We start from the raw sequence: 50,101 nt of genomic DNA on the forward strand, positions 1-50,101 counted from the left end.
CGGAACTGCCCGCGCGTCACGAGCGCGAAGGCGATGGCGTCGAGGCCCGCGAGCGTCAGCCACCAGAGCTGCTCGGCGGCGGGGCCGAGCAGGCAGATCGCGAAGCCCGCGCCAAGCCCGCCGAGAAGGAATGGCGCGAGCGCCGGCCGCGATTTGCCGACGAAGAAGCAGGTTCGCGCCGCGACAAGGGCGAGCGCCGCCGCGCCGACAAGGCCAAGATCGAACCAAATCTGGAAAATGAGGCTGCGCGGCGTTGCGGGCGTCAGATAGCCGCCGAGCACGCCCCAGGTCGCGGCGCCGAAGCCGTGGCCGATGAGCGTGCGCCAGCCGTCGCTTGCGATCATCTGTCCCCAAAAGGCGAGATGTTTGAAGAAACTCGGCGCCTGCTCCGGCCAGACGAGAGAGGTCGCGAAGGCCGCCAGCGGCGCGATGAGCACGATCGTCGCCATCAGCGCCGCGAGCAGCGCGGCCGTTGCGCGCCCGCGCCCGAAGGAGGCCGCGAAGACCGCCGCGCCCACGACGAGCGCGGGCATGGCGTTAGGCGCGCCCGAGAGACGGCAGGCGAGCGCCGTCGCGACGGCGAGCGTCGCCGCCCAATACCAATGTCCGCGGACGGCGAGCGCGCCCATCGCCGGCCAGACGAGGAGCGCGAGGCCAAGGCCCGCGCGCCCGAGCGGGCCCACGTCGAGAATGTCGTCGAGCGTATATCGCGGCGCCATGAGCAGCGTGATCGCGGCGAGCGCGACGGCCGCCAGGGCGACGCCGATCGGCAGCAGATTGAGGTTGGAGGTTTTGGTGCGCAGCGGCAGAAAACCCATGGCGGCGGCGACGAGCGCGAGCGTCGCCGCGCTTTTGGCGAAACGTTCGGCCGGCCCCTCGAAGGGCGTCCAGAACAAAGACAGGCCGGCCCAGATCGCCAGCAGCAGGGCGGCGAGCAGCGGCGGCGACAGGAGAATCTCCCGTATGGAGCGTAACGCGCGCGCGTCCGGCGCAAGCGTCGCCGAGGCGAGGAGCAGCGCCGCGCCGATCGGCAGCAGCACATAGACGGTCTGGCGCACGAGGATCTGCGCGATCAGCAAAATCACGAACAGCAAAAACACGCTGAGCCGCAGCAGGAGGCGGGCGGCCTCCACGGCGGGTTCGTCGGCGGGTCTTCGCGAAAGGGCGATCATGCGGGGGGCGGTTAAGCTAGGGCTGAATCAGAAGCGAAAGTCACTCTAATCGAAATAGCGTAGCCCGCGCATGTTGCGATGCACAGAATGCCCCCAAAAACTAATTTTTTGTCCAGGAGAGAGGGCTGCTAGGAAAAAAGCCCGTTTCCTATTTTCCCGTCAAATTTATGGAATTGCCGCCCCTTGCCCGCTCAGTCCATGTCCATTCATCGCGGACCGTCTCGTCGCGCTCAGAGGCGAGATAGCGCGCGCACAAGGCGCTGGCCCGGCCCGGCGCGAGCCGCCCCAGCGCCCATATGGCGGCGCCCCGAACGAGCGGCGCGGGATCGCCCAGCAGACGCTCGGCCTCGGCGGCGAGTTCTTCCGCGCCGGAATTGCCGATGGCGATCAGCACATTGCGCAGGAAACGGTCGCGCCCGACGCGCTTGATTGGCGAGCCTGTAAAAAGGGCGCGAAAGCCGGCGTCGTCGAGCCGGGCAAGCTCCCCGAGCGGCGGGCTATCGAGATCGGCGCGCGCCTTGAGCTTCGTCTCACGCGTCGCCTGGGCGTATTTGTTCCAGGGGCAGACGGCGAGGCAGTCGTCGCAGCCATAGACGCGATTGCCAATCTTCTCGCGGAAGTCGTGCGGAATAGGCCCCTTATGCTCGATCGTCAGATAAGAGATGCAGCGCCGCGCGTCGAGCCGATAGGGCGCGGGAAAGGCGTTCGTCGGACAGGCGTCGAGGCAGCGACGGCAGGAGCCGCAATGGTCCGTCTCGGGCGTATCGGGCGCCAGGTCGAGGGTCGTGAAGATCGCGCCCAGAAACAACCAGGAGCCGAAATCGCGCGAAACGAGATTGGTATGCTTGCCCTGCCAACCCAGCCCCGCCGCCTCCGCCAGCGGCTTCTCCATGACCGGAGCGGTGTCGACGAAGACCTTGGCGTCGCCGCCGCCCGCTCGGGCCAGCATGAAGGCCGCAAGCTGCTTCAGCTTTCCCTTGACGATGTCGTGGTAATCGCGATGGCGCGCGTAGACCGAGATCGCCGCGCTGTCGCGCCTTTCGAGCGCCGCCAGAGGGTCGACGTCCGGTCCATAATTGAGGCCGAGCATGACGAGGCTTTGCGCCTGCGGCCAGAGCGCGCGCGGCGCGGCGCGCCGATCGGCGTTTTCGCGCATCCAGCCCATATCGGCCTGCGCGCCCTCGGCGAGCCATTGGCGCAGCCTCTCGCTCATAAGCGGCGGGGCTTCCGCGCGGGCGAAGCGGCAGGCGTCGAAACCGAGCTCCAGCGCCTTGCGGCGGACCTCTTCTTCGAGGGTCAGAAATCCATTTCGGCGTAGAAGCGGCCCGGCGTCATGCCCGGCGCGCGGTCGGCGAGCAGCGGGCGGAAGGCCGGGCGCGACTTGATCCGCTGGTACCAATGCTTCGCCGCCTCGTCCTCGTCCCATGGCGCGTCGCCCAGATAGTCGGCGCAGGAAATATGCGCCGCCGCCGCGAAATCGGCGTAGGTCAGGCGCTCGCCCGCCAGCCAGTTCCGCGTCTGCGTCAGATAGCCGATATAGCGCATATGCGGGCGGATGTTGGCGCGGGCGATGCGCAAAAGGTCCATGTCCGGGGCGCCGCCCTGCGGGGCGAAGCGTTTATAGACCTTTTCCGTCACCAGCCAATTCGTCACCTCGTCGAAGAATTTGACGTTGAACCAGTCGACGAGCCGGCGCGTCTCGACGCGCGCCTTGACGTCGGGGGGCAGCAACCGCTGCGCATTCCGCGCCGCGCCGTAAGCCTCATCGATATATTCGGCGATGACGCTCGCGCCGGGAACGACCGTCCGATCGTCGTCCACGAAGACCGGCGTGCGGCCGGCGGGGTCGAGCGCGAGGAATTCGGGACGCCGCTCGGTCGCGCGCTCCTCGATCAGCGTCGCGTCGATTCCATATTCGGCAAGGATGAGTCGGATGAATCGCGAATGGGGACAGAGCGGGTGATGATAGAGCGTGGGCATGAGGCCTTTTCGCGAAGCCGCGGGACGACGGGCGACCTAGAGCAGGATCGTTTGAAATGGAATCGTTCGCGATCCCATTTCAAACGTGAATCCTGCTCTATCTCCTTAGATTAGAGTGAGATTCACGTTCATCATGGAAGCGCGTCGCGCTTCCATGATGAACGATCTCGCTCTAGCGCGCGTTCCGATCAGACGGAATCGGCTGATCGACAGGAAATCGCGCTGAATCAACTGACTGGAGCATGTTCCGATCATAAAAGTCCATCAACTTTTTCGGAGCTTGCTCCAGTTTCCTCTATGCTCAAAAGGTTAAGGCCACAAGCGGGCGCTTTTGCGGCTCGCGGCGAGATCGTCGTCGAAGGAAGGAAGAGCCATGATTCGTTCGGTCGTCTCGTTTTCGCTCGGGCTGATCGCCATCGCCGCGCCGGCGCAGGCCGATCCATTGAAGGACAGCGTGCCCAATGTGATGGTGACGGGCGAAGCCTATGAGGATGTCGCCCCCGATCGCGCCAGTCTGCGCTTCGGCGTCGTTACCGAGCGCCCCGCCGCCGCCGAGGCCGCGGCCGAAAACAATCGCGCGGCCCAAGCGATCCTTGCGGAGCTGAAGGAGCTTGGCGTCGCCGACGCCGATGTCGAGACGCAGGGCGTTACGCTCGCGCCCTTCACGGTCGAGGAGCGCGACGCCAAGGGCAAGCCGAAGGCGCCGCAGACATTCTATCGCGCCCGCAACGATCTCCTCGCCCGCATTCGGCCGGTCGAGAAGGCGGGAGAGATCGCCGGACGGCTGATCGACAAGGGCGTCAATAGTTTCGAGGGAATAGAGTTCGACTTCGCGGAGCCGAAGGAGAAGCTCGACGCGCTGCGCGCCGAGGCGGTCAAGGACGCCGAGCGTCGCGCGAAAATTTACGTCGAAGCCGCTGGCGTGCGGCTTGGGCGGGTGCTGGAAATCCGGCCGCTGGACGAGATGGAGAGGTCGCCGCGCCCCTATGCGGCCAAAATGGCGACGACGCTGGAGGCGGCGCCGGCGACGCCGCTTCGTCCCGGGCTGCAGCGCCTTTCGGCGCGCGTCAGCATCATATGGGCGCTGTCGCGATAGGCCGGCGGCTGCCTGCGCGCGCGGCGAGTCGCCTAGCGCCGCTGCATGCAATTTGGTCGGTCCGCCTATTTCGCATTGCACAATTCCGCGTTAAGGTCTGGCAGCGACTGCTGGGGGCGGCAGACGGGAGGAGTCGCCATGACGCATGTCATCTTTTACGAAAAGCCCGGCTGCGCCAGCAATGCGCGACAGAAGGCGCTGCTCATCGCTTCCGGCCATGATCTCGACGTGCGCGACCTTCTCGCCGAGCCTTGGTCCCCATCCAGCCTGCGGCCCTATTTCGGCGAGAAGCCGGTGCGCGAATGGTTCAACGCGGCCTCCCCCCGCGTCAAATCCGGCGAGGTCAACCCGGACGCGGTCACGCCCCAGGAAGCGCTGGTGATGATGATCGTCGACCCGTTGTTGATCCGGCGGCCGCTGATGCGGGTCGGCGCCCATTGCGAGGCGGGTTTCGATCAGGAAGCCGTCCACGCCTGGATCGGCCTCAAGCCTGTCGAAAAAAGAGTGACCGACAGCTGCTCGCGCGCCGCGAGCGACATTTCCGAAGTCGCCTGACGGATCGCCGCAGCGCCGCTCGCAACGGCGCGTCATCGACCCATAATATTCTGACACCGCTGACGCCAGACGATCGCCTGCTCGCGCCGCGCGCGAACGGGGAAACGTTCGGCGCGAGGCCGCGCGGCGGGCAGAAGGGAAGAGGCGCGCGTGAAGAAAGAGTTCGGGGAAGACAATTGGGCGGCCGTCGCTTTCGAGACGGCGCTGCAGCGATTTGAGACCGGGACTGAGGGATTGAGCGAGGAGGAGGCCGCGCGCCGTCTCGCCGTCCACGGCCCCAACCGTCTTTCCGCGGGCAAGCGGCGCAGCGCGCTGCTGCGCTTCGCGCTGCAATTCCACAATGTCCTCATCTATGTGCTGCTCGCCGCGGGCGTCGTCACCGCGCTGATGAGGCATTGGGTCGATACGGCGGTGATCGTCGCGGTCGTCGTCATCAACGCCATCATCGGATTCATCCAGGAGGGGAAGGCGGAAGAGGCCATGGAGGCCGTCCGCAACATGCTGTCGCTGCATGCGACCGTCATTCGCGGCGGCAAAAGGATCGTCATCGACGCCGACGAGGTCGTTCCCGGCGACATCGTCTATGTCCAGTCGGGCGACAAGGCCCCCGCCGACATTCGCCTCATCCGCGCGAAGTCGTTGCAGGCGCAGGAGTCGGCGCTCACCGGCGAGTCGCTGCCCGTCGACAAGAGCATCGCGCCCGTCGCGCCCGACGCCTTGCTCGGGGACAGAACCTCGATGGTCTATTCCGGCACGGTCGTGACCTATGGCCAGGGAACCGGCGTCGTCGTCGCCACGGGCGCGGCGACGGAGATCGGCCGCATCAGCGAGCTGCTCGCCGCCGTCGAGACGCTGACGACGCCGCTGCTGCAAAAAATGGACGAGTTCGCCCGTTGGCTCACCGTCGTCATTCTGGCGATCAGCGCCGCCGTCGTCGCCTTCGGCGCGCTGGTCTGGGGCTTCGACCTCGGCGAGATGTTCATGGCGGCGGTTGGCCTGGCCGTCTCTGCGATACCGGAAGGGCTGCCGGCGATCATCACCATCACGCTCGCCATCGGCGTGGAGCGCATGGCGCGTCGTAACGCCATCATTCGGCAGCTTCCCGCCGTCGAGACGCTCGGCTCGGTGATGACCATTTGCTCGGACAAGACGGGCACGCTGACGCGCAATGAATTGACTGTGCGGTCCGTGACGACGGCCAAGGGCGTCTATGAGGCGACCGGCATGGGCTACGATCCGCATGGCGGCTTCACGCGCAATGGCGAGGATGCGGCGCTGCGCGACGACGCCGATCTGATGGCGGCGCTGCGGCCGCTCGCGCTCTGCAACGATGCGATTCTACATGAGACGGACGGCGTTTGGAGCGTCGACGGCGACCCGACGGAAAGCGCTCTTCTGATCGCCGCCGTCAAGGGCGGGGTCACGCTGCGCGATCTCGTCTTGACGCTGCCGCGCACCGATGAAATCCCCTTCGAGTCGCAGCATCGCTTCATGGCGACGCTGCATCACGATCACGAAGGCGCAGGCTTCATCTTCGTGAAGGGCGCGCCCGAGCGGCTGCTCGAAATGTGTTTCTGGGAGCGCGGCGAGGGGGAGGAGCAGCGCCCGCTCCAACTCGACCGCTGGCTCGCGCGCGTCGACGAGATGGCCGCCAAGGGCCAGCGCGTCCTCGCCGTCGCCTCGAAGCCGGCCGAGAAAGGGCAGGAGCAACTCGCTTTCGCCGATGTCGAAAGCGGCCTGACCTTCATCGGATTGATCGGCCTCATCGATCCGCCGCGCGCCGAGGCGGTGGAAGCTGTCCGCGAATGCGCGGCGGCGGGCGTGAGCGTCAAGATGATTACGGGCGACCATGTCGCGACCGCGCAGGCGATCGCGCGGGAACTCGGCCTCCCGCGGCCGGAGGCGGCGCTCACCGGGGCCGATCTCGAAAAGATGTCGGACGAGTCGCTCGACGAGGCCGTCAGGGCGACGACGGTCTTCGCGCGCACGAGTCCCGAACATAAGCTGCGTCTCGTTCAATCGCTGCAGAGACGCGGCGACATCGTCGCGATGACCGGCGACGGCGTCAACGACGCGCCGGCCTTAAAGCGCGCCGACATCGGCATCGCCATGGGCGTCAAGGGGACCGAGGCGGCGAAGGAAGCCGCCGAAATGGTGCTCGCCGACGACAATTTCGCCTCGATCGTCCATGCGGTGAAGGAAGGCCGCGTCGTCTATGAAAATTTGAAGAAGACGATCCTCTATATTCTGCCGACGAATGGCGGCGAGGGACTGACCGTGATCGCCGCCATCGCCATGGGCGAGGCCTTGCCCGTGACCCCGGTGCAGATTCTCTGGATCAATCTCATTACCGCTGTCACGCTTGGCCTCGCGCTCGCCTTCGAGCCGCCCTCTCCAGGCATCATGTCGCGTCCGCCGCGTCCGTCGGGCGAGCCGATCCTGTCGCGCTATTTCGTCTGGCGGATCGTCTTCGTCTCCTTCTTGATGCTCGCGGCGACATTCGGTCTTTATGAATTGGAGAAAGCGCGCGGCATGGGGCTTGAGAGCGCGCGCACCGTCGCGGTCAATACGCTCGTCGCCTGTGAAGCCGCCTATCTCTTCAACGCGCGTTTCCTGTCCGAGCCGTCGCTCTCCGTGAAGGGCTTTTTCGGCTCTCGCGCCGTGCTCATCTCCATCGCCATCGTCGTCGTTCTGCAGGCGATATTCACTTATCTGCCCTTCATGCAGACCTTGTTTCAAACGCGGCCGCTCGACGCCGAAATCTGGGGGCATATTTTGATCGCGAGCGCGCTGCTGTTCTTCCTCGTCGAGATCGAGAAGGCGATTTTTCGCTCGCCGGCGGCGCAAGCGTGGTTTGCGGAGCGCTTCGCGCCGGCGTCGCGCGCCGACGCCAAAGGCGCGATCGTCGCGCCCGGGGAATGGCGCGAGCCTATTCTCGCGGGGTTGCTCGGACTCGTGCTGATCGGCGCGAGCGGCGGAATCTATCTGCATATGCGCGCCAATCTAGCGCGTTATGAAACCCGCGTATTGGAGCGCGGTCCCGTCGCGCGCCTCGTCCCGGCGACAGGCGTCATCGATCCTGTTGCGCGAAGGCTTGTCGCGGCGCCTGTCGCGAGCGTCATCGAAACGCTGCGTTGCGCGCCAGGCTATCGGGTAGCGAAAGGCGAGACTTGCGCGACGCTCGATCCGCGCCGCTTGGACGAAGCGGTCGCGCGCAAAAGGAAGGCGCTCGCGACGGCCGAGGCGCAATGGATGCGGCGCGTGGCCGCGCGCGCCAGGGCGCGGGCGGCGCTCGAAAAGCGCGAGAAGGCTGCGGAGTCCGCCGCGGGCAAGGGGGGTCAGACGGCGCGGCGCGCGCTCGAACGCGCGGAAGCCGAAGCGCAGCGCGGCGAAGCCGCCGTCGCGGAGCGACGCACGGCGCTGGAGAATGCCGAGACCGCGCGCGAAGGCGCGACGATCGTCGCGCCGGCCGATGGCCTGGTCGTCGAGCGCAAGGCGGAGCGGGGAAAGCGCGTCGCCGCCGGCGCGCCGCTCTTCGTCTTCGCCGATCTTTCGACCCTGCGCCTGCGCGCGCAAGCGAGCGGCGAAGACGCGCTCGCCGTCGCATCTGGCGCCCAGGCGTCGGTGACGCGCGCTGAGGCTTCCCAAGAAGCGCTCAAGGGCAAAGTGGTCGAGACGCGACGGCCGGCGTCGCCAGAGGGCGGCGCAGTCACGGAATTCGTGATCGAGGTCGACAATTCCGACCATCTCCTTGAGCCGGGGATGACGGCGACGGCGCGCATCGAAATCGATCGGCGCGACGACGCGCTGCGCGCACCCAGCGCCGCGCTCCGCTATGCGCCGGCAGGCGCCGCGGCGGAGCAAGGCGCGCGCGTTTTCGTGCTGCGTGGGGGACGGCCGCGCGCCGTCGCCGTGGAGCTTGGCGCGGACGCGGGCGATTTCACCGAAATCGTCGCCGGCGATTTGCAGCCGGGCGACGCGTTGATTATCGGCGAAAAGGCGTCCTCAAATTTGGACGGCGCCAGCACCGATACCTCGGCGCCATGATTTAAATACGGATGACGATCATTTGCTGGCGCGACCGCCGTTCTGCCCTAACCGTCCGAAAAATTTGCGGACCGAATTCGTGGTTCGCGTCAGAAAAGAGGAAAACGGGTCGGTTCCCGCCGAAGGACGGCGGCCAGCGGGCGATTTGGCTTTGATGGCTTTAGCCTTTTTTCCAGCGGTCGGCCGCTTCGCTTCAGCGGCGTTCTCATCTTTCTGGGGTTCGGTCGTCTCGTGCGACTTTATCGGGCCGATCGCCCGGGGCGCGGCATCCAACTTTCCCTCGGTTTCGGCGGGCGGAGCTTCCGGCTTGCTTCCGCCTTCTATCCCGGAAGGCGCTGATGGCGGTTGTTGCTGGCCTTCCGGCGCGGCGAGGCCTTGCTCTTGGGGAGTCACCGGCGCGGCGGCCGATGGCGCCGGGTTGGTTTCGCTGGGCGCTTCTTTAATTTCGGTCGGGACGCCCTCGCGCGGCGAAGGCTCCGGTCCCGCCGCGCCGCTTGCGGGGCCAGTCTCGATGAACTTTGTCGCGGCTGGGTTCGTCGTTTGAGCTGGAACAGATGCGCCTTCGGGCGGATTCATCCCGCTCGCGGCCGGGGGCGCTTTGGGAGGCGCAGGAGATTGCGGCGGCGCAAAGAGCGCCGTTCTCAGAGCAAGAATTGAAAATAGCCCGCCGATGACGATCAAACCGCCTATTAAAATTCGGCGGCCAGCAACCCGCGACCGCTCCTTTTTGAGCGCTATGGCCGTATCGGCAACTGGGACAAGACTGGGGGCGGAGGAGGTCGGCAAGCCGGTTTCAGCGGAAGGGGGCGCGGCGTCCAACGCGCCCGTGATCTCCGCCACATGCCTTTGTTCTTCTTCATGACGCCTGAACCCTGCGACAAGCCAGTCATCGACAGGACTCGCCTTGCTTTCGGCCGCTTGCGTCCAATCGCGGCTGCGCGCGTTCAAAATCTCTTTCGCGCGTTGTTCCTCTTGTCGGCGCCTGAACGCCTGGGCGAGCCAATTGTCTCCCGAGGCCTCGTCCCCCGACGACGGATGCAAGTCCGAGGCGTCGCTTGCCCTTTCCGCGACGTCGCTCGCCGTTGAGAAGCGCTCATTCTTCAGCCGCTCTTCTTCGCGACGCTTATAAGCGCCGAGCGTCCATTCGCTTTCGAGACTCTCAGCCAAAACTCAACCCCCGCTCATCGGTTCTTCCGCTCGCGCCTTGGCGGCTCGCGCGACGATTGTCCGGGCACTCATGAGGCCTTCTCAAAATGGCGAACGCTCCAATATCGATCTGCGTCAATGAACAAAACTTTTTTTACTATATCAAGGAAATGTGGCGCGAAAAGAGGCAGGGGCGGACGAGACGAGTGGGCAGGGCGGTCCCGCCCAACCGGTCTTCGCCCTGAAGCATTGCGCGCCGCGGCAGGAACAAAGGCCAAAGCTGCCGTCCTTGCTCGCACGCCGGCGGGGCGGGGGCAGCGGCGCCGGCATATTTTACGACTTTTTAGGCCGGCGGCGGGCCGTTGGCGAACTCCTCGCGGAGCGCCGCGCCATGTTCGTCGAGATCGGGCGCAGGGGCGCGAATTGGCTCGTCCGGATAGCCTTTCATCTTGATCGGGATGCCGGTCATCTTCAGACCGCCGGCCTCGATCATCATGTTGCGCGCCTGCGCTTGCGGGTGCGAAAGCGCCTGCGTCGCGTCGAGCAGAGGCCCGATGGGTACGCCCGCCGCATGGATATTGGTCAGCCAATATGCGGCGGGCGCTTTCTTGAGTTCGACTTCGAGGGCGGCCCTGAGCGCGACGACATTTTGAACGCGGCTGACGTCGTCGAGGAAGCGCGGATCATTCGCCAGTTCGGCTCGCCCGATCGCGCCGCATAATTTGGCGAACAGATGGTCGTTGCCGCAGCAGATCGCGACATGACCGTCCGCGCATTCGAAGAGATCGAAGGGCGCGAGAAAGGGATGTCGATTGCCGATGCGGTCAAGCGCGCGGCCGGTCGCGGCGAATTCCATGGCGCCATGCTCCAGAAAGGCGAGCGTCGCGTCGAACATTGCGATATCGACATGAGTGCCCCGGCCTGTCTTCTCGCGCGCATAAAGGGCGCTGGCGATGCCGCTGAACATATAGAGGCCGCCGAGAAGATCGGAGAGCGACGTGCCCACCCGCGTCGGCGGACCGTCGGGGAAGCCGGTCATGTCCATGATGCCGCTCATCGCCTGAACGATCGTGTCATAGGCGGGATAATCGGCGAGAGGGCCCGTATGGCCGAAACCTGACGACGACGCATAGATCAGGCGCGGATTCACCTTGGCGAGGTCCTCATAAGAGAAGCCGAGGCGCGCCATGACGCCGGGACGGAAATTCTCCGCCAGCACATCGGCGCGACGGATCATATTGATGAAAATCTTACGGTCTTCATCCTCTTTGAGGTTGAGGACAATGCTCTCCTTGCCGCGATTGACAAAGGCGAAATAGAGCGAAGTCTGACCGGCGAAAGGGCCGTATGTCCGGGTGTCGTCGCCATGGCCAGGAGGCTCGATCTTGATGACCCGCGCGCCGAGGTCGCTTAACATCGCGGTTCCGAACGGGCCGTTCAGAACGTGAGTCAAATCGATTACCAGGACTCCTGAGAACGCGCCGCCGCCTCGAACTTTCATCGACATCATCTGACTCCAAAAAATTTGCCTGAGTTTGATATGCCATCGTCGGCGACTCCGGCTAGTTTTTCAGCCTCGCCGAAGGAGCGGACGTCGTCGATGGCCGCTCCCTCTATTCTCTCAAGAAGAACGCGCTATCTGGCGAAGGCGGCGCTGGCCGAAAACTTCTCGAGGGGTCATTATTGGATGAAGCCGGCAGGTCTATTAATCCATGCGAAGGTTAGCGCCAAAAAAACTTAGACATATCATCGTCTCGGCGGCGCGCTTTCGTAAGTTTATAAAAACAAGGGGGAGTCTTGATCATGGTCCTACCGCTCGAAGGCGTCAAAGTCATTGACTTCACCGGCGTTCAGGCCGGCCCGGCTTGCACGCAGTTGCTTGCCTGGTTCGGAGCCGACGTGTTGAAGGTCGAACGTCCCGGCGTCGGCGACGTGACTCGCAGTCAGCTGCGCGACGTGCCGGATCTCGACGCTCTCTATTTCACGATGCTCAACAGCAACAAGAGATCCTTGACGCTGAACGTCAAGACGCCGGAGGGAAAGAAGATTCTGGAACAGCTCATTCGGGACGCGGATGTTCTGGTGGAGAATTTCGCCCCGGGCGCGCTCGACCGCATGGGCTTCACCTGGGAGCATATTCAGGAGCTCAACCCGCGTCTCGTCTTCGGCTCGGTGAAGGGCTTCAGCGAGGGGTCGCCCTACGCCGACCTCAAGGTCTATGAGAACGTCGCGCAATGCGCGGGCGGCGCCGCCTCGACGACAGGATTCTGGGACGGACCGCCAACGGTCAGCGCCGCCGCGCTCGGCGACAGCAACACCGGCATGCATCTCGCTATCGGCATTCTCGCGGCGCTCCTCCATCGCGAGAAAACCGGCAAGGGCCAGAAAGTCGCGGTGTCGATGCAAGACGCCGTGCTCAATCTCTGCAGGGTGAAGCTACGCGATCAGGAGCGATTGGAGCATGTCGGCTATCTTGAGGAATATCCTCAATATCCCAATACGCCATTCGGCGATGCGGTGCCGCGCGGCGGCAACGCCGGCGGCGGCGGTCAGCCTGGCTGGGTGCTGAAATGCAAGGGCTGGGAGACCGATCCCAACGCCTATATCTATTTCACCATCCAGGAGCAGAACTGGCCGCTCACCTGCGAGGCCATCGGCCATCCCGAATGGAAGGACGACCCGGCCTATTCCACCGCCAAGGGCCGCCAGCCCCATATCTTCGACATTTTCGCAGAGGTCGAGAAATGGCTCGCCGACAAGACCAAATTCGAGGCCGTCGAGATTCTGCGCAAATATGAGGTGCCCTGCGCGCCGGTGCTCTCGATGAAGGAGATCGCCTACGATCCGGCGCTCCGCGCCTCGGGCTCGATCGTCGAGGTCGACGAAGAAAAGCGCGGCAAATTTCTTACTGTCGGCAGTCCGATCAAATTCTCGTCATTTACGCCTAAAATCACCGGAGCTCCGCTTCTCGGCGAGCACACGGGCGAGGTGCTGGCGCAACTCGGCTACAGCGCCGACGCGATCGCCACGCTTCGCGCCGATAAGGTCGTCTGATGAGGTCGGCGCGAGCGGCCTCAGCCGCCATCGCGACATCTCGCGGCGCTGCAGTCATGACGCCCTCCGCAAACTAAGGGACGCTTCCATGGTCGAAGACTCTCCGCCTGCGACGATCACGAACGGCTTTCGTCTAATCATCGACGCGATGAAGTTGAACGGCCTCGACACGATCTATGGCGTCGCCGGCATTCCCATAACGGACCTTGCGCGGCTCGCTCAGGCCTCGGGCATTCGCTACATCGGTTTTCGCCATGAACAGTCGGCGGGAAACGCAGCGGCGATAGCCGGCTATTTGACCCAGAAGCCGGGCGTCTGCCTCACCGTCTCGGCTCCGGGCTTCCTGAACGGCATGGTGGCTTTGGCGAACGCCACCATTAACGGCTTCCCGATGATCCAGATTTCGGGATCGAGCGATCGCGCCATCGTCGACCTGCAGCAAGGCGACTATGAAGAGCTCGACCAGATGAATGCGGCCAAGCCTTTTGCGAAGGCCGCCTATCGGGTCAACCGGCCGCAGGACATCGGAATCGGCCTGGCGCGCGCCATCCGCGCCGCCGTCTCGGGCCGGCCGGGCGGCGTCTATCTCGACCTGACGGCGGAGGTCCTGGCCGCGACTCTCGACGCCGGGGAAGGCGCGCGTTCCCTGGTCGAGGTCGTCGACGCCGCGCCGCACCAGCTTCCCGCCGCGGACGCCGTCTCGCGCGCTCTCGATCTGTTGGCCAAAGCCGAGCGGCCGCTCATCATCCTCGGCAAGGGCGCGGCCTATGCTCAGGCGGACGCCGACATCCGCTCTTTTATCGAACGGACCGGCGTCCCCTTCCTGCCGATGTCGATGGCGAAGGGCTTGCTGCCCGACGACCATCCGCAATCGGCGGCGGCGGCCCGTTCCTTCGCGCTGGCGCAGGCCGATGTGACAATGCTCATCGGCGCGAGGTTGAACTGGTTGCTCGGCCATGGCCGCAGCCCGGAATGGTCCGAGACGGCGAAATTCATCCAGCTCGACATTCTGCCTATGGAGATGGACAGCAACCGCGCCATCGCCGCCCCCGTCGTCGGCGACATCGCCTCCTCTATCGCCGCCATGCTGGCGGGACTCGCGCCGGGACGGGTCAAACCGGACGCCGCCTGGCTCGCCGCGATCGAGGAGCACAAGCGCAAAAATATCGAACGCATGGCCGCGCGCCTGCAAGCCAACCCGGACCCGATGGATTTTTACAGCGCGCTCAACGCCATTAAAGGCGTGCTCGCCGACAGGCCGGATATCTATCTTGTCAATGAGGGCGCGAACACGCTCGATGTGACGCGCAACGTCATCGACATGCACGCCCCGCGCAAACGCCTCGATACCGGCACATGGGGCGTCATGGGCGTCGGGATGGGCTACGCCATCGGCGCGGCGGTCACGAGCGGCCAGCCCGTGGTTGCGATCGAAGGCGACAGCGCATTCGGTTTCAGCGGCATGGAGCTTGAAACCATCTGCCGCTACCATCTGCCTGTGGTCACGATCGTCTTCGACAACGGCGGCATTTATCGCGGAGACGACATCAATCGCGGCGGAGGTCCAGACCCCGCGCCCACCGCGCTGATGAAGGGCGCCCGCTATGAGAAGCTCATTGAGGCGTTCGGAGGAACGGGCTATTCGGCGGCGACGCCGCAGGCGCTCGGGCGCGCATTGCGCGACGCTCTCGCTTCGGGCAAGCCGGCGCTCATCAACTGCGCCATAGATCCGACCGTCGGCACCGAGAGCGGCCATATCGGCAATCTCAATCCGCAGAGCAAATTGAACGCGGCGCCCTAGATCGCTGCTTTTTTTGCGGCGCGCTCTGGGCGCGCAGCTTCGTCGGCGCGGGCGGATGCGTGGTGGGCCGGGCAGGACTCGAACCTGCAACCAGACCGTTATGAGCGGCCGGCTCTAACCATTGAGCTACCGGCCCCACGCCACGCCGAAGAGCGGGGGTTTCCTATAGCGAACCGCGCGGCGCTCCGCAAACGCCCAAACGCTTCGCGCGAAAGGCGGGTGCGGGCCGCTTCGCTCTGGCGTAAAAAGACTTGCGCGCGGCTTGCAGGAAAAAAGCGATGACGGAAGAGGAGACGCGCGCGGCGGTCGTGGCCGCTGCGCAGGAGATGGACCGGCTGAAGCTCAATCACGGGTCCGCCGGCAATGTCTCTATGCGCTGCGGCGGCCATGCGCTGGTGACGCCGAGCGGCGTCCCAAGCCGCGAACTTTCTCCCGCCCTTATCGCCCGCATGGCGCTCGCGGGCGAGGGCGGCTTCGAGGGGCCGTTGCCGCCATCGAGCGAATGGCGTTTTCACCTCGACGTCTATCGCGCGCGGCCGGACGTCAACGCCGTTCTGCACATGCATTCGACCTATGCGACGACGCTTGCGACATTGCGCCGGGAGATTCCGGCGGTCCATTACATGATCGCCGCCTTTGGCGGTCCGAGCGTGCGCTGCGTCGGCTACGCCTCCTATGGCACGCAGGAACTGTCCGCTCTCGTCGTCGACGGATTGATGGATCGCGACGGCGTGCTGCTCGCCAATCACGGCGCCATCGTTGCGGGCGACAACATGCGCAGGGCGCTCTGGCGCGCGGTGGAGCTCGAAGCGCTGGCGCAGATTTACTATCTTGGCGCTCTCGCGGGCGAGCCGGTGATCCTGCCGGACGATGAAATCATGCGCACGGTCGAGCGTTTCAAGAATTACGGGCCGCGCGAAGCGCGTGAATAGTCGCGACGCGACCAACGGCGTCACACGGCCTTCGCGGCCAGAATGCTTGTGAGCGTCGGCAGCGCATTGCCCAGCAGGCGGAACTCTCCAAAGCCCGATTGTCGCAACAGCGCCTCGATCTCCTCGACGCGACGCGGTTCGCCCCGGCCCATGGCGAGCGTATAGAAGCCGTAATAAGCGTCGAGCGGCTCGGCGCCTTTGACGCCCGACATCCCCTCGATGACGAGCAGCGTCGCGCCCGGCGCCAGCGCATTCCTGACATTGCGCAGAAGCTTCAACGCCGACGCGTCGTCATGGTCATGCACGATGCGGATGAGCGTCGCGATGTCGGCGCCTTGGGGCAGCGGGTCGTTTAGGAAGTCGCCGCCATAGATCTCCGCGCGCGCGAGCAGGCCCGCCTCGTCGAGCCGCTTGCGGGCGCGTTCCATCACCGCGGGAAGATCGAACAGCATGAGCCGCAAGTTCGGCGCGCGCGCCGCGGCGGCGCCGAGAAACACGCCTTCGCCGCCGCCAATGTCGAGCAGGCGCCGATGGCGGGAGATGTCATAGGCGTCGAGCGCCTCCTGCGCGACCATCGGCTGCGAGGCCGCCATTAGCGCGCTATAAGGGGCGACCTGATCGGCCGAGAGGGCGTCGGGCCGCGCGCCGTCCGAATAGGGCCAGTAGTCGGCGAGGCGCGCGCGCTTTTCGCCGCGCAGCAGCGCGACAGGATCGGCGAGATCGGCATAGAGCAGGGGCTGGTGCTCGACGAGCGACAGCGCCGCGCGATTTCCGGCCAAGGCGGCGCCGAGCCGCCCGAGGCCGTAACGGCCGCCGCGGCGCCGCTCCGCGAGGTCGAGGGAGGCGGCGGCGTCGAGCAGGCGCCGCGTCGCGTCCTCGGAAAGGGCAAGCCGCGCCGAAAGCTGCGGCGCAGTCAGCGGTCCGTCGCGCAGAATGTCGAAAAGCTTCAATTGCGCGCAGGCGCTCAGAACCTGCGAATAGACGAAGCCGGCGGTCAGATCGAGCGCGGCCCGCGCGCCGCGCCGCGCGATAGGCCGGGTGAAGGGGTTTCTCAGGGCCCAATGCTGGAAGCGCGGATCGGCGATGAGCCGGTCGCGCGCGGCGCGCAGGCGATCCCGCCATTCACCGAAAAACGCCGCCATGCTGGCCTCCGCCCTTCTTTGCCGCGGATCAGATCAGATGGCGCCGCATGTAACATGCGCGCCGGCGCGGGCGAAGGGACCGGCGAGGACCGTCGCCGCGCCCCGGCGTTGCGGCGCCGCGCGCCTTCCTATAGAAGCATGGCATCCGCGCCCGTAGCTCAGCTGGATAGAGCGTTGCCCTCCGAAGGCAGAGGTCAGAGGTTCGAATCCTCTCGGGCGCGCCAATCCCCCCAAGACGCCGATGACCATAGCCCTCATCGAAGGCTCAGAGCGGCATGTTCAGGCTTTCGCCATCCGGACATGGTCGCCCCAGAGGAAGCGCTCTTTGTGGGCGCTAGCGAAATCCGGGTCGACATAGACGTAGACGCGCTTGATCAGATCGCCTTCAAACCGGAAGAAATTTGCAAAGCGGCCTTCGGAACGTCCTTCGACCGGCCAAGGCGCGCCGTCCGCCATCACCCCGCTCTCGAAACCTTCGACGATCACGTGGTCGCCGGCGACATGGAACGTCATACGGTCGAGATCATGCTGGATGCTCTGGAGCGAACCCATAAGACCCTTGGCGAGTTCCATGAATTCGGCCTTGCCGTAGCCAACGCCGAACTTCGGAAAATAAACCTCCACGTCATCGGTCATGATGTCGACAATCGTGGGATCGCCGCTGTCGATCTTACGAAAATAATCGGTTGCAACGTCGATGCGCTTCCGCGTCAGTGCAGAGTCAGGCATGGCGCGTCTTCCGTAACAGCCGGTTGGACATTCATTTTATCTGGGCGGCGAGGATCGTGGCCGCCATATAACAATGGAATGATTGGATTTTCGTGTCCTTGAGCGTCCAGACGTCGCAGCACGGCGCCTCGATCTTCTTTCCAGAGGCCGGGACAGTCCCGTTTGGCGTTTCGAGCGGCCCGGTATGCGTACCATTCAGCGACAGCTCGACGACCACGACATTACCGTCAACATAGAATTTGTCGAGCTTGCGGCGCAGGTCAGGAAACGAGGCGTCGAAGCCCGTTACGAGGTCGCCAACCTCGCGGCCATGATATTTCTTTCCGGCCGAGACGTCGTAGAGGTAGCCGTCTTCCGCGAACAAGTTGATAAATCCCTCGACATCTAGTGGCCTTTCCGCTGCGGCGTACGCTGCTCGGACGATTTCTTCGTTGGAGGGCATCGAGATTCTCCTTAGTTTCCTCTTCGCTTGGCCCTTACTCAAGATGAGACGACCTCCGTTTGTCCTACGCCGGGCGCGATTTGCATTTGTCGTCGTGCACCCGTTTACGCGCCTGCCGGGCGAGTGTGGCGAGCGTCGGGCGCCGCCCAGAAGTAATGCGGCGCCTTAGCGCCCTTGCCTCCTGTCGATTCGTAAAACCCTGACGCCGGAATGACGCAACGCCGCGACTTGAACGCCGAACGGAATATCGGCTTATCGGCGACCGTCTGGGCGGGGGCGTTGAAGGTTGAGGGAGCTCCTTGAGCTTTTTTCCACCACAGGGGCGGCCGCAGCGCATCGGGACAAGCTCATTGCCGCCTGCGTCCGGGAGAATGACCTCGATCGGAATGGTCGGGGCGATCTTGTAGCGCGCCCGCGAGGTTGCGGAGCTGGCCGATCAAGTCGACGAGCCGGTGGAGCTCTCTTCCCAGGAGAGATGCTGCGTGAAGCGGCCGCACATGGGCGGGAGGATAGCAGAATCGGGCGCAAGCGCCCATAAGCTGATCAGGTCAACCGGGCGTCGCAGAGTGGGGGCGCTTGTGATTTCATGCGAGGCATGAAATCAAAACTTGCCTCTCTCTTCGCCGTTGGTCCTTTCGCGCTCTTTCCCGCGGATAAAGCGCTCGCGCTGACCTCGATGCTTCCTGTCAGCCAACTTCTCACGGCGACGGCCATAACCGGGACAGAATATGTCCCCATCGTGCAGGACGGCGCAACGCGCAAAACGACGATGCAGAGGCTCTTTCAGGCGGTCACGCCGTCGAATATCCCAAATCTTGACGCCTCCAAGGTCCTCAGCGGGATATTCGACGGGCCGCGCATTCCCCTTCTCGAAATCAATTACAAAACGAGCGGCGTGCTCGGCTCGACCCGCGGCCGCGCGGGAAGCATGCTGGACCTGCTGAAAGCGGATGGAAAAGGGGTCGTTTCAAAGGCCGATCTGCTCGATTTTTCGGGCTACGCTCTCGCTTACCAATATCCGGGGATCGACCCGACCGGCGCAACGAACAGTCAGCCCGGCATCCAGGCGATGATCAATGCAACCAACACGCGCTCGGCAGTGCAATTGCGCGGCCAGAAACTCTACTTCGGGCCGGGGCGCTTTCGCGTCGATGACAAGATCCTGCTTGGCTCTGCACAGGCGCTGATATGTGCGGGCCGGAACAAGACGACATTCGTGGTCAATTCGTCGACGTTCAATATGAACGCCTATGCCGTCTTTGAAGTGCCCCCCTATAGCAATGCGGGAGCCGCCAAGGACTGCGAAGTGGAGTTCGTGCAGCCCAATTTCCCGGGGATGACGCGTAATCATTTAATCAAATATCCTCCAGCCTTTTTTCTCAACACCGCGCCGGGGTTCATTTTCGACGGTATCCGTTGCCGTCACGCTTATCGCTGCATCATAGCGTTGGGAAACAACGGCGCTTCGGACTTCGGCACCATTGAAAGCGGCGCCGCCGCCCCGTATCAATTCGCGGCGTTTACGGCCGATGCGAGCGGGACGACGCTGCATGTCACGGCGGTAGGCAGCGGCCAGATTGCAGTCCCTGGCTTCGGCTATAAGGTCGAAAGGACTGGCGTTTACACGGTCTATCGCATCGTCAATCAGTCGGGTGGGCCGACCGGCGGGGTAGGCGATTACCAACTTGCCTGGGCGACTTCGTTCTCATCCGGGCCGAACTACCAAACCGATGGCGGCAATGTCATCGACGGGGCGCTGGATTTTATCCGTAATCAAGCTTTTAGGTGTTATCCATACGGCTACCTCGGCTCACACTCTTATGCGGCCTACACGGACGGGGGCACATCCTGCCTGGCGCTCGGACGCGCCGACGGATTTGATTTCGACAACCTCTCCTCTTCCAATGCGGAGGTCGTCCTGACGCCGCGCGCCAACGGGCATGCCCATTTTGCTTCGCTGGAGCTCGACAGCGATATGTCGAGACTGCGAACTTTCGCTGGCGAACCGTCAATTGGATTTTTGGCCCTGTCTTCTGCGGGAGCGATGGCGCGCGAGCAGGTGCATGCGGAAAACAGCACCATCACCATCGATCACCTAAAGAACATCAACAACTCATCGAATTGCATCGTCAATGTCGGCACGAATGGACGGATATATATCCTTGGCGGGGTCCTTCAGAACAGCCAACCAGACGGCAAATTTCTTTGCTTCGACGCAGGAGCGGCGGGCGGCTTCGCGAGAGTAGCGAATTCAATGATCAACAATTCGGGAGGGACCAGGACGCAGCCGTTCTTTGTTCAAACGGGCGCAACGAATTCCATGCAATTGATAGGCAATGCGCGTCACGCGAATCTTTCCAATGGCGGTCCGATCTATAGTTATGCGGCTGACAATTTTGGCAATCTCGTCGCGGGCAATCATTTCTATCCGCAAACGCATGTTCTACCGCTTTCAAGCGTCGGCGCGTATGAGACCGATACTCCGGACGCGCTCGCAACGCCAACGATCGCCTTTGCGACCCCCGGGTCGCCAATTACGGTTAATTCATCAAGCGGAAAATATTGGCGCAAGGGCGATCGCGTCGAACTTGAACTCTCCGTGGATTTCAAGACTCCTGTCGCCACGAGCGAAGCGGGAGATTTACGGATTTTCGGAACCGGCATGCCATGGCCGCGATTCAAGTCAGAGACAAGCTGCCAATTGGATGATGCGGCAAAGGTTGCTTTCTCAGGATTTTTCTCTCCGATTATTACTCATGCCGTGTTGGGAACGCCACTAATTCAGTTCCGTCAATTTGTCTCTGGAGGCGCGTCGACGCTGCTCGGGACGGCGGGCTTCCCGCAGAACACGGACCACTTTATCGTCAAGTTTCACTGTTCCTATCCGGTGTAGTGAGTCGCGGCGCCGTAGATGCGATCTGTCAGCGCTACTCCGTGCGGTGATTACGCATATTCTCGCGTCGGCCGAGCGCCACCGTCGATCGATGACGCATCGTTGTTGTTGACTACGAGCCGCAAGCGCGGACACTTGGGCGCCGGCGGTTCTTGCCGGATGGCGGAAAACCGATGGGCGCCAGAATTTTTTATCACTTCCTCGGCGCGCAGGCGCCAACTCGAACAGATCGTGACCTTTCGATTGAGATTTTGCGGCGGCGTAGTTTTGCTGGGGCTTCCCGTTTCTGGGAGTTGTCGCAGACCTAAGCATGCCCCGCCTCTCCCACCTACGGCAAGTGGATCGAGGAAATGACCATCGCTTGAGGATGAGCCTCAATTTGAGTGTTTTGATGGTGCGGTTTAAATTACAAGTTGAACGTCGCGCCGCCGCCCGCCGTATCTTCAACCCAGATGCGGCCACCGTGTGCATCCATGATTTCCCTGGCAATGGAGAGGCCCAGTCCAGTGCCCGGCGTCGCATCGCTTTTTCTCCAGAACGGCTCGAATATCATTTCACGGTCCGCGGCCGAGACGCCAACGCCATGGTCGGTCACCGCAACGACGCCATCGGCGTGGACGCTGACCAGAATCGCGCCATGCTTGGGTTCGGCGCGAAGCGCATTGTCGATCAGATTGGTGATGACGCATTCTATTGCGCGCTGGTTGCCGAGCGTGGCCAATAGCGCGGCGTCCGCTTCAAAATCTATGAACCGACCGCAATCGCCAGCAAAGCGAGCTTCGCCGTCACAAGGTTCACGGCCGACGTCAACGGCCCGCTCAATGACGAGAAGAGCCTCTTGTTTCGCATGACCGGGTCGGCGCAGAGCTTAGGCGGCTTCGTCGATTTCGTGCGGACGCGCAGCTTCGATATCGCCCCGATGATCGCCTTTACCGCCGACAATGGCGATCGCGTCAGCCTGCGCGCCGAGCACAACGGCGCACGCCTCGTCTGGCGCGACGGCGTTCCAGCCGATCCGGTCTTCCCGCACATCCCGCGCGAATTCTATGCCGGCCTGCCGGCGAATGGCTCAAATGGGACGTTAAGGAGTTTGATTAGCTCGATGGATGAAGCCTCGGATTCGGCGTCCACGTCGTCGGCAATCGGCAGGACGACAATCGCAGTTCCAGTTTCCAGGCTATGCGCGGCTCGACGCCATGGCGGCGTATCGGCGGAACGTAGGGCCTTCGAAAGTGACGGCGCAGCTCAATATTCGTAACCTGAATACGTGCGCCACTTCGAAAACGCTGACCCGGCGTCGAGCGTCGCCCCCCGCCGTTCCCCTCATTCGGCCGCGACGGGCAGTTCCTCCGGCATGGCCAGTCCGGCGCGCGTCAGAAAGCGGCGGCACTGCTGCTCGCCGTCGTAGCCCAGAAGCGTCCCGAGCATGAAGTCCTCCTCCGGCGTGAGCTTGTTGAGCGGGCGCGTCACGAAGGAGCGCGCCACGGCGACGAAGGCGGAGCGGCCAAAAAAGAGGTTCACCTTGACCGGGTTCAGCTCCTGGACGAAGTGATGGATGCCTTGCGCCTCCAACTTGCCGAGCACCGCCTCTAGCTCCCGGCGGCTGATGGTCATCAGGAACAGGGCGCGAATGCCCCGGCTGTATTCGTAGATGTTGTGATGGAAGAGCCGCAGCACCGGGGCCGCATCGGCGGAGCGACCGCGCATGGAGGAGAGGGGGCGAGCGGGCTCGCCCATCAAAGCAACTGGCTCAGCCATGCGGTCACTCTCTTTTCGGTCATGCCGGACTGGGTGTCCTGGTCGAGGGCGAGGCCCACAAATTTGCCGTCCCGCTCGGCGGTGGAGCCGACATAGTCGTAGCCCGAGGTTTCCGTGAAGCCGATCACCTGGGCGCCGAGGGCCGACACCTCGTCGTAGAGAATGCCCATCGCGTCCACGAAGGAGAGCGGATAGGTCTGCTGGTCGCCGGTGCCGAACAGGGCGACTTTCTTGCCCTTCAGATTGGCGCCGCGCAGCTTGTCGATGTTCTCTTCCCAATCCGTTTGCAAGGTGCCGTCGCCATAAGTCGGCGAGCCCAGGATCAGCAGATGGCAATTCTCGAAGTCGTCCGTCGTGGCGTCCTTAATATCGACCGACCGCCCCTGACACTTCTTTGAAATCTTGGAAGCGACCCCTTTCGTCGCCCCGCCGTCGGAACCGAAGATAACCGTGACGCTCATGTCCTCGCCTCTTCCTCCAATTTGAACGAGTCAAAATCAGCGGTCAGGCCCAGGAACGCAGAAACAGCCGCTCTCCGCTAATGACCAGAGAAATATATCGCATCTCTATTTATTTTTGAAAATCATTTGTTTTGGAATTAGTGTAATGAATTTATCTGTTCTTTGGATTTATTTTAATTTGAAGCCAAGTATTGTCTTCATTAAAGACGAGGCGCGGACGGCGGCCGGGCGCCCGCGATTGGCGTTCGTTCACAAGGCCCGCGATTGGGGGATCATCTATCGGGGAAGGACGGCGGGACCGACGCCAGACGACGAGCGGCGGCGCCGCTGCGGAGGCTAGGGATCACGCTGGCGAGCGCGCCGGTCTGACCGCTCCGACGTCGACATGAATCTCGTCGCCTTCCACGCGAAGCTCATAGGGGTGTAGCGCGTTGCGGACGAGATGCGTCACGCATTTGCCGCTGGCGGAGTCGAAACCCCATTGGTGGTGGGGGCAGGTGACGGTCCGCCCGTCGAAGACGGCGTCTGTCAACGGCATATCCGCATGCGGGCAGCGGCCGCGATAGGCCTTAAGCTCGCCGCCGGCCGGCCAGACCAGGAGCACGCTTTTTTTCCCGGCTTGAAAGAGGCCCATGGCCCCTTCGCTCACGGCGCCGGTGTTACAGATAAAGGTGAACGCCATCGGGGTCGCTTTCCGAAAGTGAATTTCAGGCAGGCGACACGCAAGTTGCGGACCAGCAAGGCTCGTTCAGGCATGGCGTTGCGGGGATGTCGACAACCCGGAGAGGTCGACCGGCGCGGCGTGGGAAAGGCCGTCCGCGCAGCCTTGACGCCTCAATTGTCCCTCGGCGCGGGCGGGTCGGATGCGTTCGAATCGGCCCAGCGCTTCAACCAGGGGCTCGCGAGCAGGAGCAGCGCCCCCGCCGCTATTCCCCACGCCCCGATCAGCGCGAAGACATGCGCATAGGTCTTGAGCGCCGCCTCGGAATCGAGCGCCGCGCCGGCGATCGTCTCGGCCGCCGTCAATTGCGCGATCCGGCCGCCGATCCATTGCGCCCAAGACGTCGCCAGGAACCAGGTCGCCATGAGGGTGGAGAGAGTCGCGGCGGGCGACAGCCTGGTCATCTGCGACAAGCCCACCGGCGAGAGGCAAAGTTCGCCCGTCGTGTGGAGGAGATAGGCGAGCGCGAGAAACATGAGCGGGATGCGAGCGTTCGCGTCCGCGAATTCCGCGCCCCAGACAAGCGCGAAAAAGCCCAATCCGGCCTGGATGAGGGCGAATCCGAATTTTGCGACCGGATTGGGGTCGGCGCCGCGGCGGCCGAGCATCGCCCAGAGTCCCGCGAAGAGGGGCGCAAGGATCAGGACGAAGCCCGCATTGAAAGACTGCGTCTGCGCGGCGGTCATGGAAAACGCGCCGACGCCCAAATTCACGTTGCGCTCCGCGAACTGGTTTAACGACGTGCCGGCCTGTTCGAAGAGCGTCCAGAAGACGACGGAGGACGCAATCAGGACAAGCGCCAGCATGAGGCGCGCGCGTTCGATCTTCGTGCAGAACTTCGCCATGAAGACGCTAAGATAAAGCAGCGTCGCCGCGGAAGCCGCCGCGAGCATAAAGCCGACGGCGGCGAAACGCTGGACGAGCGCCCAAACCACGCCGACGGCGATAAGCGCGCAAAGATAGATGGCGCGCTCGCGCGTGAGCGCGCCGAGGAGAGGCGCCGCCAGTCGCGCGGGCTCCGGCGGCTCGCCCTTTCCGTCGAGCCAGGGTTTTCCCACAATGAAAACGACCAGCCCCGCCAGCATGCCGACTCCTGCGGCGCCGAAGCCGGCCCACCAGCCAATCGTCTGGCCGAGCCAGCCGCAGGCGATGGCGGCCCAGAACGCGCCGAGGTTGATCCCATAGTAATAAAGCGTGAAGCCGGAGTCGCGACGCGGATCGCCCTCGGCGTAGAGTTGACCGGCGATGGAGGAGATGTTCGGCTTGAGCAAGCCAACGCCGACGATAATCAGCGACAAGGCAAGATAGAGCAGATTGCGATAAAACGGCGGGACGGCGATGACCTCGAGCGCATAGGCGCCTTTCGGCAGGACCGCAGGCAAGTCGGCGTTGGGCGGCAGGCCTTTGAGCGTCATCGCCCCACCGGCGGATAGGGCGATGGGATAAAGACCGTCGCCTACCTTAACGCGAACCTCGCGCGCCGCGCCGCTTCCTCGCCCCTCGAATAGGTAGCTCTTCTCCCCATAACGGAGAATCTGCGTCGCCGGGGGCCCCTCGATCGCCATGGCGAAATGTCCGGCGACGAGCAGCAGCGCGCCGAATGTCGCCGCCTTGCGCGTTCCAAGCAACCTGTCCGCAAGCACCCCGCCAAAAAGCGGCGCGAGATAGGCGAGAGAGGTATAGGCGCCATATTGCCCCTGGGCGGCGCGGTCGCCGAACAGAAAATGTTCGGTCAAATAGAAGATGAGCAGGCCGCGCATGCCGTAATAAGAAAAGCGCTCCCACATTTCGGCGAAGAAGAGGACGAACAGGCCGCGCGGCTGACGCAGCATCTGGACCAATACCGGCGCCGCCGTCGCGGCGGTCACGATCAGCCCGGCGGCGAAAAGAGGGTCCATTGGGAAGCGATGCTCGCGGCGTTCAAATCAAGCGCGACGACGGGCGAGTCCGTCATCGTCAGCCACGGCAGGCATATGAACTGAAAGGCTGGATGCGACGCTGCGACATCCAGCCTTCATCCGCGCCTATCGAAAATGCTCTTCGGTCAGTTTGGTGTTGCCCGTCGGGCTGCTGGCGAATTCCCTGCGGCATGCGCTGCTCAGTCTCGCCTCATTGGCCTGCAGGCATGATTCGATTTCGTCGACGAAAGGAATGTCGCCGCTGCAGAATTTGAAGGCGTCGCCCATGCAGTCGGAGCGCTCCTGGGCGGTGCCCTGAGCTGCGGCGGGCGCGGCGGCGGCGATAGCGACCAGAAGCGAAAGCGGTATCAAGCGAAGCATGTCATTCCTCTCCGAATATTTCGTCTCGTCCCCCTAACGGGGAGAAGCTAGCGCAGAATTCCGTTGCGGAAAAGCGACGAGAAGGGGTCTTCTTCGACGGGCGATCGCCGGCCGCGCCCCGAGGCCGCTTTATTATTGATCTTCCAGCGCCGCCTGGGCGAGACGCGCGAGATCGTCGAGCGTCGGATTGGAGAAGGCCTCGCCCGAGGGCTCGACGCGCACGACGGGATCGCGCGTGCAAAGCCGCAGGCAGTCGCGCGTCGCAATCGCGAGGCGCCCAGAGGCGAGTTCATCGGGGAAGCGTTGCGCGAAACACGCTTCGACCGAGGCGAGCAGCGCGCGGCCCTTGCCTGTAGCGTCGCAACGCGGCCCGACGCAGACGAGGAGACGGAAAAGCGGCGGGCTCACGTCGTTTTCAATAGATCGGATGTTTGGCGCAAAGCGCCGCGACTTCTTGCCGGGTCGCCTCGATTAATCGATCATCCGTCGGCTTTTGCAATATGGCGTCGATCCATTGCGCGATTATTTGGAACTCCGCGACGCCGAAGCCGCGCGTCGCGCCGGCGTTGCTGGAAAGACGCAAGCCGGAGGGCGCTTCCGGCGGCCTTGGATCGAAGGGGATCATATTCTTGTTCACGGCGAGTCCGGCGCGCTCCAGCGCCTTTGCGGCGATATCGCCGGTGAGGCCGCGCGCGGCGAGATCGACGAGCATCAGCCCCGTATCCGTGCCCCCCGTAACGATGCGCAGGCCTTTATCTGTAAGCGCGGCGGCAAGGGCGCGCGCATTGTCGATCACCGCGCGATTGTAGGCGGTGAATTCCGGCCGCAGCGCCTCGCCGAGGCACGCCGCCTTGCCGGCGACGCCATGCAGCAGGACCGAGCCCTGCACGCCGGGAAAAATGCCGGCGTTGATGCGGCCGCTCAGACTTTCGTCGTTCCACAGAACGAGGCCGCCGCGCGCGCCGCGCAGCGACTTGTAGGTCGTGGTCGTCACGACATGCGCATGGGGCAGGGGATCGGGATAAAGCCCCGTCGCGACGAGCCCGGCGACATGCGCCATATCGACGAGAAGATAGGCGCCAACCTCGTCGGCGATGGCGCGCAGGCTCGCGAAGTCGATGGCCCGCGGATAGGCGGAGCCGCCAGCGACGATCATGCGCGGGCGGTCGCGGCGCGCGAGATCGCGAATTTCGTCGAGATCGATCAGCTCCGTCTCGCGGGAGACGCCATAGGAGACGATCCTGTAATCGCGGCCGGTCAGCGTCGCGGGATGGCCGTGGCTGATATGGCCGCCGGCGGCGACATTCATCGAGAGGATCGTATCGCCGAGTTTCAACAGGCCGAGAAAGACGCCGGCATTGGCGTTGGAGCCGGAATGCGGCTGCGCATTGGCGTAGCGGCATTTGAAAAGTTTTTTCGCGCGCTCGACGGCGAGCGCCTCGATCGCGTCGGCGAATTGCGCGCCGCCATAATAGCGGGCAAAGGGCAGGCCTTCGACGGTCTTGTTGGTGAGGATCGAGCCCTGCGCCTCCAACACGAGGCGCGAGACGATGTTTTCGGACGCGATCAGTTCGACGCCATCCTGCTGGCGGCGCAACTCGCCGGCAATGGCGTCGGCGAGTTCGGGATCGGCGGAGAGACCGGCGGTGAAGTAGTGATGGTGTATGGTCGCGTTCGCAGCCAAAGCGCTCTCGATCTCCTTTGGATTCTTCCTCTTAACATTGCGTTCATGGAAAATCGACCGACGCCTGACGCCATGTTCCGCCCGGTCGTCGCCAGGCGCTGGCGGCGCGCATGGTTATGATCTATTATTAATAAATAAGAATTTTTCCGGGAGATGGGAGAATGCGATGGCGACGGTGACGATTTCGCTTCCAGAGTCGCTCAAGAGATTCGTCGAAGATCAACTGGCCGACAAGGGCTACGGAAACGTGAGCGAATATTTTCGTAGCCTGCTGCGCGAAGCGCAGGCAAAGGAACGCGACGCGCGGCTTGAGACGCTGTTGCTCGAAGGATTGGCGAGCGGCGAGGGCGTCCCATTGACGAAGGAGTTCTGGGCGCGAGTGCGCAAAGACGCCGTCAATTCAGCCAAGGCGCGCGCGAGTCAAAAGAAGAAAGCATGAAGGCGTTCATTCAGCGGTCGGCGCAAGACGACATTATTCGGCAATATTTGCATTTTCTTGAAGTCGAGTCCGCTGATCTCGCTGATCGCTTTCTTCTCGCTGTAAATCAGGCAGTCGACAAGATCGCCGCCACTCCCCTCGCTGGTTCGCCGAGGCGTTTTGCAAATCCTGCGCTCGCCGGCCTGCGCATACGGAGAATAGAAGGATTCGATCAGATTCGCGTTTATTATGTCGTGCGTAACGACGTTCTCACAATCATCCGCGTCTTGCACAACCGAAGAGACCTTGGCGCGATTTTCGAAGATCAAGGTTTGGACAAGCCCGAAATGGAGTGAACATTTCGTGATTGACTCCCCGCGAAAGTTGAAGCCGAACAGCGTATTGGCGCGCATCGCCAACGCTTCGCGCGCGCCTCTCCCGCCTCACACATCCAAATTCGCGACGCTCAGCGCATTCTCCTGAATAAATTCGCGCCTCGGCTCCACGACATCGCCCATCAGCTTGACGAAAATATCGTCCGCTTCGGCCGCCTCTTTCACCTTCACCTGCAGCAGCGAGCGCGCGTCGCGGTCGAGCGTCGTCTCCCAAAGCTGTTCGGCGTTCATCTCGCCAAGACCCTTGTAGCGCTGGATCGCCAGCCCCTTGCGGCCGATGGCGTTCATCGCGTCATAAAGCGCGAGCGGGCCCGAAAGCGGCGCTTCGTCGCCGCGCCGGATCAGCGTCGCCGGCGCGGCGAAGACCTCGCGCAGGCTTTCCGCGCGCTCGTGCAGTTTGCGCGCCTCGCTCGAATTCAAGAGCGCCGCGTCGAGCGTCACCGCCTGCGTCACGCCGCGCAGCGTGCGCTTGAAGACATAGCCGCCGTCGCGGATGTCGCCCGACCAGCCGCGCTCAGTCTCTTCGGCGACGGCGTCGAGACGGCGCGCGATTTCGGCGGCATAGCCCTTGGCCGCATCCTCGTCGGCCTGAGGCGTCAGATCGCCCGCCATCGCCGCCTGTTCGACGACGGCGCGGTCATAGCGCGAATGCAGGCTCAGCATCACGGTGCGGAAGCCGCGCGCATCCTCCAGCACTCCGCGCAGATCCGCGCCGGCGCGATCCTCCGTCCCCGTGCGCAGCACGGCGCCATCCAACAGGCTGTCGATGAGATAGTCTTCGAGCGCGCGCTCGTCCTTCAGATATTGCGTCGATTTGCCCTTCGACACCTTATAGAGCGGCGCCTGGGCGATGAAGATATGGCCGCGCTCGATCAGCTCCGGCATCTGCCGATAGAAGAAGGTCAGGATCAGCGTGCGGATATGGGCGCCGTCCACGTCCGCGTCGGTCATGATGATGATCTTGTGATAGCGCAGCTTGTCGGCGTTGAATTCGTCGCGGCCGACGCCCGTGCCCAGAGCAGTGATGAGCGTGCCGATCTGTTCGGACGACAGCATCTTGTCGAAACGCGCGCGCTCGACGTTTAAAATCTTGCCGCGCAGCGGCAGCACCGCTTGATATTCGCGATTGCGGCCCTGCTTCGCTGTGCCGCCGGCGGAATCGCCCTCGACGATGAAGAGTTCGGCCTTTGCCGGATCGCGCTCCTGGCAATCGGCGAGCTTGCCGGGAAGATTGGCGACGTCGAGCGCGCCCTTGCGGCGCGTCAGTTCGCGCGCCTTGCGCGCCGCTTCGCGCGCGGCGGCGGCCTCGACCACTTTAGAGACGATGTTCTTGGCTTCGGCCGGATGCTCCTCCAGCCATTGGCTCAACAATTCGTTGACGACGTTCTCGACCGCCGGCCGCACTTCCGAGGAGACGAGCTTGTCTTTCGTCTGCGAGGAGAATTTCGGGTCCGGCGCTTTGATCGACAGCACGCAGGTCAGCCCTTCGCGGCAATCGTCGCCGGTGAGGTCGACCTTCTCGCGCTTGGCGAGGCCGCAGGATTCGGCGTAGCCCGTGATTTGACGCGTCAGCGCCGCGCGAAAGCCCGCGAGATGCGTGCCGCCGTCGCGCTGCGGAATGTTGTTGGTGAAGGCCAGCACATTCTCGTGATAGCTGTCGTTCCACCACAGCGCGACTTCGACATTGATGAGGTCGCGTTGGCCATGCATCAGGATCGGCGCGGAGACGAGCGGCGTTTTGGCGCGGTCGAGCCAGCGCACGAAAGCCTCCAGACCGCCTTCGTAGAAGAGCTCTTCGCGCTTCAATTCCGCATGGCGCGTGTCGGCGAGAACGATGCGCACGCCGGAATTCAAGAAAGCGAGTTCGCGCAGACGATGCTCGATCGTCGCATAGTCGAAATCGACCATGGTGAAGGTCGCGGAGGAGGGCAGGAAGGTGACTTCCGTGCCGCGCTTGGGCGCGCCGTCCACGATCGGCGCGTCGCCGACGACGACGAGCGGCGCAACGACGTCGCCATTGGCGAACTCTACGTAATGTTCCTTGCCGCCGCGCCAGACCCGCAGCTTCAGCCATACGGAGAGCGCGTTGACGACGGAGACGCCGACGCCATGCAGGCCGCCCGAAACCTTGTAGGAGTTCTGGTCGAATTTACCGCCGGCGTGTAGTTGCGTCATGATGACTTCGGCCGCCGACACGCCTTCTTCGTGATGAATGTCGGTGGGTATGCCGCGGCCATTGTCGGAGACAGTGCAGGATCCGTCCGCGTTGAGCGTCACGGAAACGGCGGTCGCATGGCCGGCGAGCGCCTCGTCGATGGCGTTGTCGACGACCTCATAGACCATGTGATGAAGGCCGGTGCCGTCATCGGTGTCGCCGATATACATGCCCGGCCGCTTGCGCACGGCGTCGAGGCCGCGCAGCACTCTGATGGACTCCGCGCCATATTCCGCGGGGTCGCTCCGCTCTGTTTTTTCGTTCATTTGGCCTGTTCGTGAGGGGGTCGATCGACCCTCGATTCGAGGAGGTTGATTTTACCCCGAAACCTGCCCGAAATGCACGGAAATAACTGCGCTTTCCGGCGGCTCTACAGACTTTCTTTCAGGCGCCGGCAAGAAGCCGAGAAGACCAGCCAAGGTCACGCTTTAGCGCCGGCGCGTTAGGGCGTGATCGCCACCTTCAGCACCCCGTCCCGCTGATGGGCGAAGAGGTCATAGGCCGCCTCTATGTCGTCGAGCTTGAAGCGATGGGTGACGAGCTTGCTTAAATCGGCCCGGCCGGAGGCGACGGCGGACATTAGCCGGCGCATGCGCTCCTTGCCGCCGGGGCAGAGCGTCGTGACGATCGTATTGTCGCCAAGCCCGGCGGCGAAGGCGGACAGGGGAATTTTGAGGTCGCTCGAATAGACCCCGAGACTGGACAGAACCCCGCCAGGCCGCAGGCAGCGAAGGGCGGATTCGAAAGTGGCCTGCGTTCCGAGCGCCTCGATCGCGACATCGACGCCGCGCCCGTCGGTGAGCCGCATGACTTCCTCCACCGGATCGACACGCGAGAAATCCACGACATGATCGGCGCCGAGCGTCTTCGCCTTCTCCATGCGGGCCGGCACTTTGTCGACGCCGATGATCGTCGTCGCGCCTATCAGCTTCGCGCCGGCGACGGCGCATAGGCCGATCGGGCCGAGGGCGAAAACGACGACGCTGTCCCCGATTTTGACGCCGCCGCGCTCCGCGCCGGAAAAGCCCGTGGACATGATGTCCGGGCACATGAGCACCTGCTCGTCGGCGAGCCCGTCGGGGATCGGGCTCAAATTCGCCATGGCGTCCGGTATGACGGCGTATTCAGCCTGCACGCCGTTGATTGTATTGCCGAGGCGCCAACCGCCCATGGCCTTGAAGCCGTATTTCTCGCCCGGCCCGTCCTGGGAAAGGCAGCCGCAAAGGCAGGCGTAGCTGTGCCCGCTCGGCGTGATGGCGCCGGCGATGACGCGCTGTCCCTCGCGGTATCCCGTCACCGCGGAGCCGAGCTTTTCGATGGTTCCGACGGGCTCATGGCCGATGGTGAGGCCCCTCTTGACGGGATATTCGCCCTTGAGAATGTGAATGTCGGTTCCGCAAATGGTCGTGGTCGTAATTTTGATCAGCGCGTCGGTCGGGCCGATGTCGGGCACGGGCTTCTCGTCAAGCGCGATCCGGCCGGGCTCGACGAAAATGGCGGCGCGCATTTTGGGCATGGGAATGTCCTCTTCTGTCGCAATCGACATGAGAGAAGATAGGGCGGGAAAATTGACGCGTCGCTCTTTGCGGCAAACAAGCGCAGGGCCGTTCAGGCGCGCTCGACGCGCCCCCTGGCCGCGCCTTGATTGCTTCGCTCGCTATGACGGCGCAGGGGGCGTATGTCGCTCCATCTGCCAACTTTGCGAAGAGAGAGGGGGTTAGCGCAGCGCCTGCGCCAGCGCCTCCAGAAAGGCGTCGCCGTAACGCGCGACTTTTCTTTCGCCGACGCCGTGCACGGCAAGCATCTCGTCGAGCGTCGCCGGCCGTTTCTCCGCCATGTCGATCAGCGTGCGGTCGGCGAAGATGACATAGGCCGGTACGCCTTCCTCCTGCGCGAGCGCGCGCCGCTTGCGCTTGAGGGCCGCGAGAATGCGATCCGTCGCCTCATCGAGATTGGTTGCGGTCTTTTCACGACGCTCGCGGCGCGTCAGCGGCTCGCCGCGCAGCATGATCGTCTCGCGGCCGAAGAGAATCTTCTCGCCTTTCGCCGTCAGCGCGAACCCACCATGTTCTGCACTCGCGCTCCGCAACGCGCCGGCGGCATAGAGCTGGCGCATGATCGACGACCATTGCGATTTGGAGAATTCCTTTCCGACGCCGAAGGTCTTGATCGCGTCATGCCCATGCCGGCGCACGGCGTCGGTTGCTTCGCCCCTCAACACGTCGGCGATATGTCCGGCGCCGAAGCGCTGGCCCGTGCGATGGACGGCGGAGAGCGCCTTTTGCGTCGGGATGACGCCGTCGAAGACCGCGACCTTGCCCTGGCACACGTCGCAGCATCCGCAAGGCGCGGCCTCTTCCGCGAAATAGGCGAGCAGCGTCTGGCGCCGGCAGCGCGGCGTCTCGCAAAGCATGGCCAGCGCGGAGAAGCGGTCGTGCTCGATCCGGCGGCGCTCCTCGCTCACGTCCTTTTCGTCGATGCGCCGGCGGCGGAAGGCCATGTCGTCGAGCGAGTAGAGCGTCAGCGTATCCGCGGGCAGGCCGTCGCGACCGGCGCGGCCGATCTCCTGATAATAGCTTTCCACGGACGACGGCATGTCGGCATGCGCGACGAAGCGCACGTCGGGCTTGTTGACGCCCATGCCGAAGGCGATGGTCGCGACGGCGACGATCCCGTCCTCGCGCAGGAAACGGTCCTGATTGCGGTTGCGCGTCTCCTGGTCCAGCCCGGCGTGATAGGGGAGCGCGTCATAGCCTTGCTCCGCGAAATAGGCGGCCAGATCTTCCGTGCGCTGGCGCGAGGAGCAATAGATAATGCCGCTTTCGCCCTTGCGGCGTTCGAGAAAGCGCGCCAATTGCCGGCGCTGCTGATCCTTCAGCGCGAAGTTGAGCGCGATGTTGGGCCGATCGAAACTATGCAGGAAGAGCTGCGGCGGCGAGGGAAAGAGTCGTGTGGCGATGTCTGCGCGCGTCGCCGCGTCGGCGGTGGCGGTGAGGCCGATCACCTGGATATCGCCGAGCGCTTCCGACGCGCGGCCGATCTCGCGATATTCGGGGCGGAAATCATGGCCCCATTCCGAAACGCAATGGGCTTCGTCGATGGCGAGGCGACGCGCCCGCGCGCGGCGCAAATCGGCGATGAGCCCGTCCATCATCAGGCGCTCGGGCGAGACATAGAGCAGCCGCAACGCGCCTTCGCGCATGGCGCGGCGGGCTTCGTCATTTTCGTCTGCGCCGTTCATGGAGTTGAGCGTCGCCGCCGAAACGCCGAGCGCCCGCATCTGCCGCACCTGATCGCGCATCAGCGCGATGAGCGGCGAGACGACCACCGTAAGCGCGCCTTCCATGATCGCGGGGAGCTGATAGCACATGGATTTGCCGCTGCCCGTCGGCATGACGGCGAGCACCGGTGCGCCTTCGAGCACGGCGGCGATGATCTCCGCCTGGCCGGGGCGGAAGTCGTCATATCCGAAAACGGATTTGAGTAGCGCACGCGCCTGCGGGGGAAGGATGGACATGGCGGCGGGATAGCACAGGCGAGGGCGGCGCGGCGACCCATCCGGACAGGCTGAATGTCAGCGCGCTCTATGGCCCCTCCACTTTGCCCGGCGTCACGCGCAATATCTCCGCGCGCCCTTGCAGTGACGCAAACAGCAGCGGGTCCGCGCCCGTCATCCATATCTGCCCGCCCAGCGTTTCGAGCTCTTGAAACAAGGCCTCGCGGCGCTTCGCGTCGAAATGCGCGGCGACTTCGTCGAGCAATACGAGCGGCGCCAGGCCCGTCATCGCGGCGACGAGGCGGGCGTGGGCGAGCGTCAGGCCCATCAGCAGGGCTTTCTGCTCGCCGGTGGAGCAGGCGCGGGCCGCCTCATTCTTGGGACCATGGCGCACGGCGAGATCGCTCGCCTGTGGGCCCGTCAATGTGCGCCCGGCGGCGGCGTCGCGGCGTCGCATCGCGGCAAGCTCGGCGCGATGCCATTCCTCGACGGCGAGCGCCGGCTCCTGCGCGAGCCGCTTTTCCAATTCGCCCTCAATGGCGATGTCGGCCCAGGGAAAGGGCGAGACATCGTCGCGCCCCTCGGCGATCAGCGCCGAAAGCCGCGAGACGGTTTCGCGGCGCGCCGCGGCGACGGCGACGCTGAGCGCGGCGATCTCCTGCTCGGCGGCGTCGAGCCAGCGCCGGTCCGCCGCTCCTTGCTCCAGCAGGCGATTGCGATTGCGCAGCGCGCGTTCGAGCTTATTGGCGCGCGCGCCGTGATCGGCGTCGACGCCGAGCGCGAGCCGGTCGAGAAAGCGACGCCTGTCGCCCGCGGGCCCCGCGAACAGCCCGTCCATGGCGGGCGTGAGCCAGAGGACGCGGATGCGGTCGGCGAAGGCGCGCGCGGAGGCGGCCGGCGCGCGGTCGATGCGAAAGACGCGCTCGCCTTCCATTGTGAGCCCGTGGCCGAGCTGCGTCGTCGCGCGCTCGGTCTCGATTTCGACCGAGGCCGCGAAACCGCCGGCGCCGCCGCGCCGCGCGCATTCGGAAAGTTCGGCGCGGCGCAGTCCCCGTCCCGGCGAGAACAGCGACAGCGCTTCGAGAATATTGGTCTTGCCCGCGCCATTTTCGCCAAAGAGCGCGACCAGAGGCGCCTCGATACGGCAGTCGAGCGCCGCATAGGAGCGAAAATCGGCAAGCGTCAGGCGACGCACGCGCGGCGCCGGGGGGCGGCGGGTCGAATCTTGCGTCATCTCGCCCGCTTTGCCATGGCGCGGCGACGATGGATAGGGGCGGCGGCCGGCGCCGGCGCCGCATTGCGAAGAGAAGGGTTCTCCGACGACGGCCATAAAAAAGCGTCGACGTGGAGAGTGGAAAGACCGCGGCGCCACTTATTTTTATTTGCATTTCAGACACGCGAAACACCGCCTCGGGCTTTGGCGTTGCGGATAAAGTCTGTATTCTCTCGCCTGCGGCGATCGGAGAGTTTTCAGTGGCGGGTAAGCGTTGGACGCAAGGCCTCAAGGCCAAGCGCATCTTGCTGATCGTCGGCGGAGGGATCGCAGCATATAAGTCGCTCGATCTTGTGCGGCGACTGCGCGAGCGCGGCGCGGGCGTGCGCGTCGTCATGACTTCGGCGGCGAAGCAATTCGTGACGCCGCTGGCCTTCGTCAGCCTGACGAATGAAAAAGTCTATGACGATCTTTTCTCGGCGACCGACGAGCAGGAGATCGGCCATATCCAGCTCTCGCGCGACGCCGATCTCATCGTCGTCGCGCCGGCGACGGCGCATATTCTCGCGCGCGCGGCGCAGGGCCTTTGCGATGGTCTCGCGACCACTGTGCTGCTCGCGACCGACAAGCGCATCCTCTATGCGCCGGCGATGAATGTGCGCATGTGGCTCCATCCGGCGACGCAGCGCAATGTCTCGACGCTCAAAGACGACGGCGCCTTGTTCGTCGGGCCGAACGCCGGCGACATGGCCTGCGGCGAATATGGCTCGGGGCGCATGAGCGAGCCGCTCGAAATCGTCGAGGCGATCGAGGACGCGCTGAAAGAGGATACGCGTCTGCCGCCGCCGGAAGGGCTTGTCGCGTCGGGCGGGGCGCTCGCGGGCCTGCATGTCGTCGTGACGTCGGGGCCGACGCATGAGGCGATCGACCCCGTTCGCTATATCGCCAATCGCTCCTCGGGCAAACAGGGCCACGCCATCGCGGCCGCCGCCGCGAGCGCCGGCGCGCGCGTCACTCTCATTGCCGGTCCGGTAGCGCTCGCCGATCCGCCTGGCTGCGAAGTCATCCATGTCGAGAACGCCCGCGACATGCTCGCCGCCGTCGAAGCCGCGCCGCCCGCCGATATTTTCATCGGGGCCGCCGCCGTGGCCGATTGGCGCGTCGAAGCGGCGTCCGACAAGATGAAGAAAGAGAACGGCGGCGCGCCTTCGCTCGCCCTTGTCGAGAATCCAGACATTCTGGCGCGCGTCGCGCAGGGCAAGAACCGTCCGCGGCTGGTCGTCGGCTTCGCGGCCGAGACTCGGGACGTTCTGCGCCATGCGCAGGAGAAGCTCGCGCGTAAGGGCTGCGATCTCATCGTCGCCAATGACGTCGGCGCGGGGAGCGGCGTTTTCGGCGGCGACTCCAATGAGGCGCATCTCGTCTCGCGCACGGGCGTCGAAAGCTGGCCCCGCCTCTCCAAGAAGGAAGTCGCCGCGCGTCTCGTCGCGCGACTTGCGCAAATTTTCCACGGCGAGGCCGTGTCATGAAGGTCTCGATTCGCCGTCTGCCGAACGCCGACGGCCTGCCGTCGCCCGCTTACGCCAGCGACGGCGCCGCCGGCCTCGATCTTCACGCCGCGCTGCCGCCCGGACAGAAGCTCGTGCTCGAGCCTGGCGCGCGCGACCTCGTTCCGACCGGGCTCTCTATCGCCTTGCCCAAGGGCTATGAGGCGCAGGTGCGTCCGCGTTCGGGCCTCGCGGCCGAACATGGCGTCACCGTCCTTAACGCGCCCGGCACGATCGACAGCGACTATCGCGGCGAGATCAAGACGCTGCTGATCAATCTCGGCGCGCAGCCCTTCGAGATCATGCGCGGCATGCGCATCGCGCAGCTCGTCGTCGCGCCGGTGGCGCATGTGACGCTCGTCGAGACCGACGATCTCGATTTGACGGCGCGCGGCGCCGGCGGCTTTGGATCGACGGGAAGGGGCGGAGACGACGCGCCATGAAGCTTTTGCCCCGTCCCGCCCGTTTCGCGCTGATGGCGACGCTCGACGTGGCGCTGCATGCGCGCGGGCGTCCGGTTTCCTCGAAGCAGTTGGCGGCGCGCCACGACCTGCCGCCGCGCCGGCTCGAGACGATTTTGCAGGCGCTGGTGCGCGCCGGCATATTAAAGAGCGTGCGCGGGCCGGCGGGCGGCTACGCCCTGGCGCGGGAGCGACGCCGGCTCACCGTGGGCGAAATCGTCCGCGTGGCGCTCGGCGTCGAGGAGGAGACGCCCGATCAGGCGCCGCCGCTGCTGGCCGCGGTGCTGGAGCCGGTCATCGCGCGGGCGGAAGAAGAGACGCTGAAGCGGCTCGACGAAGTGACGCTCGACGATCTGCATGCGCATGCGCTCGCGCTGGGTTTTGGCGAAAGACCGGACGCGCGCGGCGATTTTGAGATATGAAGCGCGCGAACGGCGGAGTCGCCGGAGGCAGGAGGCGCGCATGGCTTACGAGACGATTGAGATCGAAACGCACGGCCGGGTCGGATTGATCCGCCTCAATCGCCCGCAGGCCCTGAACGCTCTTAACGCGCGTCTGATCGCCGAACTCGACAACGCGCTCGGCGGCTTCGATCGGGATGCGGACATTGGCTGCATCGTCCTGACCGGCTCCGAGAAAGCCTTCGCGGCCGGCGCCGACATCAAGGAAATGCGAGACAAGAGCTTCGTCGACGCTTTCCTCGATGATTTCATCGGCCGTTGGGACGCCGTCGCCCGCGCCCGCAAGCCGATCGTCGCCGCTGTCGGCGGCTTCGCGCTCGGCGGCGGCTGCGAACTCGCCATGATGTGCGACATCGTCCTCGCGGCCGATACGGCGCAGTTCGGCCAGCCGGAAATCAAGCTGGGCGTTATCCCCGGAGCCGGCGGCACGCAGCGGCTGACGCGGGCGGTGGGCAAGGCCAAGGCGATGGATCTGGTGCTCACCGGCCGCATGATGGGGGCCGAGGAGGCGGAGCGCGCCGGACTCGTGGCGCGTGTCGTGCCAGCGGCCGAGCTTGTGGTCGAAGCGCTCAAGACGGCGGCGGCGATCGCCGCTCTCTCGCTCCCCGCGGTCCTGATCGCGAAAGAGGCGGTCAATCGCGCCTTCGAGACGACGCTCGCGGAGGGGATAAGGCAGGAGCGGCGGCTGTTTTATGCGCTCTTTGCGACAGAAGACCAAAAAGAAGGCATGAGCGCCTTCGTCGAGAAGCGCAAGGCCGCCTTCGCTAATCGCTAGGCGGCCATTGACGGGAGCCCCGCGCCGCGCTTATAAACCGGGCGTTCGGCCGCGATTTCGCGGCCTGCTTGGTTTTTGGCGGCGTCGGTCGCCTGTTTCAAGGACAAACAGAATATGGCGAATACGAGTTCGGCCAAGAAAGCCGTTCGCAAGATCGCGCGGCGCACCTCGGTCAATCGCGCGCGCCGCAGCCGGATGCGCACCTTTGTGCGTAAGGTCGAAGAGGCGATCGCCTCGGGCAACGCCGCGCTTGCGGCCGACGCCTTGCAGAATGCGGTTCCCGTCGTCATGCGCGCCGCGCAGCGCGGCGTCATTCACAAGAACACGGCGTCGCGCAAGGTTTCGCGTCTGACGGCGCGCGTGAAGGCGCTGGCCGCGAAGGCGTAAACCCGCCTTCGACGGAGGCGGCGCACATCATTTGCATAAATCAACGAGCCCGGCGTAAGCCGGGCTTTTTATTTTTGGCGCCAAACTGTCGCATGAAGCGTACGTGACGCATAAGAAAATATTTTTCGGCCTCTTAAAGCGTGAGCATTCAAAATTCTCCTGATTCAATCTCTTGCAATCAAGCCGTCACGAAGGTGAAAAGGCGCCCCGCTTGACAGATTTTTTTCGGACGAATTTGGCTGTTGAAGCCGTGGCGCCACAGAACTTGAGACATGCGTCATCCGCGGTTTTTTAACGGCCATGAATCATCGGCTTATCAGCGAACGAACAAAGAGACGCATCGTCTGCGCATAAAATTTACAATCAATATGACAGTTTTAATGACGCTTGTCGTTGCGCGTTCCGGCAGGCGCGTGTAGCCTCAAAAGGCCGAATGAGAAACGGTCGGCGTCGATTTTTTCCTCTGGCGCGGCGCAATAGAGGGGAGACGATTGTCTTCAAGCGCTGGTTTACCGAGGTCGCGACGCATTGCCGCTTTTCCAGCCGTTCGGTTCGAATTCAAGTGACCAGTTCGCAAGAGCGTTGAATAGAGTCCGTATCCTGCGACGCGCAATTGATCCTGGACTGTTTGCGGTCCGGGACGAGGGGAGGTTTTGCCATGGCGAGAGGGCGGTTGGCCGAGATGGTCCGCGGAACGCGCAACATGTGCGAACGCGTCGCCAGACGCATGTCCGCGTCGCGTCGCCGTGAATGTTTCAGTAGACGCGCGAAGGGGTCCAGTCATGCGGGCCTCGCGATCGGCCCGCCCTTGGGATCCCGTTTCTAACGCCGTTCGCGGCGTCATTTACTCGCCTTAACAAGTTCCTTTCGAGCAGCGCCTGCGGCGGTTTTCGCCGGAGGTTCCCTCTTGGCGCGCGTTTCGGAAAAAGGTCTGATATGTCCGATCATAGAGAACAATTGCCTGGCGACGGAATTTCCGCGGAAGACCGCTCCAAATGGGACAGGGTGCGACACAGGTTGCGGACCGATCTCGGCGACGCCGTGTACAATTCCTGGTTTACGCGCCTCGAATTGGAGGCCGTCAACGACGGCGCGCTGCATCTCACCGTTCCCACCAAATTTCTGAAGAGCTGGGTGCAGTCGCATTATGCGCCACGCATCAAGGCGCGCGCCGCCTCCGAATTCCAGAAGGTCGAGCGCGTCGTCATCGACGTGCGCTCGCCCATTCGCAAAATGCGTCAGCGCGACGGCGCGCCGGAGCCATGCGAGGTCGCGACGCCGCTCTTCAGCCAGCGCGCGGTCCAGTCCGCCTTCGCGCCAGTCGTCGAAGTCGTCGGCGAAGCGAATGGCCGCCGGAGCGCGCGTCCCGCGCCGCGCAATGACGTGGACGCATTCGTCGGCTCGCCGCTCGACCGGCGTCTTTCTTTCTCGACCTTCCTGGTCGGCCCGTCGAACCAGCTCGCCTATGCCGCCGCCTGCCGGGTGGCGGAGGCGCGGCCGGGCGACATTCCCATGTTCAATCCGCTCTACGCCCATGCGGCGGTCGGGCTCGGCAAGACGCATCTCTTGCAGGCGCTCGCCCACGCCTCAAACGACAACCGCCGCCGCACCATCTATCTGACGGCGGAGCGTTTCATGAGCGGCTTCGTCTCTTCGCTCACCGCGCAGACCTCCATCGCCTTCAAGGAGAAATTGCGCGGCATCGACATGCTCATCATCGACGATGTGCAGTTCCTGCAAGGCAAGTCGATCCAGCAGGAATTCTGTCATACGCTCAATGCGCTGATCGACGCCGGCCGCCAGGTCGTCGTCGCGGCCGACCGCCCGCCCTCGGAACTCGATACGCTGGACGAGCGCGTGCTGTCGCGTTTCAAGGGTGGGCTTTGCGTCGACATCGGCCCGCTGGACGAGGCGCTGCGCATGAAAATCCTCTCCGCCCGCATCGCGGCGGCGAAGGAGTCGCAGCCCAATTTCCACGTTCCGCCGGAAGTCGTCTCCTATGTCGCGCGCACCATCGTCACCAATGGGCGCGACCTCGAGGGCGCGGTCAACCGGCTGCTCGCCCACGCCACCTTGACCGGCGCGCCGCTCACCGTCGAGACGGCGGAAGCGGCCATTCGCGACCTCGTGCGCACGCAAGACCCCAAGCGCGTGAAGATCGACGACATACAGAAGCTCGTCGCAAGCCATTATAATATTTCGCGCGCCGACATTCTTTCCTCGCGCCGCACCGCCAATGTCGTTCGCCCGCGGCAGATCGCCATGTATCTGTCAAAAGTGCTGACGCTGCGCTCTCTGCCGGAAATCGGCCGGCGTTTTGGCGGGCGCGACCATACGACCGTGCTGCACGCCGTGCGCAAGATCGAGGAGCTTGTCGGCAAGGACAAGAGTCTCGCCGAGGTCATCGAGCTTTTGAAGCGGATATTGAGCGAGCAATAGGGCGCGTTCCGAAAAAGTTCTTTTTTGGTCTGAACTTGCGCCGCTATTTGATTGTGCGCGATTTCTGCCGGACGATTGCGTCCGATCGATAAGCGCGCGCCGCGCCTACGGCGGCCCGCGCGCTTACCGGCCGGTCTTCACCGTCGTCCATAGACGGGTGATGAGTTTTTGCTGCGCCTGGTCGGGCGCCGCCACCGTGAAGAGCCGCCGCATCACCGCCTCGTTCGGATAGATCGACGGATCGTCCAGAATCGCCTTGTCGATGAGCGGGCGCGACGCCGCGACGCCATTCGCGAAGCCGGTCGCCTTGGTGTTGCGCGCGGCGACGTCGGGGCGCAGCAGATAATCGATGAAAAGATAGGCTTCGGCGAGATGCGGGGCGTCCTTCGGGATCGCCAGATTGTCGAGCGACATCAGCGTGCCTTCATTCGGGATCACATAGGCGATGTCGACGTCGGAGCCGGCTTCGCGCGCGCGGTTGCGCGCCTGGAAACTGTCTCCCGCCCAGCCGACGGCAAGGCAGATGTCGCCATTCGCCAGCGCGTTGATATATTCCGACGAGTGAAATTTCTTGACGTAGCGCCGCAGATTCCCGAGCAGCTCGGCCGCCTTGCGCAGGTCCTGGGGCGATTTGGAATTGGGGTCGAGTTTCAGGAAATTGAGCGAGATCGCAAACATGTCTTCGGGACTGTCGAGCATATAGACGCCGCAGTCCGCGAGTTTCTTAAGCCATTCGGGCTTGAGCGCCTGCTCCCAGCTCGTGATCGGCTTGCCGAGGCGCTCCTTGATCTTCGCGACGTTGGAGGCGACGCCGGTCGTATACCACATATAATTGATCGCATAGCGATTGCCCGGATCGAAACGCGCGAGCTTCGCGTCGATCTCGGGCCAGATGTTCTTGGCGTTGGAGAGCTTGCCGCGATCGATCGGCTGAAGGACGCCGGCCGCGATCTGCCGTTGCAGGAAGGTCGCCGAGGGCACGACGATGTCGTAGCCGGTATCCCCCGCAAGGAGGCGCGTTTCCAGCATCTCGTTCGAATCATAGGTGTCATAGATCACCTTGATTCCGGTCTCGCGCGTGAAATCCTCGAGCACGCTTGGATCGATATAATCGCTCCAGTTGAAAATATTCAGGATGCGCTGCGCGGCGGCGGCGGGCGCGACGGAAAGGGCAAGCGTGAGGAAGAGCGTGACGAGAAGTTTTTTCATGACTCTGGCCGATGAGCGGATCAACGAGGCGAAACTATCATGCTTGCGAGTCCTTTGGCGACGCGCCATGCTGGCGTGATTCCCGATGGAGGCTCAAGTGACGCCTTTTTCCGCCCGCGTTGCGTCGGCGCGCGATGCGCGGCCCGACGCCACGAGAAGCGTGACGCGCGGCGCGCGGCGCTATCTGCGCGCCTGCGGCTTCTCGGTCATCTGCGAGGCGCCGCTGCCGAACGGCTGCCGCGCCGACCTCGTCGCGCTCGCCTCGGACGGCGTCTTGCGCATCGTCGAGGTGAAATCGAGCTATGCGGATTTTCGCGCCGACCTGAAATGGCCGCGCTATCGCGAATATTGCGACCGATTTTACTTCGCGATTCCCGTCGACCTCGATCCCGCGCCCTTTCCGCCCGACGCGGGCCTTATCCTTGCCGACGCCCATGGCGCGATGCAGCTGCGCGACGCCCCGGTCTTTCCACTCGCGCCGGCCCGCCGACGGGCCATGCTGCTGCGTTTCGCCTCGCTGGCGGCGGATCGCTATTGCGCGCTCGCCTTCGGCGACGAACTGGCGAATTGAGAGGAGCGGCATAGCGTTTTCCGCCGAAGTGGATACCGGCTCGGCGTCGAAAACGCGTCAATTCAATAAGCTAAACATGTTCGTGAATCATAGATTGATAAAATTGTTTAGCGCGGCGCGCGCTTGGCCAAAATGCGCTGGAGCGTGCGGCGATGCATGTTGAGGCGGCGCGCCGTCTCTGAGACGTTGCGGTCGCAGGACTCGAACACGCGCTGAATATGTTCCCAGCGGACGCGGTCAGCGGACATGGGATTTTCCTGCGCGTCTGGCTTGTCGAGCTTCGTCGCCATCAACGCATGGTAGATTTCGTCGGCGTCGGCCGGCTTTGCGAGATAGTCGAAAGCGCCGAGCTTCACCGCGGTGACGGCGGTGGCGATATTGCCATAGCCCGTGAGAATGATGCCGCGCGCATCCGGGCGCGAAGCCTTCAGCTTCGAGATGACGTCGAGTCCGTTGCCGTCATTGAGCCGCATGTCGATGATCGCGAAAGCGGGCGGGTTCGCTTCGAGCGCGGCGAGACCTTCGGCCACCGTTTCACATGGCGTCACGGTGAAGCCCCGCGCCTCCATGGCGCGCGCCAGACGGCCGAGGAAGGGCTTGTCGTCGTCGAGAATCAGCAGCGAGCGGTCCTGCGGCAAGCTCGAAGCCGCCGTTTCGGCGGGTTCTCCCCGATCGGCCTCATTCAATTCTTCGGCGACCATTGCGCGTTCCAACCAGGTGATTTTTGTCAAACTTAGACCATCGGCTGCGCCGCGTCGATCTATTTGTCCTGTTGGGCGATTTTCGCCCTTGCGGCGGGCGGCTCCAGCGCCGCGCGCGGCCAGGTGATCTTGACGAGGGCGCCGGTGCGCGGCGGCGAGACATTGCTGGCCTCGACCGTCGCGCCGGAACGCTCCAATAGCGTCTTGGCGATGAATAGGCCCAGTCCGAGGCCCGACTCAGCATCGTTCTTAGTGCGCCGCCCGGTAGGACGGCCGCGCAGATAGGGATCGCCCAGCCGGTCGAGAATAGCGGGGGAGAAGCCCGGCCCGTCGTCCTGGATCGAGATCGTCACGTAGTTGGGGCTCCACCAGGCGTCGATCTTCACCCGCGAATCGGCGAAATCGACTGCGTTTTCCACGAGATTGCCGAGGCCGTAAAGAATGGCGGGATTGCGCGCCAGCGCCGGAGCGGCCGAGGCGCCCGTCTTCGAGATTTCGACCTCGACGCCGAATTCACGCTGCGGCTCCACGACTTCCTCGATCAGCGTGTCGATGGAGAGGATGTTCATCACGGCGCTTTGGTCCTGCTCGCCGAGCGAGGCGAGCTTGCCGAGGATCTCGCGGCACCGTGCGGCCTCCTGGGCGAGAAGCGCGAGGTCCTCGCGCAGGGCCGGCGCGTTCTCGGGGGCGGTTTTTTGGAGTTCCTTGGTGATCAGCGTGATCGTCGCGAGCGGGGTGCCGAGTTCATGCGCGGCGGCGGCGGCGAGACCGTCGAGCTGCGAAAGATGCTGCTCGCGCTCGAGCACCAGTTCCGTCGCCGCAAGCGCCGCCGCCAGGAGCCGCGCCTCGTCTGCGACGCGCGCGGCGTAAATGCCGATGAAGCCCGCGCTGAGCGCGAGCGCCGCCCATACGCCGGTGCGGTAGAGGAGCGGAAAGGTCAGTTTCTCGTCGGGGTACCAAGGCAGCGGGAAATATTCGACGGTAAGCAGCGTCGCGACGGCGACCATGACGATGCCGAGCAGCAGGGTGAGCTTGCTCGGCAACGACACGGCCGAAATGATGACGGGCGTGAGGAACAGCATGGCGAAACTGTTGGTCAGTCCGCCGGTGAGATAAAGCAGGAAGCCGAGCTGGATGATGTCGTAGCCGAGCAGCACGGCGGCCTCTAAGTCGCCGAGGCGCAAGCTGCTCGGCGAACCGAAGCGCAGGCCGATATTGAGCGTCGCCGATGCGATGATGAAGACGAAGCAGAGGCCGACGGGAAAATCGAAGCCGAGCAGGAAATAGACGCCGATACACGCCGCCGCCTGGCCGGCGATGGCCACCCAGCGCAGCATCAGCAGCGTCTCCATGCGCAGGCGCCGGGAGTCGTAATCGTAATTGACGATGGTCATTTTCGGGTCCGTATTGGGCGCGCGTCGCGCCGCGTCACAATCCGACGCCGCGGGCCGCGCGCCAGAGACGCCATTGCCGCCGGAGCGGCGAGGGATCGGCGAATGGGCGAAACGGATCGTAGTCCTTTCGCGCCATTCGCTCCAGATAAAGCGGAATTGTCGCCGCCGGCAGCAGCGCCGCGCGGGCGTCGCCAAGGGAGCCGGCGGCCTTGCGCGCCGCCACGTAACGCCGCTGGGCCAGCGCCCGGAGTTCGGCGAGGGCCGCGCGTAGCTCTGCGCCCAACCGGGTCCCCTCGAATTCCTCCCGCCTCGCGCCGTGGCGCGCCAGAAGCTCCGTCGGCGTGAAGCGCGCGAGTTCGCGAGGAGCCGCCCGCAACATGCGCGTGAGGCCGAGCGCGACGCCGGCGTCGTCGAAAGCGCGCGCCGAGGTCGCGTCTGGATCGGCGCCGAGAATGCGCGCCGCCCAGCGCATCGGGCCCGCGGCGGTCGCACGGCAATAATCCTCCAGCGCCGCGAGAGTCGGCAAGGGATCGTCGTAAAGATCGGCGATATGCGCGTCGGCGAGCGCGACGAGCTCCGCTCGGGGTAGGACGAAACGCTCGATCGTGTCGATGAGCGCGTCGGCGACCGGGTGGGCGCGCGCGCCTTCGCCCTGCGTTTCATGTGCTTCGATGGCGTCGGCCCACCAGCGCAGGCGCATCTCGCCGAGGATCGGCTGCGTCACCTTCGCCGGCGCGTCGGCGGCTTCCTGCGCGAAGGCGTAGATCGCGTGAATATGAGGGCGCGCCTCTTGCGGCGCGAAGAGCGAGGCGAGCCAGAGGTCGCGGTCGCGCGCGCGCAGCAGCGTTTCGCATTGCGCGTAATGCTCGTCTGGAACGCTTGTCATCTCACACGGCGATCAGCAGCGCGCCGACGCGGCGATCCTCATCGACGAGCATATTATAAGTGCGCACCGCCGCGCCTGTCGCCATCGTTTCGCTGCCGACGCCCGCCGCGCGCAATTGCGCCCGCAGGCGCGCCGCGAGCGGCAGCAGGTCCTTCCCGGTGCCGACGATGAAGAAATCGAGCCCGCCGCTTTCGGAAAGCGCGCAGTCGATCGTCGCCGCGTCGATTTCCGCCGCTTGGGTCAGGGCCATCGCCCGCACGCCCGAGGGCAGCGCGAGGATCGAGCCCTTATGCGACATATCCGCGAAGCGAAAGCCGCCGCCGCCATAGTCGTCGATCTTATGGCGCCCTGGAACATACCCCCCCTCTGGGGGCGTCACGCCGGCCTCGGCTTGGCGTTTGGCTTGGCGTTCGACTTGGCGCGCTTTCCGCCGGATTTGCGCGGCGGCGCCGGCTCCTTCTCGGCGGCGGGCTCAGGGGAAAGGGCGATATCCTCTGCGTCCTCGCTTTCGAGCGCGGCCTCCGCCTCGGCTTCCCGCCTCGGCTCCTGCCTGTTCGCCGCCCTGTCGGCGTCCTCATTGCGCAGGCCGAGATAAATGAGCATCGGCGAGCAGATGAAGATCGAGGAATAGGTCGCGACGAAAATGCCCCAGATCATCGCCAGCGAGAAGGAGCGAATGACTTGGCCGCCGAAGGCGACGAGGGCGAAAAGGGCGAGCATCACCGTCGTCGCGGTCATAATCGTGCGCGGCAGCACGGCGTTGATCGACATGTCGATCATCTGCGCCGTCCCCATTTTCTTATATTTGCGCATGTTCTCGCGGATGCGGTCGAGCACCACGACGGTTTCGTTCAAAGAATAGCCGACGATGGTGAGAATCGCCGCGATCGAGGTGGTGTTGAATTCGAGCTGCGTGATCGAGAAGAAGCCGACCGTCAGCAGCAGATCGTGCATCGTCGCGATGACCGCGCCGATGGCGAACTGCCATTCGAAACGAAACCACAGATAGGTCAATACGGCGATGATGGAGAGCACGACGCCGAGCGTGCCCGATTGCACCAGCTCGTTCGATACGCGCGGGCCGACGACCTCGACGCGGCGTAGATCGTAATCCTTTTCGACCGCGCCGCGGACGCGCTCGACCGCTCCCTGCTGCGCCACGTCGCCGCCCGGCTGCAGACCGAAGCGCAAGGTGACGTCGGCGGGATTGCCGAAGGCCTGCACCTCGATGTCGCCGAGGCTCAATCCCTCGCCGAGCGTGCGCAGCGTGCCGACCTCCGCGGTTCCCGACTTGGCGCGCAGTTCGATGATCGTGCCGCCAGCGAAGTCGATGCCGAAATTCATGCCCTTGAACACAAAAAGCGCGACGGCGATGAGCGACAGAACGGCCGAGAAGGGATAACTCACGCGGCGGAACCGCATGAAAGGAAATTTGGTGTTCTCCGGGGCGAGGCGCAGAAGTTTCATCTTGAGTCGCCCCTCTTAAATCGGGAGTTTCGTCGGCCGCGCATAATGATACCAGACCGCGATCATCATGCGCGTCATGGTCACGGCGGTGACGATGGTTGTCAGAATGCCGAGGGCGAGCGACACGGCGAAGCCGCGCACCGGCCCCGAGCCGAGAAAATACAGGATCGCCGCCGCGACGAACATGGTGACGTTGGAGTCGACGATGGTGGCGAAGGCGCGATTGAAGCCCGCGTCGAGCGAGGCGAGGATCGAGCGTCCGGCGTGGTTTTCCTCGCGGATGCGCTCATAGATCAGAACGTTGGAGTCGACCGCCATGCCGATGGTGAGCACGATGCCGGCGATGCCGGGCAGCGTCAGCGTCGCGCCGAGCAGCGCGAGGCCGGCGAAGATGAAGGCGATGTGCACGAAAAGCGCGAGATTGGCGAAGACGCCGAACACTCCGTAAGTGATGAGCATATAGACGACGACGAGGGCGGCGCCGACATAGGCGGCGCGCTTGCCGGCGTCGATCGAATCCTGACCGAGGCCGGGGCCGACCGTGCGCTCCTCGACGATATTGAGCTTGGCGGGCAGGGCGCCGGCGCGCAGCAGGATCGCGAGATTATTTGCCTGTTCGACGGTGAAATGGCCCGAGATCTGGCCGGAGCCGCCGGTGATCGGCGTCAGAATGCGCGGCGCCGAGATCACTTTATTGTCGAGCACGATGGCGAAAAGCCGGCCTACGTTCTTCGAGGTCACGTCGCCGAATTTCTGCGCGCCGCGAATGTTGAAGCGGAAATTGACGACGGGCTCGCCGCTCCTTTGCTGGTCGAAGCCGGGCTGCGCGTCGGTCAAATCCTCGCCCTGGACCATGACCTGCTTTTCGATGAGGATTTTGCCTTCCTGATCGGTCTGTTCGAGCTCCTCGGTCTCCCCCGGGTTCTGGCCCGGATCGGCGACAAGGCGGAATTCGAGCTTGGCCGTCTGGCCCAGAATCGTCTTGAGCTGCTCGGGATCCTGCAGGCCCGGCACCTGCACCAGCACGCGGTCGTCGCCCTGGCGCTGGATGCTCGGTTCGCGCGTGCCGAGCGCGTCGACGCGGCGGCGGATGACCTCGATCGACTGCTCGACGGCCCTGCGCGACTTGTCGGTCAGCCCTAGGTCGGTGACGGTGATGCGGATGACGCCTTCGGGCGAGGCCTCGACGTCGAGCGGCGAGGGGCCGCCCATCAGATTCGCGCTGAAGCTGTTGCGCAACTGTCGCAGTTTGGGGAGGATTTTTTCCCGGTCCGCCGGGTCGGCGACGCGCACCTGCACGCCGCGCGGGATCGTTCCGATGCCGCCCGTGATCGCCACCTTTTCCTCACGCAGAATGCGGCGCACGTCGTCGCGCAAATTCCGTATCTGCGTATTGAGGAGATCGGCCTGATCCACTTCGAGCATCACATGCGAGCCGCCTTGCAGATCGAGGCCGAGCACGATCGTCGGCGGCGTGAGCCACGCGGGCAGACGCGCCTTCAGCTGTTCGTAATGCGCCGGCGAGAGCATGCTCGGCGCGACGACAAGGATGGCGGCCAAGGTCATCGCCACAATGGCGATGGATTTCCACGTCGAAAATCGCAGCATCGTCTCGCTATCGGCTAGGTGATGGAAAAAGGGCCGTCAGCCCTGGGATCCGGTCTTGGTGTCGCCCGACTTCGGATCGCTCGTCTTGGCCTCGCCGGATTTGGCGGCGCCGGACTTAGCCCCTCTCGCGCCGCCCGACTTGCCTGCGGGCGCGGGCGCGGGGGTCGGCTCGTCCTTCACGGGCTCGCCCTTGGCGCGCACCTCGACGATGGCGCTGCGCAGCAGCCTGATCCGGACATTGGGCGCGATTTCGAGTTCGATTTCGTTGTCGTCGATCGATTTCGTCACCTTGCCGACAAGGCCGCCCGAGGTGACGAGCGTGTCGCCGCGGCGGACATTGCGCAATTGCGCGAGCTGCTCCTTCTCGCGCCGGGAGCGCGGGCGGATCACCAGAATATAGACGATGGCGATGACCACGATGATCGGAACGAGCTGCTCCATCATCTCCGGGAGCGTGGGCGCCTGCGGCGGCGCGCTTTCGGTCGCCTGGCCGGTCTGCGTGGCCGTCGTCGGAAGGGGGACGCTCGGCGGCGTCGGCGCGGCGGGCGCGCTCGGCGCCGCAGGGG

The 50,101-nt window shown here is 64.2% G+C and carries 46 protein-coding genes and 2 tRNA genes; 18 read left to right on the top strand and 30 right to left on the bottom strand.

From position 1 onward, the window contains the following. The 3 genes from V3H18_RS09715 to V3H18_RS09725 all read right to left on the bottom strand — a co-directional run. The coding region (locus V3H18_RS09715; protein ID WP_332081828.1) for a hypothetical protein at positions 1-1,172 on the bottom strand (1,172 nt) is incomplete at its 3' end. A gap of 148 nt (positions 1,173-1,320) precedes the next feature. Further along, positions 1,321-2,571, bottom strand: coding sequence for a tRNA epoxyqueuosine(34) reductase QueG (queG, locus tag V3H18_RS09720; protein ID WP_332081829.1), 1,251 nt, complete (start codon positions 2,569-2,571; stop codon positions 1,321-1,323). Beyond that, positions 2,469-3,152 carry a glutathione S-transferase family protein gene (locus V3H18_RS09725; protein WP_332081830.1) on the bottom strand — a complete coding sequence of 228 codons (684 nt, stop codon included), beginning with the start codon at positions 3,150-3,152 and terminating at the stop codon, positions 2,469-2,471. The genes queG and V3H18_RS09725 overlap by 103 nt, the downstream gene beginning before the upstream one ends. A 373-nt stretch (positions 3,153-3,525) precedes the next feature. On the opposite strand from V3H18_RS09725, the gene V3H18_RS09730 reads away from it, so the two are divergent. The 3 genes from V3H18_RS09730 (at position 3,526) to V3H18_RS09740 (ending at position 8,850) form a co-directional block, all read left to right on the top strand. Continuing rightward, positions 3,526-4,248, top strand: coding sequence for an SIMPL domain-containing protein (locus V3H18_RS09730; protein ID WP_332081831.1), 723 nt, complete (start codon positions 3,526-3,528; stop codon positions 4,246-4,248). A 138-nt stretch (positions 4,249-4,386) separates the two neighbouring features. Then, positions 4,387-4,803 (top strand): ArsC/Spx/MgsR family protein, encoded by a 417-nt coding sequence (locus V3H18_RS09735; protein ID WP_332081832.1) that lies wholly within the window; start codon positions 4,387-4,389, stop codon positions 4,801-4,803. Positions 4,804-4,953: 150 nt separating this feature from the next. Continuing rightward, positions 4,954-8,850, top strand: coding sequence for an HAD-IC family P-type ATPase (locus V3H18_RS09740; RefSeq protein WP_332081833.1), 3,897 nt, complete (start codon positions 4,954-4,956; stop codon positions 8,848-8,850). 18 nt (positions 8,851-8,868) lie between these two features. Here V3H18_RS09740 and V3H18_RS09745 read toward each other — a convergent pair whose 3' ends face one another. Then, the gene (locus V3H18_RS09745; RefSeq protein WP_332081834.1) at positions 8,869-9,690 is read right to left on the bottom strand and encodes a hypothetical protein; all 822 of its coding nucleotides are present in this window, start codon (positions 9,688-9,690) and stop codon (positions 8,869-8,871) included. A gap of 649 nt (positions 9,691-10,339) precedes the next feature. Continuing rightward, the gene (yfdE, locus tag V3H18_RS09750; protein ID WP_332081835.1) at positions 10,340-11,506 is read right to left on the bottom strand and encodes a CoA:oxalate CoA-transferase; all 1,167 of its coding nucleotides are present in this window, start codon (positions 11,504-11,506) and stop codon (positions 10,340-10,342) included. A 293-nt stretch (positions 11,507-11,799) separates the two neighbouring features. Between yfdE and frc the strand changes: the two genes are divergently transcribed. Next, positions 11,800-13,050 carry a formyl-CoA transferase gene (gene frc, locus V3H18_RS09755; protein ID WP_332081836.1) on the top strand — a complete coding sequence of 417 codons (1,251 nt, stop codon included), beginning with the start codon at positions 11,800-11,802 and terminating at the stop codon, positions 13,048-13,050. 88 nt (positions 13,051-13,138) lie between these two features. Further along, positions 13,139-14,851: an oxalyl-CoA decarboxylase gene (gene oxc, locus V3H18_RS09760; protein ID WP_332081837.1), complete on the top strand. Its 1,713-nt coding sequence runs from the start codon at positions 13,139-13,141 to the stop codon at positions 14,849-14,851. A gap of 60 nt (positions 14,852-14,911) precedes the next feature. Here the strand turns inward: oxc and V3H18_RS09765 are convergent. Further along, positions 14,912-14,987 (bottom strand) — tRNA-Ile (locus V3H18_RS09765). 142 nt (positions 14,988-15,129) lie between these two features. Between V3H18_RS09765 and V3H18_RS09770 the strand changes: the two genes are divergently transcribed. After that, positions 15,130-15,783, top strand: coding sequence for a class II aldolase/adducin family protein (locus tag V3H18_RS09770; protein ID WP_332081838.1), 654 nt, complete (start codon positions 15,130-15,132; stop codon positions 15,781-15,783). A 20-nt stretch (positions 15,784-15,803) separates the two neighbouring features. On the opposite strand, the gene V3H18_RS09775 is transcribed toward V3H18_RS09770, so the two are convergent. Beyond that, entirely contained in the window at positions 15,804-16,925 is a 1,122-nt protein-coding gene (locus tag V3H18_RS09775) for a methyltransferase (protein WP_332081839.1), read from the bottom strand. A 147-nt stretch (positions 16,926-17,072) separates the two neighbouring features. Here V3H18_RS09775 and V3H18_RS09780 point away from each other — a divergent pair. Beyond that, positions 17,073-17,149, top strand: a tRNA-Arg gene (locus tag V3H18_RS09780). Between the two features lie 55 nt (positions 17,150-17,204). On the opposite strand, the gene V3H18_RS09785 is transcribed toward V3H18_RS09780, so the two are convergent. From V3H18_RS09785 to V3H18_RS09795, 3 genes are all read right to left on the bottom strand, one after another. Beyond that, positions 17,205-17,654: a nuclear transport factor 2 family protein gene (locus V3H18_RS09785; RefSeq protein WP_332081840.1), complete on the bottom strand. Its 450-nt coding sequence runs from the start codon at positions 17,652-17,654 to the stop codon at positions 17,205-17,207. A gap of 31 nt (positions 17,655-17,685) precedes the next feature. Continuing rightward, complete coding sequence (locus V3H18_RS09790; protein WP_332081841.1) at positions 17,686-18,096, bottom strand: nuclear transport factor 2 family protein; 411 nt, start codon at positions 18,094-18,096, stop codon at positions 17,686-17,688. A gap of 104 nt (positions 18,097-18,200) precedes the next feature. Then, entirely contained in the window at positions 18,201-18,428 is a 228-nt protein-coding gene (locus tag V3H18_RS09795; protein WP_332081875.1) for an SOS response-associated peptidase family protein, read from the bottom strand. Between the two features lie 263 nt (positions 18,429-18,691). On the opposite strand from V3H18_RS09795, the gene V3H18_RS09800 reads away from it, so the two are divergent. Then, positions 18,692-20,989: a hypothetical protein gene (locus V3H18_RS09800; RefSeq protein ID WP_332081842.1), complete on the top strand. Its 2,298-nt coding sequence runs from the start codon at positions 18,692-18,694 to the stop codon at positions 20,987-20,989. Between the two features lie 406 nt (positions 20,990-21,395). Here V3H18_RS09800 and V3H18_RS09805 read toward each other — a convergent pair whose 3' ends face one another. Then, positions 21,396-21,710, bottom strand: a complete 315-nt coding sequence (locus tag V3H18_RS09805) for a sensor histidine kinase (protein ID WP_332081843.1) — start codon at positions 21,708-21,710, stop codon at positions 21,396-21,398. A gap of 117 nt (positions 21,711-21,827) precedes the next feature. On the opposite strand from V3H18_RS09805, the gene V3H18_RS09810 reads away from it, so the two are divergent. Beyond that, positions 21,828-22,247, top strand: coding sequence for a hypothetical protein (locus tag V3H18_RS09810; protein WP_332081844.1), 420 nt, complete (start codon positions 21,828-21,830; stop codon positions 22,245-22,247). 65 nt (positions 22,248-22,312) lie between these two features. On the opposite strand, the gene V3H18_RS09815 is transcribed toward V3H18_RS09810, so the two are convergent. From V3H18_RS09815 to V3H18_RS09845, 7 genes are all read right to left on the bottom strand, one after another. After that, positions 22,313-22,747, bottom strand: a complete 435-nt coding sequence (locus V3H18_RS09815) for a DUF2023 family protein (protein ID WP_332081845.1) — start codon at positions 22,745-22,747, stop codon at positions 22,313-22,315. Beyond that, the gene (fldA, locus tag V3H18_RS09820) at positions 22,726-23,208 is read right to left on the bottom strand and encodes a flavodoxin FldA (RefSeq protein ID WP_332081846.1); all 483 of its coding nucleotides are present in this window, start codon (positions 23,206-23,208) and stop codon (positions 22,726-22,728) included. Before fldA ends, V3H18_RS09815 begins: the two co-directional genes overlap by 22 nt. A gap of 343 nt (positions 23,209-23,551) precedes the next feature. Beyond that, a complete protein-coding gene (locus V3H18_RS09825; protein ID WP_332081847.1) occupies positions 23,552-23,890 on the bottom strand; it encodes a Rieske 2Fe-2S domain-containing protein in 339 nt (112 codons plus the stop codon). 152 nt (positions 23,891-24,042) lie between these two features. Beyond that, complete coding sequence (locus V3H18_RS09830) at positions 24,043-25,827, bottom strand: peptide MFS transporter (protein WP_332081848.1); 1,785 nt, start codon at positions 25,825-25,827, stop codon at positions 24,043-24,045. A gap of 126 nt (positions 25,828-25,953) precedes the next feature. Beyond that, the gene (locus tag V3H18_RS09835; RefSeq protein ID WP_332081849.1) at positions 25,954-26,208 is read right to left on the bottom strand and encodes a hypothetical protein; all 255 of its coding nucleotides are present in this window, start codon (positions 26,206-26,208) and stop codon (positions 25,954-25,956) included. Between the two features lie 132 nt (positions 26,209-26,340). After that, positions 26,341-26,616, bottom strand: coding sequence for a (2Fe-2S) ferredoxin domain-containing protein (locus tag V3H18_RS09840; protein WP_332081850.1), 276 nt, complete (start codon positions 26,614-26,616; stop codon positions 26,341-26,343). 7 nt (positions 26,617-26,623) lie between these two features. Continuing rightward, on the bottom strand, positions 26,624-27,892 hold the full coding sequence (locus V3H18_RS09845) for a serine hydroxymethyltransferase (RefSeq protein ID WP_332081851.1): 1,269 nt from the start codon (positions 27,890-27,892) through the stop codon (positions 26,624-26,626). A 166-nt stretch (positions 27,893-28,058) separates the two neighbouring features. Between V3H18_RS09845 and V3H18_RS09850 the strand changes: the two genes are divergently transcribed. After that, complete coding sequence (locus tag V3H18_RS09850) at positions 28,059-28,331, top strand: ribbon-helix-helix domain-containing protein (RefSeq protein ID WP_332081852.1); 273 nt, start codon at positions 28,059-28,061, stop codon at positions 28,329-28,331. Continuing rightward, the gene (locus V3H18_RS16650) at positions 28,328-28,666 is read left to right on the top strand and encodes a type II toxin-antitoxin system RelE/ParE family toxin (protein ID WP_408631776.1); all 339 of its coding nucleotides are present in this window, start codon (positions 28,328-28,330) and stop codon (positions 28,664-28,666) included. Before V3H18_RS09850 ends, V3H18_RS16650 begins: the two co-directional genes overlap by 4 nt. A gap of 87 nt (positions 28,667-28,753) precedes the next feature. On the opposite strand, the gene gyrB is transcribed toward V3H18_RS16650, so the two are convergent. The 4 genes from gyrB to recF all read right to left on the bottom strand — a co-directional run bounded on the left by gyrB (position 28,754) and on the right by recF (position 35,650). Continuing rightward, positions 28,754-31,186: a DNA topoisomerase (ATP-hydrolyzing) subunit B gene (gene gyrB / locus V3H18_RS09860; RefSeq protein ID WP_332081854.1), complete on the bottom strand. Its 2,433-nt coding sequence runs from the start codon at positions 31,184-31,186 to the stop codon at positions 28,754-28,756. A gap of 176 nt (positions 31,187-31,362) precedes the next feature. After that, positions 31,363-32,436, bottom strand: a complete 1,074-nt coding sequence (locus V3H18_RS09865; protein WP_332081855.1) for an NAD(P)-dependent alcohol dehydrogenase — start codon at positions 32,434-32,436, stop codon at positions 31,363-31,365. Positions 32,437-32,637: 201 nt separating this feature from the next. Further along, positions 32,638-34,437, bottom strand: coding sequence for a DNA helicase RecQ (gene recQ / locus V3H18_RS09870; protein ID WP_332081856.1), 1,800 nt, complete (start codon positions 34,435-34,437; stop codon positions 32,638-32,640). A gap of 67 nt (positions 34,438-34,504) precedes the next feature. Continuing rightward, positions 34,505-35,650 carry a DNA replication/repair protein RecF gene (gene recF, locus V3H18_RS09875; RefSeq protein ID WP_332081857.1) on the bottom strand — a complete coding sequence of 382 codons (1,146 nt, stop codon included), beginning with the start codon at positions 35,648-35,650 and terminating at the stop codon, positions 34,505-34,507. 239 nt (positions 35,651-35,889) lie between these two features. On the opposite strand from recF, the gene coaBC reads away from it, so the two are divergent. The 6 genes from coaBC (at position 35,890) to dnaA (ending at position 41,699) form a co-directional block, all read left to right on the top strand. Then, complete coding sequence (gene coaBC, locus V3H18_RS09880; RefSeq protein WP_332081858.1) at positions 35,890-37,158, top strand: bifunctional phosphopantothenoylcysteine decarboxylase/phosphopantothenate--cysteine ligase CoaBC; 1,269 nt, start codon at positions 35,890-35,892, stop codon at positions 37,156-37,158. After that, positions 37,155-37,619: a dUTP diphosphatase gene (gene dut, locus V3H18_RS09885; RefSeq protein WP_332081859.1), complete on the top strand. Its 465-nt coding sequence runs from the start codon at positions 37,155-37,157 to the stop codon at positions 37,617-37,619. The genes coaBC and dut overlap by 4 nt, the downstream gene beginning before the upstream one ends. Further along, positions 37,616-38,059, top strand: coding sequence for an RrF2 family transcriptional regulator (locus V3H18_RS09890; protein WP_332081860.1), 444 nt, complete (start codon positions 37,616-37,618; stop codon positions 38,057-38,059). The genes dut and V3H18_RS09890 overlap by 4 nt, the downstream gene beginning before the upstream one ends. A gap of 40 nt (positions 38,060-38,099) precedes the next feature. Then, positions 38,100-38,873, top strand: a complete 774-nt coding sequence (locus V3H18_RS09895) for an enoyl-CoA hydratase (RefSeq protein ID WP_332081861.1) — start codon at positions 38,100-38,102, stop codon at positions 38,871-38,873. A 114-nt stretch (positions 38,874-38,987) separates the two neighbouring features. Continuing rightward, on the top strand, positions 38,988-39,260 hold the full coding sequence (gene rpsT, locus V3H18_RS09900) for a 30S ribosomal protein S20 (protein WP_332081862.1): 273 nt from the start codon (positions 38,988-38,990) through the stop codon (positions 39,258-39,260). Between the two features lie 936 nt (positions 39,261-40,196). Further along, the gene (gene dnaA / locus V3H18_RS09905) at positions 40,197-41,699 is read left to right on the top strand and encodes a chromosomal replication initiator protein DnaA (RefSeq protein ID WP_332081863.1); all 1,503 of its coding nucleotides are present in this window, start codon (positions 40,197-40,199) and stop codon (positions 41,697-41,699) included. Between the two features lie 123 nt (positions 41,700-41,822). On the opposite strand, the gene V3H18_RS09910 is transcribed toward dnaA, so the two are convergent. Beyond that, complete coding sequence (locus V3H18_RS09910; RefSeq protein WP_332081864.1) at positions 41,823-42,908, bottom strand: polyamine ABC transporter substrate-binding protein; 1,086 nt, start codon at positions 42,906-42,908, stop codon at positions 41,823-41,825. Between the two features lie 97 nt (positions 42,909-43,005). Here V3H18_RS09910 and V3H18_RS09915 point away from each other — a divergent pair, with 97 nt between their 5' ends. Next, positions 43,006-43,479, top strand: coding sequence for an MmcB family DNA repair protein (locus tag V3H18_RS09915; RefSeq protein WP_332081865.1), 474 nt, complete (start codon positions 43,006-43,008; stop codon positions 43,477-43,479). 107 nt (positions 43,480-43,586) lie between these two features. On the opposite strand, the gene V3H18_RS09920 is transcribed toward V3H18_RS09915, so the two are convergent. The 7 genes from V3H18_RS09920 to yajC all read right to left on the bottom strand — a co-directional run. Then, complete coding sequence (locus V3H18_RS09920; RefSeq protein ID WP_332081866.1) at positions 43,587-44,180, bottom strand: ActR/PrrA/RegA family redox response regulator transcription factor; 594 nt, start codon at positions 44,178-44,180, stop codon at positions 43,587-43,589. A 59-nt stretch (positions 44,181-44,239) separates the two neighbouring features. After that, positions 44,240-45,574 carry an ActS/PrrB/RegB family redox-sensitive histidine kinase gene (locus V3H18_RS09925; protein WP_332081867.1) on the bottom strand — a complete coding sequence of 445 codons (1,335 nt, stop codon included), beginning with the start codon at positions 45,572-45,574 and terminating at the stop codon, positions 44,240-44,242. Positions 45,575-45,608: 34 nt separating this feature from the next. Continuing rightward, positions 45,609-46,460, bottom strand: coding sequence for a phytoene/squalene synthase family protein (locus V3H18_RS09930; protein WP_332081869.1), 852 nt, complete (start codon positions 46,458-46,460; stop codon positions 45,609-45,611). Between the two features lies 1 nt (position 46,461). Then, a complete protein-coding gene (locus tag V3H18_RS09935) occupies positions 46,462-46,839 on the bottom strand; it encodes an Mth938-like domain-containing protein (protein WP_332081871.1) in 378 nt (125 codons plus the stop codon). Beyond that, positions 46,836-47,927: a protein translocase subunit SecF gene (gene secF, locus V3H18_RS09940; RefSeq protein ID WP_332081872.1), complete on the bottom strand. Its 1,092-nt coding sequence runs from the start codon at positions 47,925-47,927 to the stop codon at positions 46,836-46,838. Before secF ends, V3H18_RS09935 begins: the two co-directional genes overlap by 4 nt. A 15-nt stretch (positions 47,928-47,942) precedes the next feature. Beyond that, positions 47,943-49,535 carry a protein translocase subunit SecD gene (gene secD, locus V3H18_RS09945; protein ID WP_332081873.1) on the bottom strand — a complete coding sequence of 531 codons (1,593 nt, stop codon included), beginning with the start codon at positions 49,533-49,535 and terminating at the stop codon, positions 47,943-47,945. 36 nt (positions 49,536-49,571) lie between these two features. Next, on the bottom strand, positions 49,572-50,101 hold a 530-nt coding region (gene yajC / locus V3H18_RS09950), incomplete at its 5' end, for a preprotein translocase subunit YajC (RefSeq protein WP_332081874.1).

The organism is Methylocystis borbori (assembly GCF_036576025.1).
GTDB lineage: Bacteria > Pseudomonadota > Alphaproteobacteria > Rhizobiales > Beijerinckiaceae > Methylocystis > Methylocystis borbori.

Coding starts and splice junctions, on each gene's coding strand:
- V3H18_RS09725 (WP_332081830.1), bottom strand. CDS start 3,152: ATGCCCACGCTCTATCATCACCCGCTCTGTCCCCATTCGCGATTCATC.
- V3H18_RS09730 (WP_332081831.1), top strand. CDS start 3,526: ATGATTCGTTCGGTCGTCTCGTTTTCGCTCGGGCTGATCGCCATCGCC.
- V3H18_RS09735 (WP_332081832.1), top strand. CDS start 4,387: ATGACGCATGTCATCTTTTACGAAAAGCCCGGCTGCGCCAGCAATGCG.
- yfdE (WP_332081835.1), bottom strand. CDS start 11,506: ATGATGTCGATGAAAGTTCGAGGCGGCGGCGCGTTCTCAGGAGTCCTG.
- frc (WP_332081836.1), top strand. CDS start 11,800: ATGGTCCTACCGCTCGAAGGCGTCAAAGTCATTGACTTCACCGGCGTT.
- oxc (WP_332081837.1), top strand. CDS start 13,139: ATGGTCGAAGACTCTCCGCCTGCGACGATCACGAACGGCTTTCGTCTA.
- V3H18_RS09770 (WP_332081838.1), top strand. CDS start 15,130: ATGACGGAAGAGGAGACGCGCGCGGCGGTCGTGGCCGCTGCGCAGGAG.
- V3H18_RS09775 (WP_332081839.1), bottom strand. CDS start 16,925: ATGGCGGCGTTTTTCGGTGAATGGCGGGATCGCCTGCGCGCCGCGCGC.
- V3H18_RS09785 (WP_332081840.1), bottom strand. CDS start 17,654: ATGCCTGACTCTGCACTGACGCGGAAGCGCATCGACGTTGCAACCGAT.
- V3H18_RS09790 (WP_332081841.1), bottom strand. CDS start 18,096: ATGCCCTCCAACGAAGAAATCGTCCGAGCAGCGTACGCCGCAGCGGAA.
- V3H18_RS09800 (WP_332081842.1), top strand. CDS start 18,692: ATGAAATCAAAACTTGCCTCTCTCTTCGCCGTTGGTCCTTTCGCGCTC.
- V3H18_RS09815 (WP_332081845.1), bottom strand. CDS start 22,747: ATGGCTGAGCCAGTTGCTTTGATGGGCGAGCCCGCTCGCCCCCTCTCC.
- fldA (WP_332081846.1), bottom strand. CDS start 23,208: ATGAGCGTCACGGTTATCTTCGGTTCCGACGGCGGGGCGACGAAAGGG.
- V3H18_RS09825 (WP_332081847.1), bottom strand. CDS start 23,890: ATGGCGTTCACCTTTATCTGTAACACCGGCGCCGTGAGCGAAGGGGCC.
- V3H18_RS09830 (WP_332081848.1), bottom strand. CDS start 25,827: ATGGACCCTCTTTTCGCCGCCGGGCTGATCGTGACCGCCGCGACGGCG.
- V3H18_RS09835 (WP_332081849.1), bottom strand. CDS start 26,208: ATGCTTCGCTTGATACCGCTTTCGCTTCTGGTCGCTATCGCCGCCGCC.
- V3H18_RS09850 (WP_332081852.1), top strand. CDS start 28,059: ATGGCGACGGTGACGATTTCGCTTCCAGAGTCGCTCAAGAGATTCGTC.
- V3H18_RS16650 (WP_408631776.1), top strand. CDS start 28,328: ATGAAGGCGTTCATTCAGCGGTCGGCGCAAGACGACATTATTCGGCAA.
- gyrB (WP_332081854.1), bottom strand. CDS start 31,186: ATGAACGAAAAAACAGAGCGGAGCGACCCCGCGGAATATGGCGCGGAG.
- V3H18_RS09865 (WP_332081855.1), bottom strand. CDS start 32,436: ATGCCCAAAATGCGCGCCGCCATTTTCGTCGAGCCCGGCCGGATCGCG.
- recQ (WP_332081856.1), bottom strand. CDS start 34,437: ATGTCCATCCTTCCCCCGCAGGCGCGTGCGCTACTCAAATCCGTTTTC.
- recF (WP_332081857.1), bottom strand. CDS start 35,650: ATGACGCAAGATTCGACCCGCCGCCCCCCGGCGCCGCGCGTGCGTCGC.
- dut (WP_332081859.1), top strand. CDS start 37,155: ATGAAGGTCTCGATTCGCCGTCTGCCGAACGCCGACGGCCTGCCGTCG.
- V3H18_RS09890 (WP_332081860.1), top strand. CDS start 37,616: ATGAAGCTTTTGCCCCGTCCCGCCCGTTTCGCGCTGATGGCGACGCTC.
- V3H18_RS09895 (WP_332081861.1), top strand. CDS start 38,100: ATGGCTTACGAGACGATTGAGATCGAAACGCACGGCCGGGTCGGATTG.
- rpsT (WP_332081862.1), top strand. CDS start 38,988: ATGGCGAATACGAGTTCGGCCAAGAAAGCCGTTCGCAAGATCGCGCGG.
- dnaA (WP_332081863.1), top strand. CDS start 40,197: ATGTCCGATCATAGAGAACAATTGCCTGGCGACGGAATTTCCGCGGAA.
- V3H18_RS09910 (WP_332081864.1), bottom strand. CDS start 42,908: ATGAAAAAACTTCTCGTCACGCTCTTCCTCACGCTTGCCCTTTCCGTC.
- V3H18_RS09920 (WP_332081866.1), bottom strand. CDS start 44,180: ATGGTCGCCGAAGAATTGAATGAGGCCGATCGGGGAGAACCCGCCGAA.
- V3H18_RS09925 (WP_332081867.1), bottom strand. CDS start 45,574: ATGACCATCGTCAATTACGATTACGACTCCCGGCGCCTGCGCATGGAG.
- V3H18_RS09930 (WP_332081869.1), bottom strand. CDS start 46,460: ATGACAAGCGTTCCAGACGAGCATTACGCGCAATGCGAAACGCTGCTG.
- secF (WP_332081872.1), bottom strand. CDS start 47,927: ATGAAACTTCTGCGCCTCGCCCCGGAGAACACCAAATTTCCTTTCATG.
- secD (WP_332081873.1), bottom strand. CDS start 49,535: ATGCTGCGATTTTCGACGTGGAAATCCATCGCCATTGTGGCGATGACC.